Origin of the sequence: Photobacterium sp. GB-36, from assembly GCF_003026135.1 — a bacterium.
Lineage (GTDB): Bacteria > Pseudomonadota > Gammaproteobacteria > Enterobacterales > Vibrionaceae > Photobacterium.
Genome location: NZ_PYNY01000009.1, coordinates 115,343 through 159,535 on the forward strand (window position 1 = coordinate 115,343; position 44,193 = coordinate 159,535).

28 protein-coding genes, 1 tRNA gene and 2 rRNA genes (1 of these 31 running past the window's edge) are annotated in these 44,193 nt (G+C 42.9%); 24 read left to right on the forward strand and 7 right to left on the reverse strand.

All coding sequences use genetic code 11. The annotated features are described in order from the left end of the window. From gltB (C9J46_RS10750) to C9J46_RS10785, 8 genes are all read left to right on the forward strand, one after another. Positions 1–3,063, forward strand: the 3' portion of a protein-coding gene (gltB, locus tag C9J46_RS10750; RefSeq protein WP_107290876.1) for a glutamate synthase large subunit. 1,491 nt of this gene lie to the left of the window's left edge; 3,063 of the gene's 4,554 nt are visible here — the last part of the coding sequence; its start codon lies beyond the left edge, outside the window; it ends in the stop codon at positions 3,061–3,063. Continuing rightward, positions 3,056–4,522 carry a glutamate synthase subunit beta gene (locus tag C9J46_RS10755; RefSeq protein ID WP_045083715.1) on the forward strand — a complete coding sequence of 489 codons (1,467 nt, stop codon included), beginning with the start codon at positions 3,056–3,058 and terminating at the stop codon, positions 4,520–4,522. Before gltB (C9J46_RS10750) ends, C9J46_RS10755 begins: the two co-directional genes overlap by 8 nt. Before the next feature lie 385 nt (positions 4,523–4,907). Next, entirely contained in the window at positions 4,908–9,371 is a 4,464-nt protein-coding gene (gene gltB, locus C9J46_RS10760; protein ID WP_107290877.1) for a glutamate synthase large subunit, read from the forward strand. 14 nt (positions 9,372–9,385) lie between these two features. Then, the gene (locus tag C9J46_RS10765) at positions 9,386–10,798 is read left to right on the forward strand and encodes an FAD-dependent oxidoreductase (protein ID WP_107290878.1); all 1,413 of its coding nucleotides are present in this window, start codon (positions 9,386–9,388) and stop codon (positions 10,796–10,798) included. A gap of 162 nt (positions 10,799–10,960) precedes the next feature. Further along, positions 10,961–11,659, forward strand: coding sequence for a 5'-methylthioadenosine/S-adenosylhomocysteine nucleosidase (gene mtnN / locus C9J46_RS10770; RefSeq protein WP_107290882.1), 699 nt, complete (start codon positions 10,961–10,963; stop codon positions 11,657–11,659). A gap of 72 nt (positions 11,660–11,731) precedes the next feature. Then, the gene (locus C9J46_RS10775; RefSeq protein ID WP_107290879.1) at positions 11,732–12,688 is read left to right on the forward strand and encodes a cobalamin biosynthesis family protein; all 957 of its coding nucleotides are present in this window, start codon (positions 11,732–11,734) and stop codon (positions 12,686–12,688) included. Then, positions 12,688–13,530: a vitamin B12 ABC transporter substrate-binding protein BtuF gene (gene btuF, locus C9J46_RS10780; protein WP_107290880.1), complete on the forward strand. Its 843-nt coding sequence runs from the start codon at positions 12,688–12,690 to the stop codon at positions 13,528–13,530. The genes C9J46_RS10775 and btuF overlap by 1 nt, the downstream gene beginning before the upstream one ends. A gap of 98 nt (positions 13,531–13,628) precedes the next feature. Next, complete coding sequence (locus tag C9J46_RS10785) at positions 13,629–14,240, forward strand: trimeric intracellular cation channel family protein (protein ID WP_045083709.1); 612 nt, start codon at positions 13,629–13,631, stop codon at positions 14,238–14,240. A 53-nt stretch (positions 14,241–14,293) separates the two neighbouring features. On the opposite strand, the gene C9J46_RS10790 is transcribed toward C9J46_RS10785, so the two are convergent. Further along, positions 14,294–14,914: a DedA family protein gene (locus C9J46_RS10790; RefSeq protein ID WP_107208587.1), complete on the reverse strand. Its 621-nt coding sequence runs from the start codon at positions 14,912–14,914 to the stop codon at positions 14,294–14,296. Between the two features lie 212 nt (positions 14,915–15,126). Next, positions 15,127–16,314 carry a tyrosine--tRNA ligase gene (gene tyrS / locus C9J46_RS10795; RefSeq protein WP_107290881.1) on the reverse strand — a complete coding sequence of 396 codons (1,188 nt, stop codon included), beginning with the start codon at positions 16,312–16,314 and terminating at the stop codon, positions 15,127–15,129. 210 nt (positions 16,315–16,524) lie between these two features. Between tyrS and C9J46_RS10800 the strand changes: the two genes are divergently transcribed. Next, complete coding sequence (locus tag C9J46_RS10800) at positions 16,525–17,745, forward strand: peptidoglycan DD-metalloendopeptidase family protein (protein ID WP_233217685.1); 1,221 nt, start codon at positions 16,525–16,527, stop codon at positions 17,743–17,745. 79 nt (positions 17,746–17,824) lie between these two features. On the opposite strand, the gene erpA is transcribed toward C9J46_RS10800, so the two are convergent. Continuing rightward, the gene (erpA, locus tag C9J46_RS10805; protein ID WP_107208590.1) at positions 17,825–18,166 is read right to left on the reverse strand and encodes an iron-sulfur cluster insertion protein ErpA; all 342 of its coding nucleotides are present in this window, start codon (positions 18,164–18,166) and stop codon (positions 17,825–17,827) included. A 61-nt stretch (positions 18,167–18,227) separates the two neighbouring features. Continuing rightward, positions 18,228–19,631 (reverse strand): H(+)/Cl(-) exchange transporter ClcA, encoded by a 1,404-nt coding sequence (gene clcA, locus C9J46_RS10810; RefSeq protein WP_107208591.1) that lies wholly within the window; start codon positions 19,629–19,631, stop codon positions 18,228–18,230. Positions 19,632–19,956: 325 nt separating this feature from the next. Between clcA and hemL the strand changes: the two genes are divergently transcribed. The 15 genes from hemL to C9J46_RS10885 all read left to right on the forward strand — a co-directional run bounded on the left by hemL (position 19,957) and on the right by C9J46_RS10885 (position 43,401). Next, the gene (hemL, locus tag C9J46_RS10815) at positions 19,957–21,267 is read left to right on the forward strand and encodes a glutamate-1-semialdehyde 2,1-aminomutase (RefSeq protein ID WP_107246747.1); all 1,311 of its coding nucleotides are present in this window, start codon (positions 19,957–19,959) and stop codon (positions 21,265–21,267) included. 347 nt (positions 21,268–21,614) lie between these two features. Beyond that, the gene (locus C9J46_RS10820; RefSeq protein ID WP_107246749.1) at positions 21,615–22,700 is read left to right on the forward strand and encodes an AI-2E family transporter; all 1,086 of its coding nucleotides are present in this window, start codon (positions 21,615–21,617) and stop codon (positions 22,698–22,700) included. Between the two features lie 145 nt (positions 22,701–22,845). Further along, positions 22,846–23,868: a 16S rRNA (guanine(1207)-N(2))-methyltransferase RsmC gene (rsmC, locus tag C9J46_RS10825; protein WP_107287486.1), complete on the forward strand. Its 1,023-nt coding sequence runs from the start codon at positions 22,846–22,848 to the stop codon at positions 23,866–23,868. A 298-nt stretch (positions 23,869–24,166) separates the two neighbouring features. Continuing rightward, positions 24,167–27,553, forward strand: a complete 3,387-nt coding sequence (locus C9J46_RS10830; RefSeq protein WP_233217742.1) for a response regulator — start codon at positions 24,167–24,169, stop codon at positions 27,551–27,553. 781 nt (positions 27,554–28,334) lie between these two features. After that, positions 28,335–30,011, forward strand: coding sequence for an ABC transporter substrate-binding protein (locus C9J46_RS10835; RefSeq protein ID WP_107208595.1), 1,677 nt, complete (start codon positions 28,335–28,337; stop codon positions 30,009–30,011). 148 nt (positions 30,012–30,159) lie between these two features. Continuing rightward, positions 30,160–31,146, forward strand: a complete 987-nt coding sequence (locus C9J46_RS10840; RefSeq protein ID WP_107208596.1) for an ABC transporter permease — start codon at positions 30,160–30,162, stop codon at positions 31,144–31,146. A gap of 2 nt (positions 31,147–31,148) precedes the next feature. Further along, complete coding sequence (locus C9J46_RS10845) at positions 31,149–32,192, forward strand: ABC transporter permease (protein WP_107246750.1); 1,044 nt, start codon at positions 31,149–31,151, stop codon at positions 32,190–32,192. Further along, positions 32,192–33,163 carry an ABC transporter ATP-binding protein gene (locus C9J46_RS10850; protein ID WP_045130276.1) on the forward strand — a complete coding sequence of 324 codons (972 nt, stop codon included), beginning with the start codon at positions 32,192–32,194 and terminating at the stop codon, positions 33,161–33,163. The genes C9J46_RS10845 and C9J46_RS10850 overlap by 1 nt, the downstream gene beginning before the upstream one ends. A gap of 30 nt (positions 33,164–33,193) precedes the next feature. After that, entirely contained in the window at positions 33,194–34,189 is a 996-nt protein-coding gene (locus C9J46_RS10855) for an ABC transporter ATP-binding protein (protein WP_005369743.1), read from the forward strand. Positions 34,190–34,299: 110 nt separating this feature from the next. Continuing rightward, complete coding sequence (locus tag C9J46_RS10860) at positions 34,300–36,036, forward strand: glycoside hydrolase family 9 protein (RefSeq protein ID WP_107246752.1); 1,737 nt, start codon at positions 34,300–34,302, stop codon at positions 36,034–36,036. Continuing rightward, complete coding sequence (locus C9J46_RS10865; protein WP_107260550.1) at positions 36,029–36,913, forward strand: N-acetylglucosamine kinase; 885 nt, start codon at positions 36,029–36,031, stop codon at positions 36,911–36,913. The genes C9J46_RS10860 and C9J46_RS10865 overlap by 8 nt, the downstream gene beginning before the upstream one ends. Positions 36,914–36,922: 9 nt before the next feature. Continuing rightward, positions 36,923–38,851 carry a beta-N-acetylhexosaminidase gene (locus C9J46_RS10870; protein ID WP_107287487.1) on the forward strand — a complete coding sequence of 643 codons (1,929 nt, stop codon included), beginning with the start codon at positions 36,923–36,925 and terminating at the stop codon, positions 38,849–38,851. Positions 38,852–38,892: 41 nt separating this feature from the next. Then, entirely contained in the window at positions 38,893–41,298 is a 2,406-nt protein-coding gene (locus C9J46_RS10875) for a GH36-type glycosyl hydrolase domain-containing protein (RefSeq protein ID WP_107246755.1), read from the forward strand. 62 nt (positions 41,299–41,360) lie between these two features. Continuing rightward, on the forward strand, positions 41,361–42,773 hold the full coding sequence (locus C9J46_RS10880; RefSeq protein WP_107208602.1) for a phosphoglucomutase/phosphomannomutase family protein: 1,413 nt from the start codon (positions 41,361–41,363) through the stop codon (positions 42,771–42,773). A gap of 241 nt (positions 42,774–43,014) precedes the next feature. Beyond that, entirely contained in the window at positions 43,015–43,401 is a 387-nt protein-coding gene (locus tag C9J46_RS10885) for a hypothetical protein (RefSeq protein WP_107246756.1), read from the forward strand. 402 nt (positions 43,402–43,803) lie between these two features. On the opposite strand, the gene C9J46_RS10890 is transcribed toward C9J46_RS10885, so the two are convergent. From C9J46_RS10890 to rrf (C9J46_RS10900), 3 genes are all read right to left on the reverse strand, one after another. Beyond that, positions 43,804–43,880, reverse strand: a tRNA-Asp gene (locus tag C9J46_RS10890). 33 nt (positions 43,881–43,913) lie between these two features. Beyond that, positions 43,914–44,029, reverse strand: a 5S ribosomal RNA gene (gene rrf, locus C9J46_RS10895). A 47-nt stretch (positions 44,030–44,076) separates the two neighbouring features. Continuing rightward, positions 44,077–44,192: ribosomal RNA gene (gene rrf, locus C9J46_RS10900) — 5S ribosomal RNA — on the reverse strand. Position 44,193 lies beyond the last annotated feature (1 nt).

Below are 44,193 nucleotides of genomic sequence, written 5' to 3' on the forward strand. Positions count from 1 at the left end.
TTAAGCGCGATGGGTGCAGATTGGCCGCTAGCCGTGCTTTCTCATCAATCCCAGCATTTATCAAACTACTTTAAACAGCTATTTGCACAGGTGACTAACCCGCCAATCGATCCAATTCGTGAGCGTATGGTTATGTCATTGAATACTTACCTCGGTAAGGATCAAAACCTGCTAGCTGAAACACCTGCGCATTGCCAAAAAGTTGAACTTGAATCTCCTGTTCTTTCTAATGCTGAACTTGAGAAAATCCGTGAGATTGATAATGAACATCTTCAATCGAAAACATTGGATATTGTCTTTAATGCAAGTGGCGAACCAGGCAAGCTAGAACGTGCACTTAAACGTATTTGTCAGTATTCAGAAGATGCAGTCGTTGATGGTTATTCAATCATCATTCTAACTGACCGTGCAGTTAATTCTAACCATGCGGCTATTCCTGCAATGCTGGCTGTTGGTGCGGTTCACCACCACCTGATCCGCAAAGGTCTTCGTGCGAAGTGTGACATCGTAGTTGAAACCGGTGATGCACGTGAAACCCACCATTTTGCAACCCTAGTTGGTTACGGTGCTAACGCAGTTAACCCATATCTAGTCACTGAAACACTGGTTGATTTACAACGCAAGCGTAAACTGGATCCTGAATTACCGACAGACACTCTATTTGATAACTACCGTAAAGGGGTTAACGGTGGTCTGCTTAAAATCTTCTCTAAGATGGGTATTTCAACGCTACAGTCATACCACGGCGCACAAATTTTTGAAGCGCTTGGTATCAGTAAATCTGTGGTTGATAAGTACTTCACCGGTACTGTAACGCGTATTCAAGGTCTAACGATTGATGATATCGCGCAAGAAGTCTTAGTCCGTCATCGTGTTGGTTACCCTACTCGTGAAATCCCAGTACAAGTACTTGATGTTGGTGGTGTATATCAGTGGAAGCAACGTGGTGAGAAACACTTGTTTAACCCTGAAACCATTTCACTACTGCAACAATCAACCCGTGAAAAAGATTACGCGCAATTTAAGCAATATGCGAAAGCGGTTGATGATCAAGGTGATAACGCTGCAACACTGCGTAGCCAACTTGATTTCATCAAAAACCCTGCAGGCTCTATCCCACTTGAGGAAGTTGAGCCAATTGAGAATATCCTTAAGCGCTTTGCGACAGGTGCAATGAGCTTTGGTTCGATTTCTTACGAAGCGCACTCAACACTGGCTGTTGCGATGAACCGCATCGGTGCAAAATCTAACTCAGGTGAAGGTGGTGAAGATCCAATTCGCTTTGAGAAGAAAGATAACGGTGATTGGGAACGTTCTGCTATCAAGCAGGTGGCATCAGGTCGTTTTGGTGTCACCTCTTACTACCTAACTAACGCTGATGAGCTGCAAATCAAAATGGCTCAAGGTGCAAAACCCGGTGAAGGTGGTCAGCTTCCAGGTGATAAAGTCGATGACTGGATTGGCGCAACACGCCACTCAACACCAGGGGTTGGCTTAATTTCTCCACCGCCTCACCATGATATTTACTCAATCGAAGATTTAGCCCAGCTGATCTACGATTTGAAAAATGCTAACCGCGCAGGTCGTGTCAACGTTAAACTGGTATCAGAAGCCGGTGTAGGTACGATTGCATCAGGCGTTGCTAAAGCCAAAGCCGATGTTGTTCTTATTGCAGGTTTTGATGGCGGTACAGGTGCATCACCAATGTCATCTATTCGCCACACAGGTCTACCGTGGGAATTAGGTCTAGCAGAAACGCACCAGACGCTACTGAAGAATGGTTTACGTAACCGTATCGTTGTTCAGTCTGATGGTCAGATGAAAACACCACGTGACCTTGCTATCGCCACTCTTCTGGGTGCTGAAGAATGGGGCGTAGCAACAGCTGCACTGGTTGTTGAAGGCTGTATCATGATGCGTAAGTGTCACAAGAATACTTGTCCTGTTGGTATCGCAACACAGAACAAAACATTACGTGAACGCTTTGATGGTCGCGTAGAAGACGTTGTGACTTTCTTCCAATACATGGCAGAAGGTTTACGTGAAGTAATGGCAGAGCTTGGCTTCCGCACTATTGAAGAAATGGTAGGGCAATCTCACAAGCTGAAAGTCCGTGATAATGTCAGTCACTGGAAATACAAGAACCTCGATCTTAGCCCTGTACTTTACGTTGAAAAGCCACGTGCTGAAGATGGTATTTACAACCAACGTCCTCAAGATCATGGTTTGGATAACGTACTAGACCGTCAATTGATTGAACTTGCACAGCCAGCACTGACGGAAGGTAAAGCAGTGAATGCTGAGTTGCCTATCATCAATACCGATCGAAGTGCAGGTACTATGCTGTCGAATGAAATTTCGAAAGTATACAAAGACAGCGGCTTACCACAGCCGATGAACGTGAAGTTCTTTGGTTCAGCAGGTCAAAGCTTCGGTGCATTCCTTGCTAAAGGCGTGAAATTTGAAGTTGAAGGCGATGCTAACGATTACTGGGGTAAAGGCCTATCAGGCGGTACATTAGTACTTTACCCTGATGCGAAATCAGACATTGTTGCTGAAGATAACATCGTTGTGGGTAACGTGTGTTTCTACGGTGCAACCTCTGGTGAATCTTACATTCGCGGTCTTGCTGGCGAGCGTTTCTGTGTTCGTAACTCAGGCGCTCAAGTTGTGGTTGAAGGTGTCGGGGACCACGGTTGTGAGTACATGACTGGTGGTGTTGCCGTTATCCTTGGTCAAACAGGTCGTAACTTTGCTGCGGGTATGAGTGGTGGCGTTGCTTATGTTTGGGATCAGTTCGATGACTTTGAAACCAAATTAAACCCTGAGTTAGTCGATTTAGATCCAATCGAAAAAGAAGATCAAGCACTGCTACTGAACATGCTAACTAAACATGTTGCATTAACAGGTAGTACGGTTGCAGAGCTTTTCCTATCTAACTTCGAAGATAACTTGAAGAAGATGGTGAAAGTTATGCCAAGGGATTACAAAGCCGTATTACTAAAGCGTAAAGCTGAAGCTGAAGCTCAAGACAAGGAAGCGTTGGAGGCAATCAATGGGTAAGCCAACAGGATTTTTAGAATTTGGCCGTGAATTGCCAAAAAAATTGGACCCGAGTGTTCGTATTCAAGATAACAAAGAATTCGTTTTAAACGATGAATTTGGTGACAAGATCAATGAACAGTCATCACGCTGCATGGATTGTGGTGTACCGTTCTGCCATAACTCTTGTCCAATTGGGAATATTATTCCTGAATTTAATGATGCGGTTTACCGCGATAGCTGGGAAGAAGCGTGGAACATCCTAAGTTCAACGAATAATTTCCCAGAATTTACTGGTCGTGTGTGTCCTGCCCCTTGTGAAAGTGGCTGTGTGTTAGGTATCAACCAAGATCCCATCACGATTTGTAATATCGAGAAAACGATTGTTGAAACAGCTTATCGTGAAGGTTATGCCAAGCCTAAAACACCACGTTCTCGAACCGGTAAAACCATTGCAATTATCGGTTCAGGCCCTGCGGGCTTATCAGCAGCAGAGCAGCTAAACAGCGCTGGTCACACCGTGACAGTGTTTGAGCGTGATGAAAAAGTCGGTGGTCTACTTCGCTTTGGTATTCCTGACTTTAAGCTAGGTATGGATATCATAGATCGTAAGATCAACCTAATGGCAGAAGCTGGCGTTAAATTTGAAGTTAATGCGCACATTGGTGTCGATATCAATGCTAAGCAATTACGCCAAGACTTTGATGTCGTATTACTTACAGGCGGCTCAACCGTTCCTCGTAACCTGCCAATCCCAGGTCGTGAACTAAATGGCGTACACTTTGCGATGGAATTTCTTGCGCAAAATAACCGTCGTGCCAACGATATGGATTTAAAAACCGAAGAAATCCATGCCAAAGGTAAACATGTAGTGGTTATTGGTGGCGGTGATACAGGTTCTGACTGTGTGGGTACATCAAATCGTCACGGCGCTGCAAGTATTACTCAAGTTGAGATCATGCCTGTTCCACCTGAAAAGCGTCCAGCTAATCAGCCATGGCCGTCATACCCAATGATCATGAAAACATCAACGTCACATGAAGAAGGTTGTGATCGTTACTGGAACATCTTAACCAAAGAGTTTATCTCTGATGATAACGGTAATGTGAAAGGCTTACGTATTGCTGATATCGTTTGGCAAGAAGCAAAACCAGGTGAGCGCCCAGGGTTTGATGAAGTTGAAGGTTCAGAGCGTGTGATTGCCTGTGATCTTGCTTTCTTAGCGATGGGTTTCTTACACCCAGAACCAACAGGCGTTCTTGCTCAACTTGATATCGCATTAGACGAGCGTGGTAATGTTGCAACTGAAGATTTCGCAACTAACCAAGCTGGTGTATTTGCCGCAGGTGATATGCGTACCGGTCAATCATTGGTTGTACGTTGTATTAACGAAGGTCGAGAGTCTGCTCGTGCAGTTGATGCTTACCTTATGGGGAATACAAACCTGGAAGCAAAAGCTGATTCATTAATGCTTTCTTAACTTCTACGTAAAGTTAATCTTTAATCTAAAGCCAGCTCAAATGAGCTGGCTTTTTTATTGTTATAACTCTCAATATTCAATGTTAGCCGTAACATTTCCCCATATCCCCCTGAAAACCTATACTTAATTATTAATATTAAGACTTTAATCACGCCCTTCCAATCAGGATAAACCCTTGCTATTCACTATATTTAATTGAACTTTAAGATGTTATTACTATTTTAGTGTACATCATAATATTTAGCGCTAGTTGTTATGTCTATTTGACCTTTTTGTAAATTATGGGTACTTTGATGAATCGCAGGAAGCATACTGATGATCAGGATGATTATCATATTGATGCAGTAAACCTGTTTATACCAAACAGGTGCAAGGGAGAGTTGCAATGTCACTGTATGACCCATCACTGGAAAAAGATAACTGTGGGTTTGGTCTGATTGCCCATATCGAAGGCCAAACCAGCCACAAACTTGTTCGTACCGCTATATCCGCACTAGATCGCATGACTCACCGTGGTGGTATCGCCGCTGACGGTAAAACAGGTGATGGCTGTGGTCTATTGATTAAAAAACCAGATAATTTCTATCGTATTATTGCTGATGAAAAAAACTGGAACCTATCCCGTGAATTTGCCGTGGGACAAATTTTCTTAAGCCAAGATCCGGTACTTGCCGAGCAAGCCCGAACCATTATTAATGAAGAGCTGGCAACAGAAACATTATCGGTAGTAGGTTGGCGTGAAGTGCCTGTAAACCCTGCCGTTCTCGGTCCTATTGCTCAAGAATCCCTACCTAACATTGAGCAAGTCTTTATCAATGCCCCAGCAGGTTGGAAGCCTCGCGATATTGATCGCCGCCTCTACATCGCTCGTCGTCGCATTGAAAAGCGTATTACCGAAGATAGTGATTTCTACATTTGTAGCCTTTCAACTCAAGTGATTGTCTACAAAGGCTTATTCATGCCTTCTGATTTACCTAAATTCTACTTAGATTTGGGTGACATTCGATTAGAATCGTCGATTTGTTTATTCCACCAGCGTTTCTCAACCAATACTCAGCCACGCTGGCCGTTGGCTCAGCCTTTCCGCTATCTAGCCCATAATGGTGAGATCAATACCATCACCGGTAACCGCCAATGGGCACGAGCACGAGGCTATAAATTTAGCTCCCCATTGCTGCCTGATTTAAAAACAGCAGCGCCATTTGTTAACGAAACAGGCTCTGATTCTTCTAGCCTTGATAACATGCTAGAGCTATTTTTATCTGGTGGGATGGATCTATTCCGTGCCATGCGCATGCTTGTTCCACCCGCTTGGCAAAACCACCCTGATATGGATCCAGCACTGCGTGCTTTCTACGACTTTAACTCGATGCACATGGAACCATGGGATGGCCCTGCGGGTATCGTAATGTCTGATGGACGCTATGCTGCTTGTAACCTTGACCGAAATGGCCTTCGTCCAGCCCGTTATGTGATCACCAAAGATAAATTGATCACCCTAGCGTCTGAAGTCGGCATTTGGGATTACACCCCAGATGAAGTGGCTGAAAAAGGCCGTGTTGGTCCCGGTGAATTATTAGTTATTGATACAAAGTTTGGCAAAATTTGGCATTCATCAGATATCGATAACGAGCTAATGGCACGCCATCCTTATAAAGCATGGATGGATAGTCACGTTAAACGCTTAACCCCCTTTGAACAATTAGGTGATGAGCAAGTAGGTTGCCGCTCGCTCACTGATGACGAACTGTCGGTTTATCACAAGCAATTTGGGGTAAGCAGTGAAGAGTTAGATCAGGTACTGCGTGTTGTAGGCGAAAATGGTCAAGAAGCCACAGGCTCGATGGGTGACGATGCGCCAATGGCGGTATTGTCATCAAAAGAACGACCGATCACCGATTACTTCCGTCAAATGTTTGCACAGGTCACTAACCCACCTATCGATCCACTGCGTGAAAAGCATGTCATGTCGCTCGCTACCTGTATCGGTCGTGAAATTAACGTGTTCTGTGAAACCGATAGCCATGCACAACGTGTCGCGTTTGGATCGCCAGTGTTAGTGTATTCTGATCTTGTTCAACTACTTGAGTTAGATGATCAATATTATGCCAACAGCATTATTGATATTAACTACAATCCAAATGAAAAAGATCTCAAGCAAGCACTCATAGATCTCTGCGATGAAGCTGAACGTGTCGTAAAAGATGGCGCAGTGCTGGTTGTTTTATCAGATCGCGGGATCAATAAAGATAAGTTGCCAATTCCAGCAGCAATGGCTGTAGGTGCGGTGCAAAAACGTTTGGTTGATAATAACCTACGTTGTGACACTAACATCGTGGTTGAAACAGCAACCGCCCGCGATCCTCACCAATTTGCCGTCCTTCTCGGCTTTGGTGCTACCGCTATCTACCCTTACCTTGCTTATGAATCACTCGGTAAGTTGATCGATGCGGGAGCAATTAATAAGTCTTACCGTGAAGTGATGAGTAATTACCAAAACGGCATGAATAAAGGTCTATTTAAGATCATGTCGAAGATGGGGATCTCGACCATTGCTTCATACCGCTGCTCAATGCTATTTGAAGCTGTCGGTTTAAGTGATGAAGTCGTGGAGCTTTGCTTTAAAGGTGTTTCGAGCCGTATTGCAGGCGCTGACTTTAGTGACTTCCAACAAGATCTCTTTAATTTATCACGTAAAGCATGGTTGAAACGTAAACCGATCGAACATGGCGGTGTACTGAAATACGTTCACGGTGGTGAATTCCATGCTTATAACCCTGATGTTGTCGGTACACTGCAAAAAGCTGTGAAATCAGGCGATTATCAAGATTACTTAGCTTTTGCTAAAGAAGTGAATGAGCGCCCTGTCGCTGCTATTCGCGACTTATTTAAGCTAAAAGATGGCACAACATCGATTCCGGTTGAACAGGTTGAAGCGGCGACTGAGCTTTATAAGCGTTTTGACTCAGCCGCCATGTCGATTGGTGCATTAAGCCCTGAGGCGCACGAAGCATTAGCTATCGCCATGAACCGTTTAGGCGGTTGTTCGAACTCCGGTGAAGGCGGTGAAGATCCTCGTCGCTTTGGTAACGAACGTAACTCACGGATTAAGCAGGTCGCATCAGGTCGATTTGGCGTAACGCCACACTACCTTGTGAATGCGGATGTGATTCAAATCAAAGTCGCACAAGGAGCAAAACCTGGGGAAGGTGGTCAACTACCCGGCCATAAAGTGACAACCGAAATCGCGAAGCTGCGTTATGCGGTACCGGGGGTTACCCTGATCTCACCACCACCTCACCATGATATTTATTCGATTGAAGATTTAGCTCAGCTGATCTTCGATTTAAAACAAGTTAACCCAAGTGCCATGGTATCGGTCAAACTGGTATCTGAGCCTGGGGTTGGCACCATCGCAACGGGTGTGGCTAAAGCCTATGCTGATTTGATCACCATTTCAGGTTATGACGGCGGTACAGGTGCAAGTCCATTAACATCGGTGAAATATGCCGGTAGCCCATGGGAGCTTGGCCTTGCTGAGACTCAACAGGCGCTCGTGAGCAATGGCTTGCGTCATAAAATCCGCCTGCAAGTCGATGGTGGTTTGAAGACCGGCCTTGATGTTGTAAAAGCCGCTATTTTAGGTGCAGAAAGCTTCGGTTTCGGTACCGCACCTATGGTTGCTCTAGGTTGTAAATACCTGCGTATTTGTCACCTTAATAACTGTGCGACAGGTGTTGCGACCCAAGATGAAAAACTGCGTCGTGATTTCTTTAAAGGCTTGCCTGAACAAGTGATGAATTACTTCATCGGCGTTGGTCAAGAAGTACGTGAACTATTAGCACAATTAGGCGTAGAAAAGCTCACTGATCTGATTGGTCGTACTGATCTTCTTGAAACATTGGAAGGCTTTACAGCGAAACAAGCCAAGCTTGATTTAAGCCCAATTTTGGTTGCTGCTACACCAAAAGAAGGTAAAACACTGTACTGCAGCGAGCCTAATACACCATTTGATAACGCAGAGCTAAGCCAGACTTTAGTCGATCAAATCTTACCTGCGATTGAAAGTCGTAGTGGTGGTGATTTCTACTTTGATATCTGCAATACCGACCGCTCTATTGGCGCACGTTTATCTGGTGAAATCGCCCAACGTTATGGCAACCAAGGTATGTCTGCAAGCCCAGTAACACTGCACTTAACCGGTACTGCAGGTCAGTCTTTCGGGGTGTGGAATGCAGGCGGTCTAAACCTGAAATTAACAGGTGATGCAAACGACTATGTAGGTAAAGGCATGACGGGCGGTATTATTACTATTCGTCCACCACAAGGTTCTGCATTTAAATCAAGTGAAGCGACCATCATTGGTAACACCTGTTTGTATGGCGCAACGGGCGGTAAGTTGTTTGCTGCAGGTAAAGCGGGTGAGCGTTTTGCTGTGCGTAACTCAGGCACCATTACCGTAGTAGAAGGTGCTGGTGATAACGCATGTGAATATATGACCGGCGGTATCGTTGCTATTTTAGGTAAAACAGGCGTTAACTTTGGCGCAGGTATGACAGGCGGTTTTGCTTATATTCTTGACGAAGATGGCGATTTCGCAGGACGCGTGAACCCAGAGCTAGTTGAAGCATTACCTCTTGACGAGCTACAGATCCACCAAGAACATTTACGTGGTTTAATCGACCGTCACCTACAAGAAACAGGTTCAAGTCGAGCACAAGAAATTTTGGCGAACTTTGATCAATGGATCCCGAAATTCTATCTTGCGAAGCCGAAGTCAGCAGACATTAATACCCTGCTGGGTCACCAAAGTCGTTCAGCTTCTGAACTACGTCTTCAGGCGCAATAAGGGAGGGAAACCGAATGAGCCAGAATGTTTACCAATTTATTGACGTCGAACGTATCGACCCACCAAAGAAACCGCTAAATGTACGTAAAATCGAGTTCGTTGAAATATACGAACCGTTTACCAAACAGCAAGCAGGTGCACAGGCGGATCGTTGTTTAGATTGTGGTAACCCTTATTGTGAATGGAAATGTCCTGTTCATAACTACATTCCTCAATGGCTAAAATTGGCCAATGAGGGGCGAATTATTGAAGCGGTTGAGCTATCTCACCAGACGAATACCTTACCGGAAGTATGTGGCCGTGTTTGTCCTCAGGACAGGCTATGTGAAGGTTCGTGTACCTTAAACGAAGACTTTGGTGCGGTGACAATTGGTAATGTTGAAAAATACATTACCGACAAAGCCTTTGAGATGGGCTGGAAACCAGACATGTCAGGGGTCGAGTGGACAGATAAAAAAGTTGCGATCATCGGCGCAGGCCCTGCCGGATTATCTTGTGCTGATATTCTTGTTCGTAACGGCGTAAAACCTGTGGTATTTGACCGCTACCCTGAAATTGGTGGCTTGCTGACCTTTGGTATCCCATCATTCAAGCTTGAAAAAGATGTAATGGTTAATCGTCGTAAAATCTTTACTGAAATGGGGGTTGAGTTTCAGCTCAATACTGAAATCGGTAAAGACGTCACGATGGAATCGCTACTGGCTGACTACGATGCGGTGTTCTTAGGTGTCGGCACCTATAAAAACATGCGTGCAGGATTGGAAAATGAAGACGCAACTGGCGTCTATGACGCACTGCCATTTTTGATTTCTAATACCTACAAAGTCATGGAACTAGAAAGTCCATCGACATTCTTAGATATGAAAGATCAACGCGTGGTCGTACTCGGTGGTGGTGATACCGCGATGGACTGTGTCCGTACTTCTATCCGCCAAGGTGCAAAAGATGTGGTGTGTGCTTATCGTCGTGATGAAGCCAATATGCCAGGTTCAAAACGTGAGGTGAAAAATGCCCGCGAGGAAGGCGTCAACTTTATGTTTAACCTTCAGCCATTAGGTATTGAAGTGGATGATTCAGGCAAAGTCACTGGCGTTAAAGTTGTGAAAACAGCGTTAGGTGAACCAGACAGCGCTGGACGTCGTCGCCCTGAACCTGTCGCAGGTAGTGAGCACGTATTAGGTGCAGACGCTGTGATCATGGCGTTTGGTTTCCAACCTCACGCGATGCCATGGCTGACACCGTATGATGTAGAGCTAGATCAATGGGGACGGATCAAAACTTCATTCGATGCACACTTTGCCTATCAAACCACAAATCCGAAAATCTTTGCCGGCGGTGATGCGGTTCGTGGTTCAGATTTAGTGGTAACAGCCATTGATGAAGGCCGTAAAGCTGCTGATGGCATACTGGATTATCTCAACGTCTAAAGACGTTAATTAAACAAACTAAAGCGGATGGGCAACCTTCCGCTTTTTTATTTATTAAAAATTAGCGCTCGATAACTTTTGGTATAAATTCTCTCGCTCATGGTACACTGATTACACGACAGCACCTTGGGTGCACCGCTTGAACAACAAGAGAACGAATCAATGAAAATCGGCATTATTGGCGCAATGGAGCAAGAAGTTGCGATCCTAAAAGCACAACTAGAAAACTGCGAAACACACAACAAAGCAGGTTGTACTCTCTACACTGGTACGCTAAATGGTGCGGATGTTGTCTTGTTACAATCAGGTATTGGTAAAGTAGCCGCAGCAGTAGGTACTGCAGTACTACTTGAAACCTTCCAACCTGATGTTGTGATCAATACAGGCTCTGCTGGCGGTTTTGAATCAAGCCTTAACGTTGGTGATGTTGTGATCTCAACGGAAGTTCGCTACCACGACGCAGACGTAACCGCATTTGGTTATGAGATCGGTCAAATGGCACAGCAACCAGCCGCTTTCCTATCTGACGAAAAACTAATGGATGTAGCAGAGCAAGCACTGGCTGCTTTACCTGAAAAGCCACACGCTGTTCGCGGTCTGATCTGTACTGGCGATGCATTTGTATGTAGCGCTGAAAAACAAAACTTCATTCGCACCAACTTCCCATCCGTCGTTGCAGTTGAAATGGAAGCAGCGGCCATTGCTCAAGCTTGTCACCAATTCAAAGTCCCCTTTGTTGTGGTTCGTGCCATTTCTGATGTTGCTGATAAAGAATCGCCAATGAGCTTTGATGAGTTCCTGCCACTTGCAGCGAAAAGCTCATCAATCATGGTTGAGAAAATGGTTGAGTTACTTAAGTAACTTCATTGTAGTAACTAATTTAAGTGGCCTTGCTTAGCATCTAGCCAAAAACGAGAATAGCTGTCACGGATGATGGAATCACTTGTTGCGTTACTCACAACCAATAGCTCCCTACTCGCTTTGTGGGGAGCATTATTATTGCACTGGGTTTTACCCATTCCCTACCCGCTTCACCCCATTGTTATTTGGCAACGTCTCGCACTGCTTATTGCAGAGCGTGTTAATCACCCGAAAGAAAATCCTTCTCAACGTATTCTTGCAGGCTCACTTGCTTGGTTTTTAATGTCAGGCACGGTCCTGATCTTATTGTTCGCTTTTAGCCAACTGGTTTGGTACCAAACGATTTTCCAAATGACTCTATTGTGGATGGCAATAGACTGGCAAACATCAGCTAAATTAGGCAAACAATTTAATCAGGCCTATAACCTTGAACATAAAGGCAGGTGCCGTGAGTTATTAGCCGATCACGTTAATCGTAATACTGAAAATTTATCCCTGCTTGGATTAGGCAAAGCGGGGGCTGAAACCCTATTACTTGGCTATGGTCGAAATGTCATTGGCGTCTTATTCTGGTATGCCATTGGTGGTGGTATTGCGGCGATTATGTATCGCTTAGCCATTAGCCTTGCGCGCTCTTGGTCACCAAGCCGTGAGCAGTTCCGCTTTTTTGGCCTGCCCGCGATTCGCATCGCACTTATTTTAGATATTGTGCCGCTGCGCTTATTTGCGCTATTAATTACCCTTGGTCAAAATGCCAAAAATGCTTTTCATGGTTTAATGCAGCAAGGTGAGAATTGGCAGCTACCAGGGCCGGGTTGGTTATTAGCCGCAACTGGACACAAACTCTCTTTATCCCTTGGCGGTCCTGCGATGTACAACCAAGTAAAAATGGAACGACCGCGTATCGGAGGGAAAATTGCCCCTGCATCGCTGCACCTTGCACAACTTCAGCAATTAATGACAAGCCGTTTATGGTGTTGGATCATTATAGAAAGTGGCTTACTGATTATTTTTCACGGGCTAGCTTAATGCGTTTCCTACTTCTCATTGTGGTTCTATTCCCATTCACCTCTGCCTTTGCTGAACAATCACGGTCTGTTCAACGCATCATTAGCTTATCACCACACATGACGGAGCTGGCTTACAGTGCAGGCTTGGGCAATAAACTCATCGCTGCTAGCGACTACAGTGATTACCCAGAGCAAGCGAAAAAGTTGGAACGTGTTGCCAATTATCGCGGCATCAAAATGGAACGAATTCTTACTTTAAAGCCTGATTTAATTTTGGCATGGAAAGGCGGGAATCCTAGTCGTGAAATGGCTCGTTTACAGCAACTTGGGATTAAGATCTTTTATTCAAATCCAACGCAATTAACCGATATTGCAGACACGATTATCAAACTGGGTAAATTTGCTGATAATCCAAGTCAATCGATTACTGCAGCAGCAACATTTAGAACACAGCTCGCCAAAATTAAAGCACGTTATCAGAACAAGTCTCCTGTACGTTACTTTTATCAATTAAGTGATAGCCCTATGTTGACGATTTCAGATGGCAACTGGCCGAGTCCTGTCTTTGATATTTGCGGTGGAGAAAATATTTTTGCCACCAGCACCGCGGCATACCCACAAGTCAATCAAGAGCAAGTTGTTGTTCGCCAACCTAGCGTCATTTTCGGTTCTCGTCATGCAACGTCAAAAGAAAATAGCCCATGGTTAAAGTGGCAAGGAAAACTGCCTGCAGTTGATAATCATCAGCTTTATCAACTCAATAGCGATTGGTTAAACCGCCCCACGCTTCGCACTCTTAAAGCCGTAAAGCAAGTGTGTCAACTACTGGATAATGAAAGAAAAGCCTCACCTTTGCTGTGAATAACCTCACTAAAGATGGATTTTATAGTTGTACCTAGCCATTTAGGCAGTACAATCGCCTGCCTACTTTCCCCCTTTTCTATTAAATAGGGATAAACATGCTCATCTATATTCTCGATATGTTTGGTACTGCAATCTTTGCAGCCTCGGGAGTACTCATGGCAGGACGATTACGCATGGATCCTTTTGGCGTTGTCGTGCTAGCTAGCGTAACAGCTATTGGTGGCGGCACTATTCGTGATATGGCATTAGGTGCTACCCCTGTGTTTTGGATCAAAGATACCAATTACTTATGGGTGATTTTTATTACCTGTATTATCACGATGCTCGCAACTCAACGCCCTAAACGGATGCCATGGTATTTTCTTCCTGTCGCTGATGCGATTGGATTAGCAGTCTTTGTGGCTATCGGTGTCGAAAAATCATTACGTTATGGCGCATCGCCAATGGTCGCTGTGATCATGGGTGTGATAACAGGCTGTGGTGGCGGCGTGATCCGAGATGTACTAGGACGTGAGATCCCAATGGTATTACGTACAGAGGTTTATGCAACAGCCTGTATTCTAGGCGGTATGGTACACACCATAGGCTTATCTTTAGGTGTACTGCCTTCTGTTGCTGCAGTGATCGGTATCTTTACCACACTCACCATAAGACTCGCAGCCATTAAGTGGAATCTGTCTCTGCCTATTTTTGCACTGCGTAATTAACAAAAAAACCGCCAACACTGGCGGTTTTTTAATCCGAAACAAACAAGGTTATCTTACTCTTCAATCGAGGTTTTACGGCGTTTGAATCGACGGATAAGCCACCATCCAAGTATACAAGCAAGTACAACGACGACAGACCAACATTGCATCTGATATTTATGATAGAAGGCTAAAATAGGCCCTAATTCGTCATGTAAATAAGCAGGAGCCACGCCAAATACCAATAGCCAGATCGTGACCGCTAAGAAGTTACCTAATAAGAAAAGTTGCACTGGCATTTGCGCAATACCACAGCCAATGCACATGAACTGTTTAATGCCTTCAACAAAACGACTGATCACAAGCCCTAGCATGCCATAGCGGTCAATAAACTGATGTAACTTGGTCAGCGTTCGCGGTTTAATCCATTCTTTCTTCGTTAAGATATGACCAAATTGGCGTCCAATAAAGTAGCCAATACTGTTACCAATAAAGCTACTTGCCCAAGCAACAGATAGCACCATAGGTAACGACATTTTACCTGAAGATGCCAATAAACTCGCGACGATCAATAACGACTGACCAGGCGCTGGGATCCCCATACCTTCAACAGCAATTGCCAATGCTAAAATATAGTACCCGTATTGCTGCAGCAGCGGGGTGAGATCAGTAATAATATGTTGAATCGATTCCATAGCCAGTCGATATAAAAATGAAGAGTAATCTTTTATAGTATCTTGTCTCTCGTCGTCGGCATAATGATCAAAGCTAGAAAGTAAGCTTTCATAAACCATTAAACATTAAGATTTAAAGCCAAGTTATTATTAATTAAGACTATTTGACAGATATAAAAAAAGGACGCAAATGCATCCTTTCATATTTGAATAACGCTGCGAGAGCAATGTGATTATTTAATCATCACACGAGCAAATTTACGTTTACCGACTTGGAAAACATAATTGCCAGCAGCCAGTACCAGTTTCGTGTCTTCTACTTTCTCACCATCTTGCTTCACAGCGCCTTGACGGATCATACGCATTGCATCAGACGTTGAGTTAACCAGTGCTGCTTCTTTTAATAAATTCGCAATAGGAAGACCGGCTTCGAATTCAAACTCAGGCATTTCATCAGGTAGGTTACCTTTTTGGAAACGACTGATGAATTCTTGCAATGCCGCTTCTGCCGCTTCTTCTGAATGGAAACGTGCAATGATCTCTTTTGCTAGTAAGAACTTCACATCACGTGGGTTTTTGCCGGCATCAACATCGGCTTTAAAGTGAGCAATTTCATCCATTGGACGGAATGAAAGCAATTCAAAGTAGCTCCACATCAGATCGTCAGAGATAGACATGATCTTACCAAACATATCGCTTGGCGCATCGGCAACACCAATGTAGTTATGCGCAGATTTAGACATTTTCTTCACGCCATCTAAACCCACCAGCAATGGCATCGTCAGTACAACCTGTGGTTTTTGACCGTGCGATTTTTGTAACTCACGACCCATTAGCAAGTTGAACTTCTGATCAGTACCGCCTAGTTCTACATCTGTTTCCATTGCTACTGAATCGTAACCTTGAAGTAATGGATACATAAATTCATGGATCGCGATTGGACGATTCTCGCCGTAACGCTTTTTAAAATCGTCACGCTCTAGCATACGAGCAACGGTTTGATTAGACGCTAAACGGATCATTCCTTCTGCACCTAACTCTGATAACCATGTCGAGTTAAACGCAATCGTGGTTTTGGCAGGATCAAGGATCTTAAATACCTGCTCTTTATATGTTTCCGCATTGCGTAATACATCTTCACGCGTTAGTGGCGGACGTGTCGTGTTCTTACCGGTAGGATCGCCGACCATACCAGTAAAATCACCAATCAAGAAAGTGACTTCATGGCCTAATTCCTGAAAAGTACGCAACTTATTAAGAATAACCGTGTGTCCAAGATGGATGTCTGGTGCCGTAGGATCGGCACCTAATTTTATACGTAATGGACGGTTTTCTTTTAGCTTTGCTATTAGCTCTGCTTCTGGGATAAGTTCTTCAACCCCACGTTTTATCTCAATAAGTGCTTGTTCAATGCTGGCCATTCTTGTTCGCTCCCACAAAATTGGCAAAAATAATAAGCCGACTATCTTACTTGAATAGCAGGCTTTTTTGAAACCAGTTAGACTGAAGGCCGTTTATTTTTTCGGAATATATGTGAAAAATTTAGTATGAAAGGAACTTCATCACCTCGATTTCCACGGAAGAACCTCTTTTTTATCATATTGATCAGCATAGCTATGCTAGGGCTTGCAATGATACCGAGTTCCCAGCAAGAAACCGCTTCTCATGTTGAGCGTAAATTTAAAATTGGCAAACCTTACCCTATTGATATTGCAACCGCTTCAGCGACACCTCTTTCAGGTAAAGATAAAACAGATGAGCTTATATGGAAAAAGCACGTTATTGAAAGTGGTGAAAGTTTAGCTATCGCTTTTGATAACATCGGCTTAGATGGAAAAATACTACATTCCCTTATCAATACCGATGCCAATACCAAACAATTGGAAAGACTTCGTCCAGGTAATATCCTTCAATTTGGCTTTAATAAAGAAGGAAAATTAGTTGAGCTTCGCCAACCTCGTAATCATTTAGAAACCTTGATTGTGCGCCACGATGGCAGCACCTTTAGCAGTGAGATGGATAAAAAGGAAATTGAAACGCATATCAATTTCTCTCATGCCACCATTAAAACCAGTTTTTGGAGTGCCGCAGATAAAGCAGGATTAACGGCCAATCAGATCATGGAAATTGCCGCGCTATTTGGTTGGGATATTGATTTTGCTCTCGATATTAGAGCGGGTGATAAATTTGAAGTGTTATTTGAACAGCACTATTTAGATGGTTATCCAGTCGATCGCGGTGAGATTTTAGCCGCAACCTTTACCAATATGGGGCAAACTTTTACCGCAGTTCGCAATAACGACGGTAAATATTACGATAAAGACGGGCTAGCCATGCGTAAAGCGTTCTTGCGCTCTCCTGTCAACTTCCGCTATGTAAGTTCAAATTTTAATCCGCGTCGTCTCCACCCCGTTACAGGAAAAGTAAAGCCGCACCGAGGCACTGATTATGTTGCTCCTGTTGGCACACCTATTTGGGCGGCAGGTGATGGGGTTGTATTAGAATCAGCGTATAACAAATACAATGGTAACTACGTTTTTATCAAACATAGCGCTAAATATGTCACCAAATACCTGCATTTAACTAAGCGTATGGTCAAAAAAGGGCAACGAGTAAAACAGGGAGATACTGTCGGTACTTTAGGCGGTACTGGTCGCGTCACAGGCCCACACCTACACTATGAATTCTTGGTTAATGGTCAGCATAAAAACCCTCGTACGGTAGATTTACCGCAAGCCAATTCATTATCAGGCAACGAGCAAGTAACGTTTAAAAAGCAAGCTAAACAACAACTTGATCATATTCAGCAATTGGGCAAACTGGTCGTTAATAATGACATATTATTAAACTAAGCCATTGTTTATATACAAAAAAGCCGACAATCAATATTTGTCGGCTTTTATTTAACTCAATGATTATCGAGTTAACATTTTAAACACTAAATGATGCGCCACAACCACAAGTCGTTGTTGCATTTGGGTTGTTAACAAAGAAACGCGAACCTTCTAGACCTTCAGTGTAGTCAACTGTACCACCCATTAGGTACTGGAGACTCATAGGATCAACCACTAGCGTTACACCGCCATTTTCAATGGTCATATCACCATCATTTACTTTTTCATCAAAAGTAAAACCATATTGAAAGCCACTACAACCACCACCAGTGATGTAAACACGTAGCTTTAGATTCGGGTTTTCTTCTTCAGCGATCAGTGTTTTTACTTTATTCGCTGCAACATCAGAAAAAGTTAGCGGCAAATTAGCATCGCTCATTACAAAACCTCTCACACACTTCCGTTAATTACGCTGATTATCCAATACCTGACTATGTTGTTCAAGTATTAGGCTCACTTGTTGGAGAATCATGGCGTAAACGCTCTTTTTTAATTGTTCGGTGTAGCAACTGCGAATAAATCGGTTGTCCGCCTAACATCTGAGCAAGCATAGTCGCACCGAGAGTGGTAACAATCAATGGTAAAATAAGGTGATAGTTGTTGGTCATTTCAATAACCAGCAAAATCCCCGTAATTGGTGCGCGCACCGTTGCAGCAAAAAGCGCCCCCATACCAGCGATTGCAAATAGTCCAGGATCAATGCCTAAATCAGGATAAATGCCTTGTGTGATCATGCCATAGAAAGTGCCAAACAATGTCCCTAACGCCAACATTGGGGCAAAAATACCGCCCGGTGCACCGGAGCCAAAACACAGTAATGTTGTTGCAATACGAGCAAAGAACAACAGCATTAACATACCAAGGCCGTAATCACCGTTAGTCGCGTGAGGGATAAGGAAAATACCGCCACCGGTTAATTCTGGGAAATACAATAGAAGTAAACCGAAGCAGCCACCAATTAAAGCGCCAGTGATAAGGTAACGCTTACGCTCATTACGGTGAATTTTAACAAAGCTATCTAACGCAAAAATAATCATCCGATTAAATAGGACACCGAAACCACCAAATAGCATCCCTAACACTAAGAATAACCATAATGATTTCAGTGCAGGAGCATCATATTGCGGCATAGATATAACCGCTTCTTGGCCACGTAAAAGACGAAATACGATATTTGACATCACCGCGGAGATCATTACGCATTTCACCGAAATTAAACTGTAACGAAACTGCGGACGCATCTCTTCAAGTACAAACATGATCCCCGCCATCGGGGCATTAAATGCTGCAGCTAAACCACCAGCGGCACCTGCTGCAAGTAAAGAGTGTCGACCTTCTTTATCTTTTAAACGGAAAATATCAGAGATCATTCGTCCAATATTACCGCCCATTTGTACCGTAGGACCTTCACGACCCAGTACCATACCCGAGCCTAACGCACCTAAACCACCGAAAAATTTAACTGGGATCACGCGCCACCAGCGAACAGGACGCATTTCTTCCATCGCACCTTCAATTTCAGGAATACCAGAACCACCAGCTTCAGGGGCAAAACGACTAACTAGGTAATAACCAACAAAGGCAAGAAAAGCACTGACAATAAACGCTGCGAGCCACAAAGGAAGTACACTGGTTATTTCATCACGTAACCACTCTGTACGCTGATCCGTTACCCAGTTGACACCAATTTCAAACAAGGTTCCGACTAAGCCCGCTAAAATGCCGACAAGAGCTGATAAAAATAGAACAGAGACTGGCGTTTTATCACGAGTAAGCAGTTGCCTTACAAAAACGCGAGGTTGAAGATGAGGAGGCATGTGGATCCCGTGCGTTTTATCAGTCATTTTTCGGCCGTATTGTCAAAAGATTGCATATAGGATGCAGGGAGGATAAATGAAACTATTGATTTTAGAAGAGTAATCTAAGATGGGCGTTTATTATACTGCTAATGTTGAAAAATAGCTTTGCAACTGTGACTTGTACTGCAGTATTGCTGTAATTAATTGTTCAATACACGCAAATAACCACCATAAATCGCCCTCCCTAAATTGCATCCTTTTAGGTACAATGGACTAATAACAATCTACACACTTCTCTGGCCTACAATCTCAAGGACAGAAAACGATCTGGATTGGATCTACGCCTGATTATTTTATATAGGACCTCATAATGAGCAAAACGAGCAAATCGGCTGATTTATTTGCCAAAGCAAAACAAAAAATTCCAGGTGGTGTTAACTCTCCAGTGAGAGCGTTCGCTGGTGTTGGTGGCACACCACTCTTTATTGAGCGTGCCGATGGCGCTTATATTTTTGATGCTGATGGTAATGCATACATCGATTTCGTTGGCTCTTGGGGTCCAATGATCTTAGGCCATAACCATGCAGCGATTCGTGATGCGGTGATCGATGCAGCGCAACAAGGTTTAAGTTTTGGTGCGCCAACGGCAATGGAAATCACCATGGCTGATCTGGTATCAAAACTAGTACCATCGATGGAAATGGTACGCATGGTAAGCTCAGGTACTGAAGCAACCATGAGCGCTATTCGTCTGGCACGCGGGTTTACTGGTCGCGATAAGATCTTAAAATTTGAAGGTTGTTACCACGGTCACGCCGATTGTCTACTCGTTAAAGCAGGCTCTGGCGCATTAACCCTAGGTCAACCAAGCTCACCAGGTGTACCTGCAGATTTTGCAAAACATACCCTAACAGCAACCTATAACGATCTAGATTCTGTCCGTGAAGCGTTTGCAGCTCACCCAGAAGAGATTGCTTGTATTATCGTTGAGCCTGTTGCGGGTAACATGAACTGCATTCCACCTGTACCTGGCTTCCTTGAAGGGCTACGCGACATCTGTGATGAATTTGGCGCGCTATTAATTCTAGATGAAGTAATGACAGGCTTCCGCGTGTCAGAAGGTGGTGCTCAAGGCTATTACAACATTAAACCAGACCTTACAACACTAGGTAAAATCATCGGCGGCGGTATGCCAGTCGGCGCATTCGGTGGCCGTCGTGAAGTGATGGAATTTGTTGCACCAACAGGTCCTGTCTACCAAGCGGGTACGCTATCAGGCAACCCTGTTGCAATGGCAGCAGGTCATGCCTGTTTAAGCGTGTTAACTGAAGATGGTAATGAAAAACGCCTTGCTCATACCACTAAACGTCTTGCTGATGGCTTTAAAGCATTAGCAGATAAGCATGGTGTTCCACTGGCCATTAATCAAGTAGGTGCGATGTTTGGCTTCTTCTTTACTGAGCAAGAAACTGTAACGTGCTACGAAGATGTAACCAAGTGCGATGTCGAGCGTTTCAAGCGTTTCTTTAATTTAATGCTAGAAAAAGGGGTATATCTTGCACCGTCTGCATATGAAGCATGCTTCACCTCACTAGCACACACAGATCAAATCATTGATGCAACACTTGAAGCAGCTGACTTTGCTTTTGCTACGCTTGCACATGAAAACAGCCCTGAATAATTCAGAAAGCTGAAATAAATAAAAATAAAAAAGGTCACAATGAGTGACCTTTTTTTATGACATTATTTTAGTATCTAAAACACAGAAATTGTATTTAACTATAGCCACAGCTCAAGGCTAAGGTTATTGCCAAAAATATAACGCAAGCAGTACCATGATGACTAAAATAATTAGTGCAATCGGTGGTCTGCGCTTTTTTTTGTCATCACAGCCACAATTACAACATCCCATAAGCCATCTCCGCGATAAAGGGTATAATCGATAAGTTATAGCGACAATGATTATAATGATAATCTTTATCAATAACAGCAGTAATGAAGACGCTTATTAATTAAAGGAAACATACCGTGTCACAGCCATTTAAAATCGAGCCACGCCATTGGCTCCTTATTATTGCTTTATTTGTTGCTGCATTTGCCAGTTACAAACTCATTGAACCTTATTTAGGGCCGATTGTTCTCGCCTTTATTATTTCATTACTCTTTGCACCACTACATAAACGTTTATTAGCGTTAATGCCAACCCGTGCAAATACTGCTGCAATGTTATCTTGCTTTGTGCTTACCGTCATTATTGTGATCCCGCTGCTTGTGGTGTTTTCATCCATTGTTCATCAAGGTACAACCGTTTCTAAAGAAAGTTATCAATGGATCACATCCGGCGGTCCGAAAGAACTATTTGCTCACCCTTACGCTCAAAAAGTACTGTTCTATATAGATAAATACTCACCGTTCCATGATTTTGATCCTCAGGTCATCATTCAGAAAATTGCAACCACAGCATCTCAAGTCGGCTCTCAAGCAATCAACATTAGTGCACGTATTCTTGGAGACGCCACTAGCATATTAGTAAACTTTATGATGATGCTATTTGTCCTATTCTTCCTGCTACGTGATAACGACAAGATGATTGCCGCGATCCGCCATGTGATCCCACTGTCTCGCAGTCAAGAAGATGCAATTATGGAAGAAGTTGAACAAGTCGCAAAATCTGCCGTACTTGGATCATTCCTAACCGCTGTCGCGCAAGGCTTAGCCGGTGGTTTTGCAATGTGGCTATGCGGATTCCCAGGGCTGTTCTGGGGCTCAATGATGGCTTTTGCTTCATTAATCCCTGTCGTAGGTACCGCACTTATCTGGCTACCTGCATCTCTATACTTACTGTTAGTCGGTCAATGGGAATGGGCATTATTCTTAGCGGGCTGGGGAGTGCTTGTCGTAGGTTCAATCGATAACGTTGTCCGTCCATTGCTGATGCAAGGCAGTTCAAGCATGAATACCCTACTGATCTTCTTCTCAATCATTGGGGGTATCCAATTATTTGGTTTGATCGGTATGATTTACGGTCCCATCATTTTTGGTGTAACACTCGTGTTATTTAAAATGTATGAAGTTGAATTTAAAGACTTCTTAGAACAACAAGATTCTCACTAACCTATCATTACAATGCCGCTTCGATTCTAGGGCGGCATTTTTCTTCTATTCAATCTTCCTCTCTACTGCTGATTTCTTTTCAACGGCACATAATTATGGAACAATTCGCTCCCAAATTTATGATGTCTACATTGAGGCCAGTTACATGTCTTATTGCGCCGCGAGCCAGGTTGTTGCTCGTCAATCTGAGTTTTTTGAAAACCGTAAAGTCCTTATCGCTGGCGAATTAAGTGATACCTTCGCATCAGAGCTATCTCAAATCGCTCAAACGGTATCGGTATTTACCACAAACTATGGCTTCTACTCAGATATTGAACGTTTTAATAATGTAAGTAGTTACTTCGGTGCTGAATTAACAGAAACATTAGATATCGATATGATCCTGCTTTACTGGCCTAAAGCAAAAGCAGAAGCTGATTACTTGTTAACCATGCTACTGAATAAGTTCGGTACTGGCGTTGAAATTTGTATCGTTGGTGAAAACCGCTCAGGGGTTCGCAGTGCAGAAAAGCTCTTTGCAGAATATGGCCCACTGAACAAATATGATTCGGCACGTCGCTGCAGTTTTTACTGGGGACGTTGTGATAACACGCCAAAAGCCTTTAATTTATCAGATTGGTTCCGTAGTTATCCTATCGATATTGCAGGCGTACAACTTACTGTTCGCTCTTTACCTGGCGTATTTAGCCATGGTGAGTTTGATAAAGGCTCAGAATTACTGCTTAACAATCTGCCTAAATTACACGGCAAAGTATTAGATTTTGGCTGTGGTGCTGGTGTGATTGGCGCGGTGATGAAAGCTAAATACCCCACTATTGATTTAGAGCTGTGTGATATCAGTGCGTTAGCCATTGAATCGGCAAAAGAAACATTTAAGGTCAATAACCTTGAAGCGAGTAAGTTCACCGCTACCGATGTCTATAAGACGTTAACGGGCCCATACCAGTTCTTGATCAGCAACCCACCGTTCCATGCTGGGTTAAAAACGTTTTATGCCGCAACTGAGCTATTTATCAATGATGCGCCGCAATACCTTAGCCATAACGGTCAACTCGTCATTGTCGCCAACAGCTTCTTACAATATCCGCCATTAATTGAAGCAAGCCTTGGTGAGTGCAACATTACGGCAAAAACAAATAAATTTAATATTTACGCCGCAACTAAATAACCGTTAATTTATTTTAACGGAACATTTATCTAAAGAGGGACATTGTTGTCCCTTTTTTATAATCAAAACTCCGTCAAAACCGTTAATTCTGTGTTTTACAACACGCTTCATTATCGCTGTACTTGATCACTTCAAATAAGTCAGTATAAGCAGTATTATATTAATATATATGGACTTAGTGATTTCTAACGAACGGAAAAATTGTCAAAAACGTTACTTTTAAAACGTTTTATAATTTAACGTTAGTCACTGTTCCTCAATCCAAATCGAACGATAATCATTTTATTCAGGCACCGGAATGCAGAATACCAAACGATTTAAACGTCTCCAACATACGCTAATGTTGGCCTTTATTGTGCTTAGCATCACACCTTTGGTTTTATCTGCCCTATATTTTCTAAACTCTCATACCAAAGATCTTGCTGAACAAAGTATCAATCACTTAGCTTCTTTACGTGATAATAAGCAAAAGCAGCTTTATAGCTTTTTCGCAGCGAAAGAATCTGAGGTGAAGAGTTTCGCTCGCTCTGAATTATCGAATAACAGTGGCGGTCGTTTTTATGGCTTAGTCGGTGCTTACCATCAACTCGGTGACATAACACAGCAACTTGCATCTCAAGGACATGCTCATTATTTCTCGCAAACCCTTACCCAAAAAAATGAGTCCCATAATAAAACGACTTATGTAGGACATGAGCGCTATCGTTTGATGTATAAGCGCTACAACGCTGTTTATAAAGAGTATTTAAAACGCTCTGACTTCAAAGATATCATGTTAGTTGATCGTTCAGGCAACGTGGTTTACTCCGTTCACAATCACCAGTTGTTTGGCGTCAATTTACTTACCAACGCCCTAGCATCGCCAGCTTTAAAACAAACCTTTGAAGCGATTACTGCAAAAACCAAACAAAGTCAGGCTAAACCTGATCAAGTACCGGTTACTTTTACCGATTTTAGTCAATCTGCAAACACAGACGACACAACCGCATGGTTCGCCGCCCCGATCATTCAGCAAGGCTATTTGCACAGTTACGTCTTTATGGAGTTAAGTAATAAAGCGATTTCTGAGCTTATTCAAGACCTTGGTAATAATGCGAACTACGTTCAAACTTTATTGATTGGTCAAGATCACAAACTGCGTTTCGCGGCAGAAACAGGGGTTCCCACAACGTTAAAAAGTGAAAGTATCAGGGAAGCACTGGCTGGCAAATCAGGCGTGGGTAGCTTTAAAAACTACGATAACATTTCAGTATTGAGTGCCTTTTCACCACTCGATATCCTTAACAATAAATGGGCACTAGTCGTTGAACTACCCGAAAAAGAAGCCTTTGCTCGTATTACTGAATTAGAAAAAATATTTGGTGTGGCAATGATCAGCGCGATTATTTTGGTGATCTTTGCCTCTCACTTATTGTCTAATTCAATTACCGCCCCCTTACTGCGGTTAACCTGGGCGGCAGAAAAAGCCTCTGGTGGCGATTTAGACCAAGTCATCGAAGGTACTGAACGTAGTGATGAAATTGGTCGTCTGGCGATAAGCTTTTCACGTATGCAGCGCTCTATTCGCGAAAAAATAGGTTTAATTAAAACTCAAAATGACGAATTAGAACAAAGCCTTAAGATTATCAAGCAGAAAAACAATGAGCTACAGACAGCAGATAAACTTAAAGATGAATTCCTTGCAACCACATCTCATGAATTACGCACCCCACTTCATGGCATGGTGGGCATTGCAGAATCTTTACTTGCTGGAGCGAATGGACCCGTAAAAGATTCTCAACGTCGTCAGTTAGAAATGATCATCAATAGTGGACAACGTTTAACTAACCTTGTCGATGATTTGCTGGATTATCACAAAATGCGTTATGGCGATTTAGATATCCATCGCCATGCGATTGATCTGTCAGCCGCGGTGAGATTAGTACTGGAGCTTTCTAGTCACTTGCTTGGTAACAAACCGGTAAGGATCATTAATCAAATTCCTGCAGATTTGCCACTCGTTGATGCCGATGAGCAACGTTTAGAACAAGTACTTTATAACCTTGTCGGTAACGCGATTAAGTACACATCTGAAGGTAAGATCATTATCTCTGCCACAGTATTAGAACAGCAATTACGTGTACAAGTCGTCGATACGGGGCAAGGTATTCCAAGTGAGCAGCTAGAGCATATTTTTGAGCCCCTCATTCAAGCAAACTCAAATTCGACCAACTACCGACAAGGCGCAGGTCTAGGTTTATCAATTAGTCGTCAACTTATTGAATTAATGGGCGGGCGCTTATATGTAAGTAGTCAGCCTATGATTGGCACTACCTTTAGCTTTACCTTAAACCTTGCAACCAAAGAGCAGATCAATGCGATATCTAATGACTCTATACTTCAGCACTTCCAAGTACCGGCATTAGATTCCAGAAGTTGTGAAAGCACCAATTTACCTGAAAACCCTGAAGGTGATCTTATTCTCGTGGTTGATGATGAACCCGTAAACCTTCAGATTTTAAATAATTTTCTCCGACTTGCTGGCTATCGAGTAAAAACAGCAGAGAGCGGTCATCAGGCATTAGATATTGTCCAACAACAACGTCCAGATCTGATCTTACTCGATATTATGATGCCGGAGATGAGTGGCTACGAAGTCTGCACCCTATTAAGAAAGCAATACTCGATTTTTGAATTACCAATAATGATGTTGTCTGCATTAGGGCAAATTCAAGACCGCATCAAAGGCTTTGAGTGTGGGGCTAATGACTACTTAACTAAACCTTTTAATAAAGAAGAGTTAATTGCTCGTATTCAAGCTTACCTGCAAGCCAGTAAGACTGAACATGAAAAGCAAAAGAACCAAAGCTTACAGCAAGAAATTTATCGTCGAGAGCAAGTAGAAATCAGCCTAATAGAAGCACAAAGCCGCTTGCTAGGGCTTCTTGACACGACCAGTGAAGCAATTATCTGTGTACAAAGTGAAGGTCGTATTCGCTATGTTAATAGTGCCGCTGGTAAGTTATTTAAACGCTCACCAGAGCAACTTGAGCGCCATACTATTTCGGATATTATCGCCACAGAGCTACCGATAGGTATTAACGACAGCCACCATTACAATGGCAAGTTGAGCTTCGTTATAAATGATGAGATCCAAACATTATCAACCGACATTATTAACCTTCCTGAAGAATCAGGACTTAAACAAATGTTTGTTTTTGATAACCAAGGTCCTTCGGCAGATCATCGTATAGGCTTACTAGAAAATGCCGTTGATATGTTGTCAGAGTTTGCTTTTAACGGCGACAAGAATAACTTACAGCAACTCAGAGAGCTTGGTGGTGAATTCACACGCTTGGCTGATAAGCTGGATGGTAGCGGACAAAATAAAGGGGATATTATTCGTCAACTTATGGTTGAGTCGATGACGATGACGCTTTCATTATGGGAAAATGACGCCAAGAAAACCAAATTTGAATTAGCAGAGGAAAGTGGATTGTGGCGAGTGTATCTTGATCGCAGCACCTTACAAACACGTACTCTTGATAAATATCTACATATCGATACGTTACCCAAGACCCCACGTTGGCGTACAGTGCTCAACACCATGGATTACGTTCTAGAGCGCTGTACTCAAACAACAGTAGAGCGCCAACATGTAGTGGCAATGCGAGACAAACTACACCATACAATTAGTACCAGCTAATTAAGTCTTATTACATCCTAAATATCAAGGCTCTTACGGGAGCCTTTTTTATGCCAGTAAAATACAAACGTCAAACCATCCTTCTTATTATCTCTTTAGCATTACATCCATAAGTAAATATTCACGTCAGAAGAGCCTCACCTAGCAGCATAACGATATGGCCTTTCTTACGAAAATTTACTCTTATTCACCAGATGAAACTGTTATTTTTAACAAGAAAATATCACATTAAAAACCATAAAAATGACATCAGTCACACTCTATATTTTGGCTATTTTTAAAGCAATTTAAGCTATTTAAGCTCCATAATGATAGAAGAGGGAATTAGTTTTTGTTTATGAGAAGCGAATCACAACAAACATTGACGATAAATTTTACACACGGAAATAACGACTCAAAAAACACACATTACATAAAAAAAACCAAACGAAAACAATAAAAGCAAATAAAAACAACAAGTTAAGATTAGACCAATTCAAAGCATTATTTCACCACCGATAGATACAAATGTGATGTAACACACATTTAACATCTACTCAACAGTAACAACAAAACCTAAAATTAACGTTTTTGACGTTGTTATTGGTTATTTTGACAATTTTGACGGGAAGCTTGATTGACGATTTATCCATTACAGCGAATATTTAACGCACTGAGAGCTTACAAGGCCATTCACCGGTTCAGCGTTACTCAGTTCCGATGAAGTAAGTTCAAGGGCTCCAATGATGGAGCAAACTTTAATTTCCATTAAGTGAAACAGAGCAAAGAGTAAGGAACAGCTATGCTTGCCAATATTAACAAAACTAAGTTAGCACTTGCCGTTGTTGCAGCAGCAACCGCTTTTACAGCACCAGTAGCGTCTGCAGCAGAGAAAAGCCAGCTAACAGTCGTACCAGACTTTTACCCTACAATGGTACGTAACTTTAACCCATTCCTAGCTACAAACCTTCGTACTACGACTGAATTCGTTTACGAGCCATTGGTTGTTTTCAACCAAATGAAAGGTAACGAGCCAGTAATGCGTTTGGCGAAAGACTACTACATGTCTGACGACCTAATGCAAGTAACGTTCGAAATCCGTGATGGCGTTAAGTGGTCTGACGGTAAAGCGTTTTCTGCTGATGATGTAGTTTATTCTTTTGACCTACTTAAGAAGAATCCAGAACTAGATCAACGTGGTATCAACAAGTGGGTTAAATCAGTTAAGCAAGACGGTAACAAGGTTATCTTCGATCTAACTGAAGCGAACTCGAACGTTCCTTTCGAAATTTCTTTCGTACCAGTAGTGCCTAAGCACATCTGGAGCAAAGTTGAAAACCCAACAACTTTCACTAACGAAAATCCAGTAGGTACAGGTCCGTTTACTGAGATTGATACATTCACTCCTCAGCTATACGTTCAATGTCGTAATCCTAACTACTGGGATAACGACAACCTAGAAGTTGACTGTCTACGTGTTCCTCAGATCGCGAACAACGATCAGTTGCTAACAAAGATCATTAACTCTGAGCTAGATTGGACTTCATCGTTCATTCCAGACATCGACAGCACTTACGCTGCGGCAAACCCAAATCACAAATACTGGTACCCAGCTGCGGGCACTCAGTCATTCATGTTGAACTTCAAGTCGCCAAAAGATGGTAACAAAGAAGCGATCAACAATGTTGATTTCCGTCGTGCGTTCTCAATGGCTATCGACCGTCAAACAATCATCGACATCGCATTCTACGGTGCAGGTATGCCGAACGATTACGCATCGGGCTTAGGTGATGGTTTCAAAACTTGGTCAGATGAAGCGGTACACAACAAGTACAAAGCATTTAACACATACAATGTGAAAGGTGCTAAAGAGCTACTAGCGAAAGCAGGCTTTAAAGATACTGATGGCGACGGTTTCGTAGAAACACCAACAGGTAAGAAGATCGAACTTACAGTTCAGTCTCCAAACGGTTGGACTGACTTCAACAACACTGTACAGCTAGGTGTAGAGCAGCTTCAAGAAGCGGGAATTAACGCGAAAGCAAGTACACCTGACTTCGCTGTTTACAACGAAGCGATGCTAAACGGTACTTACGATGTAGCTTACACAAACTACTTCCACGGTGCTGATCCACACCTATACTGGGATAGCGCGTACAACTCACGCCTACAATCTGGTGAAGGTATGCCTCGTTTTGCAATGCACTACTTCAAGAATGCAGAGCTAGACTCGCTACTAGACAGCTTCTACAAAACAGCTAACAAAGATGAGCAGTTGAAGATTGCTCATAGCATCCAGAAAATCATTGCTGAAAATCAAATCACGATTCCAGTGATGTCTGGTGCAAACAACTTCCAATACAACGAAACTCGCTTCACTGGTTGGTGGAATGAGAAGAACCCTCAAGGCCGTCCAATGGTATGGGCTGGTGTTCCTGAGCGTCTACTTCAAGTACTGGATCTAAAACCAAAAGCATAATATCTGCTTAATATTTGCGGTGCACGCCTTGTGCACCGCCTCTTCCCCTCAATCCTTTCTTCTATAAAAGGTATGGCGCCTTGCGTCAGGGGGTTTTACGTCCTGAATTCAGCTCAGGAAGGCAAGCTGGATGTGTAAGGTGTGAGTTATGGGATTTTTTCTACGTCGTTTATCGTTTTATTTTATCGCGCTGATTTTCGCGGCAACGCTAAACTTTATTCTTCCGCGTGCAATGCCTGGTGACCCAGTTACCATGATGTTCGCGAACGCAACCGCACAGGTAACCCCTGAGCGTATTGAAGCCATGAAAAAGCTATTAGGCTTTGTTGATGGTCCAATATATGAACAATACTTTTCTTACCTAGCTAACGTGTTTACGTGGAACCTAGGTACCTCAATCAAATTTTATCCACTATCAGTTAATGAACTGTTAGGTGGCGCTGTAGGCTGGTCACTATTTTTAGCTGGCTCAGCTGTAATGCTTTCTTTCTGTATTGGCTCTGTACTAGGTATTTTTGCGGCATGGAAACGCGGCAGTACTTATGATGCATTCATTTCACCAGGTATGTTGGTTATTCAAGCAGTTCCACCGGTTGTAATTGCAATGCTTGTGATGTTCACCTTTGCTATCGGCTTGCGTTGGTTCCCTACAGGCAATGCATATACGCCGGGCGTTATTCCTGACTGGTCAAGCTGGGCTTTCTACAAAGACGTGCTTTACCACGCAGCACTACCACTATTCTGTGCCACAGTCATTCAAATCGGCGGTTTCTTGATCAATATGCGTAATAACATGATCAACCTGCTAAACGAAGATTACATCACAATGGCAAAAGGTAAGGGCTTAAGTGAAAACCGTGTGGTATTTAACTACGCAGCACGTAACGCAATGCTACCAAGTGTAACAGCACTTTCTATGGCCCTAGGTATGGCGATTGGTGGTCAGTTAATTGTCGAAATCATCTTTAACTACCCAGGTCTTGGTACCGTAATGCTTAATGCTATCCACTCACGTGATTACCAAGTTCTTCAAGGTCAGTTACTTATTATGACTATGTTCATGCTGTTCTTTAACTTCATGGCCGACATCCTGATCGTTGTGCTAGATCCTCGCCTACGTAAAGGAGGCAAATAATTATGAAAGCCTTATTTAAATTATTATCTGGTAACCCTAAGGCTATGTTTGGCCTTAGCATCATCACTATTTTTATTCTAGGGGCTATTTTTGCTCCGCTGATTACACAGTTTTCACCAGACAAACGAACAGGAAAACCTCATGAGTACCCTGCGTTTGTAGTAAAAGCAGCACAAGATAATCCAGACGGTTGGATCGCTGAAAACTTAGCTGATAACAAGCGTCGTCTATTAATGTCCAAAGATGCAGAGCACCTACTAGGCACATCTCGTATGGGTCGTGATATCTGGTCTCAGCTAGTATATGGCGCGCGTACTTCACTAGCGGTAGGTTTTGGTGCAGGTTTAATGGTGTGTTTCCTAGCAACCATCATTGGTATTTCAGCAGGTTATTTTGGCGGTAAAGTCGATGAAGTCTTAACCGCTGCGATGAATATCATGTTAGTTCTACCGCAGCTCCCCTTACTGTTTGTTATCGCAGCCTTTATTGGTCAAACAGGTCCAATGACCATTGCGGTGGTTATTGCCATGACCTCCTGGGCATGGGGCGCACGTGTTGTCCGAGCGCAAACCTTATCACTGCGTGAAAAGGAATTTGTAAAAGCAGCAGAAGTATTAGGTGAATCCTCATGGCGTATTATCTTTGTTGAGATTCTACCGAACCTAATCTCAATCGTTGGTGCAAGCTTCATCGGCTCGGTAATGCTTGCCATCATGACTGAAGCAACACTGTCATTCTTAGGCTTAGGTGACCCGAACTCAGTAAGCTGGGGTGTGATGCTGTACAACGTACAAACATCATCTTCAATGTTAGTTGGCGCTTGGTGGGAGCTATTAGCACCATGTATTGCACTAACACTGATTGCTATCGGTCTTGCGATGCTTAACTTTGCTGTTGATGAAATTGCCAACCCGCAGTTACGTTCACACAAAGGCATGCGCCGCTGGAAAAACTTAGCAAAAGAAAATGCTAAGAATGCAAAAGAAGAAAAAGAAGCAAACGCTGTGGACGCTCCTCAGCCAGCCCTACAAGGGGGAGATAAATAATGACCAATCCACAAATCTCAATTCGTAACTTGTGTGTTGATTACATTACAGATGCCGGTGATGTTCGCGCAGTAAATAATGTCAGCTTTGACATTGGTAAAGGTGAGATATTCGGTCTTGCAGGTGAATCAGGCTGTGGTAAATCCACTGTTGCCTTCTCACTGATGCGTCTGCATAAGCCGCCAGCATTCATTACCGGTGGTGAAGTAATTTTTGAAGGCCATGGTGACATTTTAAAGAAATCGGATATGGCAATGTCAGCCTTCCGTTGGAGCGAAATGTCGATGGTGTTCCAAAGTGCAATGAACGCTTTGAACCCTGTATTAACCATGGAAGAGCAATTTTGTGACGTAATCATGCGCCACACTAATATGTCTCGTCAGCAAGCAGTTCGCCGTGCTGAAGGCCTATTAGAAATCGTTGATATCCACCCTAGCCGTTTACGTGATTACCCTCACCAGTTTTCTGGTGGTATGCGTCAACGTTTGGTCATCGCGATTGCTCTTGCGCTAAATCCTAAGATGATCATCATGGATGAACCAACAACAGCACTTGATGTTGTGGTTCAACGTGAAATTCTACAAAAGATTTACGCATTAAAAGAAGAATTTGGTTTCTCAATCCTATTCATCACTCATGACTTGTCATTAATGGTCGAGTTCTCTGACCGTATCGGCATCATGTATTCAGGTGAATTAATTGAAGTTGCCCCTTCTAAGCAAATTCTAGAAACACCGTTCCACCCATATACTGAGGGCTTGGGTAGCTCATTCCCTCCTCTAACTGGTCCAAAAACAAAGTTAACAGGTATTCCTGGTAACCCATTGAACTTACTAGAAGTACCACAAGGTTGTCGTTTCCAAGCACGTTGTAGCAAAACAACCGATGCTTGTTTTAAAACACCAACCCAGCTGACACAAATTGAACCAGGACGTTTATCAAACTGCCACCTATTCACTAAACGTGGTTAATAAAATAATAGGCAGTATTTAGGAGGCATTATGAGCAAACCTGTCGGAAATCCAATTATTGAAGGTAAAAATCTAATTAAAGATTTTTCCGTTAACAGTAATTCATTAAAGAAATCAAAGATGCGTGCAATCAACGACGTGTCTTTCAAAATGTACAAAAGTCGTGGTCTTTCAGTTGTTGGTGAATCAGGTTCTGGTAAATCAACGACTGCGAAAATGATTGCAAAAATGTACGCGCCAACAGATGGCACAATTGAATATTTTGGTCGTGATATCCAGTCAATCACTAAACATGATGACTTAATGAATTACCGCCAAGGTGTGCAAATGGTATGGCAAGACCCATTCGGTTCTTTAAACCCTACTCATACTATTTTCCACCATATTGCTCGTCCGTTACTGATCCACAACAAAGTGAAGTCAGGCAATAAAAAAGAGCTAGAAGAAACGGTTTACAACCTACTAGAACAAGTTGGCTTGATCCCACCAAAGGAGACAGCTGCGAAATTCCCCCACCAGCTGTCTGGCGGTCAACGTCAACGTGTTAACTTAGCGCGTAACATTGCGGTGGGTGCTGAAGTCGTACTTGCTGATGAGCCAACCTCAATGCTCGATGTTTCTATCCGTGCAGGTGTACTAAACCTGATGGAAGAAATGAAGTTTGAACGTGAGATGGCACTACTATACATCACCCACGATATCGCAACAGCACGTTACATTGCTGAAGATCTAGCGGTTATGTACGTTGGTCACATGGTTGAATGGGGCGATACGGAAGAGATCATTCACGATCCACAACACCCGTATACCCAATTACTTGTATCAGCAGTTCCAGATCCAAGTAAGTCTATTCATGAAAAACTAAAAGGTAATAAAGGCGAGATCCCGCTATGGACGCCAGAAAGCGCGGGTTGCCCATTTGCAGGTCGCTGTACTCACGTTACCGATAAGTGCCGTGAAAAACTTCCAGGTGTGACTCAATTATCTGACAATCACTTTGTACGTTGTTACTTATACGAAAATTAATAATAGCTCGTTACTAAAAACGACTTATCTGCGTTATTGGTCGCCTTAGCTGTTAAATGGTGGTTTCACAATGCTGAAACCACCTTTATTTGGCGACACTAGGAGGATCCATGCAGCTGTTAACTAACCATCTGGGCTATGAGCGTTTCAACGTAAAACACGCTTTATTACAAACCAACTCTCAGACTTTAACCGGTACTGCAGAACTTGTTTGTAACCAGACGAACACCACTATCATGCAGCTGCCATTACATGCCTATGACAACATAGCACAATGGCATACCGGTAATATTTACCTTATTGATTTCTCTTCTTGCCAACAACTTGGTGAGTTCCGTATTCGCTACGCAAACAGCGAATCAACTGTTTTTACCATTGCTGAAGGTGTGTTAATGCAACAAACCTTTAGTGATGTTCTGCACTACTTTAAATCTCAACGTTGCAGCGGTATTTTCGATCAAGCTGATAAAAATGCAGCTGTACTCAATTCAGATCAAACCGTAGACGTTCACGGTGGTTGGTATGATGCATCAGGTGATGTAAGTAAATACCTAAGCCATTTATCTTTTAGTAATTTTTTAAATCCACAACAAACCCCAATGATTGTGTGGAACATGCTAAAAGCCTATGAAGAGTTAGATCAGCAAGACGATATTGCAGACTTTACTCGTGTACGTTTACTTGAAGAAGCCACTTTCGGTGCCGATTTCTTACTGCGCATGCAACACGCGCAGGGCTATTTCTATATGACGGTATTCGACAAATGGAGCAAATCCCCGCAACAACGTGACATTTGTGCTTATTCAACTCAAGAAGGCATCAAGTCAGACGATTATCAAGCCGGCTTCCGTCAAGGTGGTGGGGTTACCATTGCAGCATTAGCAGCGCTTTCTCGTATTGCTCAACTAGAATCAAGCACTCGCTTAGGAGCGTTTACTGGCATCGAGACCGAGCGATACCTTCAAGCGGCTGAACTTGGCTATTGGCATTTAAAACAACACAATACTGAATACTTAAACGATAGTACGGAAAATATTATAGATGAGTATTGTGCCTTATTAGCCGCCGTTGAGTTATTCCGTAGTACTTCCCAAGATCGCTATTTAGTAGAAATGCGTGAGTGGGCTACACGTTTGGCTAAGCGTCAAATGTCAGATGAGAATATTGAATATTTCTGGTCTGCGACTGAAAACGGCGAACGTCCTTATTTCCATGCCGCTGAAGCAGGCCTTCCTGCCATTGCTCTGATGCAATATTTAAGTGCAGAAACGGATCCCAATTTCAAAAAGCCAATTGAACAAGTGTTATGTAACGCGCTTAATTTTGAGTTAGCGATTACAAAAGAAGTGAATAACCCATTTCACTACCCTCGCCAATACACTAAAGCTGTCGATGGTGAAAAGAAAACGGCTTTCTTTGTTGCCCATAACAATGAGTCAGGTTACTGGTGGCAAGGCGAAAATGCACGTCTCGCGTCATTAGCAACCATGGCTTTTATGGCACAGAACTATGTTCAAGATCCAACATTACGTCAAGGCTTAATGCAATTTGGTCAACGCTCACTTGACTGGATAGTTGGTTTAAACCCGTATGACATGTGTATGTTAGATGGTCATGGTCATAATAACCCAAATTACTTACCTCACTTAGGATTCAGTAACGCCAAAGGCGGTGTTTGTAACGGCATCACATCTGGCTTTGAAAACGAAGAAGACATCGCATTCAACCCTAATGGTCAAAAAGACGATATGCTGCAAAACTGGCGCTGGGGTGAACAATGGATCCCACATGGTGGCTGGTACTTACTTGCAATTACGATGCAATTTAAGGAGCGTTGTCATGGCTGATATTCGTTACTTAGTGGGCGTTGACGGCGGTGGTACATCTTGCCGTGCACGCATCTGTGATCTCGATGGTAATACTTTAGGTGAAGCAAAAACGGGTAGTGCGAATATTCTATTAGGCAGTAGCGTTGCTATGGCATCGATCAATGATGCGATAGCAACTGCGGCCAGCCAAGCAAATCTTAATAATAGCCATTTTCGTTATATGTCAGTAGGCCTAGCACTCGCAGGCGCTGAACAACAAGAGGCTTGGTATAACTTCATGAAACAGCCTCATCCTTACGGTGCCATAACATTAAATACCGATGCGTATGGTGCTTGTTTAGGTGCTTGGGGAGGTAAAGATGGCGCGATATTAATTGCTGGTACTGGCTCTTGTGGGATCTTATTAAAAGATGGTCAACAGCATGTGGTTGGCGGTCGTGAATTCCCGATTTCAGATCAAGGCGGCGGTGCTGTTATGGGTCTGCGTTTGATTCAACAAGTACTATTAAGTGTTGATGGTATTGTTGAACAAACACCGCTTGCTCGCTCTGTACTCACATATTTTAATCATGATATCGACAATATCGTATTGTGGTCAAAAGCAGCGCGCCCTTGTGATTATGGTCAATTTTCACCGAGCATTTTTGCCCATGCAGCACAAGGCGATAAACTCGCGATAGATATGCTATCGCAAACAGCGCGAGATATAGAAATGTGGATGAATGCATTAGTTGTGCGTGGCGCTGACAAAATTTGCCTCATGGGCAGCATTGCAGAACGTATTCATGCATGGTTAGTACCACCTATGCAGCAACGTATAGCAACACCACAAGGTGATGCTATGGATGGCGCGATTGCTATGGCACGTAGTAATCACGATTTATATAAACTTTAAGGGGGAATGATGAGTTACCGCCTTGATTTAACTGTAATCGATAAAAAAGAAAACGAATCTCGTTTTGCATTAAGCTTACATAATTTAACCGATACTCCACTACAAAATTGGTCATTACATTTTTTGTTTAATCGTTTCGTTAGAGCCGAGACGTTAAGCAAAGGCGCTATCAGCCAAACGGGGAGTTACTGTACATTAACAGCCACGGACAATTTACCTGCAAATGGTCTTTTTTATACCGAGTTCACGGTCGGTACTGCACCATTTACGCTTTATGACGACGGTATTTTAGATGCATTTATCTCATTAGCATCAACCGCTGAGTACATTAAGCCGTTAAAAGTCGACATCAGTACTATCAATCTTGATCAACCTGCTGTTGAACGCTACAACACACCGCTACCCGTTAAAGCGGCTGATATTGCTTTGATCCCTAAACCTAGCAAGATAACGCAACTACAGGGCTCTTTTCATATAAATCAACATACTGCCATTTCAACACCACCCACATTAGCGCAAGGTGCAGTAAATTGGTTACAAGCAGAACTCAATACCTTATTGAATGAACACGTGCCGGTTAATCAGCAAGGCAACATTCATTATACTGTAAATAAAGACCTTGTAGATGAAGGCTATCGCTTACTCGTTGAAAACGATAACGTCTGGATCCAAGCTAATTCAGCATCTGGTTTTGTCTACGCAACTTCAAGTTTACTTCAATTAATACCAAGTAAACCATCGCATCAAGCTGATAGCACTTACCAGATCCCAATGGTAGATATTAATGATAAACCGCATTTTGGTTATCGCGGTATGATGCTCGATTGTGGTCGCCACTTTCACCCTGTTGAGCGTATAAAACATCTTATCGATCAATTAGCACGCTACAAATTTAATACGTTTCATTGGCATTTAACCGATGACGAAGGCTGGCGCGTTGAAATTGATGCCTACCCTGAACTCACCTGTATCGGTGCTTGGCGTGGTCCAAATGAAGTGATCGCTCCACAATTTAGCCACATTGCTCAGCGCTATGGTGGATTTTATTCAAAACAAGAAATTCGTGATGTCATTGCGTATGCCGCTGATCGTGGGATCATGATCATTCCGGAAATAGATATCCCTGGCCACTGTCGTGCTGCTATTTTATCACTCCCTGATTTGTTGATTGATCCAGATGATAAATCTGTTTATCGCAGCATTCAAAACTATAACGACAACATCTTATCGCCTGCACTAAAAGGCACTTACAGCTTTATTAGCAATGTACTTTCGGAAATATGCGATCTATTCCCCGCACCTTTCGTTCATATTGGTGCAGATGAAGTCCCTGTCGGTGTTTGGACAGATAGCCCTGCTTGCCAAAAATTCATGGCAGAGCATGACTATCACGATCCCAAAGAACTGCAAGGGCACCTATTACGTTTTGCCGAAGAAGTACTAGAAGGTAAAGGTAAGCGCATGATGGGTTGGGAAGAAGCAACCCATGGTGAGAAGGTCAGTAAAAATACCATCATCTTCTCATGGCAAAGTGAACAGGCTGGATTGGAATGTATCCAAAAAGGCTACGACATTGTGATGCAGCCAGCACAAGCGACGTACTTAGATTTAGCTCAAGGCTACTCGGCAGATGAAGCAGGTGTTGATTGGGCTGGAAAGTTACCCCTCGATAAAGTTTACAATTATTACCCACTCAGTGATCTCGCCGAGGAAAACTCTGAGCGGCAGCACATTTTAGGCATTCAAACCGCCCTTTGGTCAGAATTAGTAAATAACCAAAGCCGATTTGAATATATGATTTACCCCCGCTTACTGGCAGTCTCGGAGATTTGCTGGAGCGACCCTAAATATCGTAACTGGGATGACTTCAAAGCACGTTTAAAAGGTCAACTTAGCTACCTGGACAAGGCAGGTATTAATTACCGCCACTGTGAATAACCACGCACAGTAGAGTGAAATTTTTTAAGGATTAAAAAGCAATGAAATACGGTTATTTTGACAACGACAACAGAGAATATGTTATCACTCGTCCTGATGTCCCAGCACCATGGACAAATTACTTAGGTACAGAGAAATTCTGTACAGTAATTTCACAAAACGCAGGTGGTTACTCATTCTACAAATCTCCAGAGTACAATCGCGTAACTAAATTCCGTCCTAATGCGACATTTGATCGCCCAGGACACTACGTATACCTTCGTGATGATGCGACAGGTGATTACTGGTCAATTTCATGGCAACCAGTAGCAAAAAGCCTAGATGAAGCAACCTACGAAGTGCGTCACGGTTTGTCTTACTCTAAGTTCAAATGTGATTACAACGGCATTGAAGCAACCAAAACATTATTCGTACCTAAAGGCGAAGATGCTGAGGTTTGGGATGTTGTGATTAAAAATACGACAGATGAAGTACGTACTATCAGTGCATTCTCATTTGTTGAATTCTCTTTTAGCCACATTCAATCTGATAACCAAAACCATCAGATGAGCCTGTACTCAGCAGGTACGTCTTATGAAGACGGCGTGATTGAATATGATCTTTACTACAACACCAATGAGAAAGAAGGTTTCTACTACCTAGCTTCGACATTTGATCCTGATAGCTATGATGGTCAACGTGACACTTTCATTGGTGCTTACCGTGATGAAGCTAACCCTATTGCGGTTGAAAAAGGACGTTGTTCTAACCACGTACAAACCTGTTACAACCACTGTGGCTCACTACACAAGCAATTCACTATCCAACCGGGTGAAGAAGTACGCTTTAGCTACATCCTAGGTGTCGGTAAAAACGAAGGTCAACGCCTACGTCAAAAATACCAAGATGTCGCTGCCGTCGATGCTGCATTTGCTGAAATTAAAGAACACTGGAACAGTCGTTGTAACAAGTTCAAGGTGACATCACCGAACGAAGGCCTAGATACCATGATCAACGCATGGACTCTATACCAAGCTGAAACATGTGTGGTTTGGTCACGCTTCGCATCATTTATCGAAGTGGGCGGTCGTACTGGTCTTGGCTACCGTGATACCGCACAAGATGCAATCTCTGTTCCTCACTCAAACCCAGAGATGACTCGTAAGCGTCTTGTTGACTTACTACGTGGTCAAGTAAAAGCGGGTTACGGCCTACACCTATTTGATCCAGATTGGTTCGATCCAGACATGGCTGATGTTGAGCCATCAAAATCACCAACAGTTGTTCCAACCCCAAGTGATGCAGATAAGATCCACGGTATCGAAGATACCTGTTCTGATGACCACCTATGGCTAGTACCAACAATCTGTAAGTACGTAACAGAAACAGGTGAAGAGAGCTTCATTGACGAAGTGATCCCATACGCTGATGGCGGTGATGCATCTGTTTATGATCACATGAAAGCCGCACTCGATTTCTCAGCAGAATACGTAGGCCGAACCGGTATCTGTAAAGGTCTTCGTGCAGACTGGAATGACTGTCTAAACCTTGGTGGCGGTGAGTCAGCAATGGTGTCATTCCTTCACTTCTGGGCATTACAAGAATTCATCGAGCTTGCTAAGCATCAAGGTAAAGACGCAGATGTTGCTAAATACACTGAAATGGCAGCAAACGTACGTGAAGCGTGTGAACAACACCTATGGGATGACGAAGGTGGCTGGTACATCCGTGGTCTAACAAAAGACGGTGACAAGATCGGTACAGCGCAACAAACTGAAGGTCGTATTCACTTAGAGTCAAATACTCTAGCTGTGCTTTCTGGTATGGCATCACAAGATCGTGGTGAGAAAGCAATGGATGCCGTTGATGAAAACCTATTCTCTGAATACGGTCTACACCTAAATGCACCATCATTCGCAACCCCTAATGATGATATCGGTTTCGTTACGCGCGTATATCAAGGCGTGAAAGAAAACGGTGCAATCTTCTCGCATCCAAACCCATGGGCATGGGTGGCTGAAGCGAAACTAGGTCGTGGTGATCGTGCAATGAAGTTCTACGATGCACTTAACCCATACAACCAAAACGACATCATTGAAAAACGTATTGCAGAACCTTACTCATACGTTCAGTTCATCATGGGACGTGATCACCAAGATCACGGTCGTGCAAACCACCCATGGTTAACAGGTACATCTGGTTGGGCATATTTTGCCGTGACTAACTTTATTCTAGGTGTACAAACAGGCTTTGCAGGTCTAACTGTTAATCCTTGTATTCCAACAAGCTGGCCTGGTTTTGAAGTGACTCGTGAATGGCGTGGCGCGACTTACAACATTAAAGTTGAAAACCCAAATGGGGTAAGTAAAGGCGTTAAATCTATTACGCTAAACGGTGAAACAGTCGAAGGCGCAATTGCTCCTCAAGCTGAAGGCACAACCAATACTGTTACAGTAGTAATGGGCTAAAACGGTTAGGGAGGTGTATTCACCTCCCTCTTTTTATTTGAGAGAGAAATAGGAGTTCCTCCATGATTCAGTTTGGAACAGGTGGATGGCGTGCCTTCATTGGTGAAGAGTTTACTCAAGCAAATGTACGCTTAGTAGCTCAAGCCCTTGCTAACATCATGATCAAAGAGTCAGTCACTGAAAATGGTTTCATTATTGGTTACGACCGTCGTTTTCTATCCGATAAAGCCGCAACGTGGTTTGCTGAAGTTTTAGCGGGTAACAACATCAAATGTAGCTTCATCGATAAGTTCGTACCAACCCCTGTTGTGATGTTTAAAGCTAAACAAACAGGTGCGACATATTCAGCTTGTATTACTGCGTCACACAATCCAGCAGATTACAACGGCATCAAAGTCTTCATTGAAGGCGGTCGTGATGCGGATGAAATCATTACTCAAAAGATTGAACAACAAATCGCAGTGTTAACCGATGCGGATGTAAAACGTGTTGACTTTGAACAAGCACAAAACGATAAGTTAGTTGAAATCATCAATCCAATGAACGAGTTCGTTGATTCAATTATTGATTTCATCGATATGGAAGCGATTAAAAAAGCGAATCTTCGCGTTCTTATCGATCCTATGTTTGGAGTGGCAAAAAATGCCCTGCAAACGGTCCTGATCAGTGCTCGCTGTGATGTTGACGTGATCAACGATAGTGAAAACCCTGGTTTTGGTGGTTTAATGCCATCGCCGAGTGCTGCAACGCTTTACCGTTTAAAGCATCTTGTCGCTCACGAAGGTTATGACATCGGTATTGGTACTGATGGCGATGCTGACCGTTTAGGTATTATTGATGAGAAAGGTAACTTTATTCACCCGAATGAAGTACTACTTCTACTTTATTACTACATGCTTGAATATAAAGGCTGGAAAGGATCGGTAGTACGTAATATCGCAACCACCCACCTTTTAGATAAAGTTGCAGAAGCTTATGGTGAGAAATCATTTGAAGTGCCAGTAGGCTTTAAGCACATTAGCTCACAAATGGAAGCTGATGATTCTCTCATTGGTGGAGAAAGCTCAGGTGGTTTAACAATCCGTGGTCATATCAAAGGTAAAGATGGTGTATTTGCATCAAGCTTACTGGTCGAAATGATCAGCGTGACAGGTAAGAAGTTGTCTGAATTACTTGATGAAATTTATGGGCGCTTTGGCTATGCCTACACAGCAGAAGGCGATTGTACCTTTAAACCTGCTGAACGTGAGCGTCTGTACAACAAGATCTATGTAGAAAAAGCATTGCCTGATTTTGACTATGAAATCGAAAAAGTAAGCTATGCCGATGGCGCTAAAGTTTACTTTAAAAATGGCGGTTGGGCGATTGCACGTTTCTCTGGTACTGAGCCATTACTCCGTATCTTTGTTGAAATGGAAGATCAACCACAGGCAGAAGCAGTACTTGCTCAATTAAAAGCATTCCTTTCTGTTTAAAAAACATAGCTGTTGTTTTAGCAGATCACACCGCTGATCTTTGCTAGAGGGTAACCATTCAGTTACCCTTTTCTTTTATATTTTGCCATTCTATTTACCTCCATATAAAAATTTGATATCGAGCCCATTTACAGTAATAACCCCATCTAAAAATAAAAATAGATAGCCCAATCACATAAAAATATCGATTTGAGGTCCATGATTAGAAGGCGTTAAATTTATCGCACTCAAGGAAATCGGTATGAAAAAGATTATCTTTAGTATCATAGCTATTGTTCTAGCTATACTTTTCACCGAACATTTCCACTCATTTACAGTGGGTTTTAGCCTTGCCATTGTCGCGGTAGGAATAAGCTATTTCATTGCTTATCAGGCAATTCGCCAACCTCAATATGTCATGAGCTACCTTGTACTTGCTGTACTGACAAAATTAGTTATCACTATCAGTGGCGTTATTTGGGTCTTTTCTAACAACGTTATTCATTCACCAATCACTTTCTTAGTGGCTTATACTGTTTTTTCAGCTCTCATTACCTACCTAGCATCACGTTACCGTGCATATCGTCGTGATCGTAGTGATAATCAACAAAAGGAGATATTACATACAGGTCTCTATGAACAAATTTAAGGCATAACATTGAAATAAGAGCAAGGAGGTAAATATAACCAACAACGATAGTATTACCAACGCTCAGAGCTTCACTTATTAAAGCTCAGATAAAGTAGGAAAGGAGGTCTCACATCATCTTAACTATTTTCAATGACAACTAAGTAAAACCAAAGCCCTGTGACTTCAAGCAGGGCTTTTTCATTAATAGATAATTAATATATTTACTCGACGAAAAAGCCCCGCTATGACTAGCGAGGTTTCTTTAGAAGTGGCCGAGCGGACGCGACCCCGGTCTGACAGGCCGCTAAGATCTCCAATAAAGAGGCTAACCAACTGAACTGCCAACTCACTCAAATAAATTTAACTCATATATTCAAAATGTAAAAAAGCCCCAGTCTTTCGACTAGGGCTTAATATAAGTGGCGGAGCGGACGGGACTCGAACCCGCGACCCCCGGCGTGACAGGCCGGTATTCTAACCAACTGAACTACCGCTCCGCAGCGTGTCTATTCAGCATAATGCAATTTAGAACTTAGCAATGTCCTACTCTCACATGGGGAGACCCCACACTACCATCGGCGCTACAACATTTCACTTCTGAGTTCGGCATGGGATCAGGTGGTTCTGCTGCGCTATGGTTGCTAAGTAAATTCTTTAGCGTTCTTGTTATAACAACAAAAACTAAAATTTGAAGCCTGGCGATGTCCTACTCTCACATGGGGAGACCCCACACTACCATCGGCGCTATTACGTTTCACTACTGAGTTCGGCATGGGATCAGGTGGGTCCATAACGCTATGGTCGCCAAGC

Bases quoted from the DNA above. Each gene is read 5' to 3' on its own strand.
- C9J46_RS10785 (WP_045083709.1), top strand. From the start codon at position 13,629: ATGCTCATCTATATTCTCGATATGTTTGGTACTGCAATCTTTGCAGCC.
- hemL (WP_107246747.1), top strand. From the start codon at position 19,957: ATGAGCAAAACGAGCAAATCGGCTGATTTATTTGCCAAAGCAAAACAA.
- C9J46_RS10790 (WP_107208587.1), bottom strand. From the start codon at position 14,914: ATGGAATCGATTCAACATATTATTACTGATCTCACCCCGCTGCTGCAG.
- C9J46_RS10850 (WP_045130276.1), top strand. From the start codon at position 32,192: ATGACCAATCCACAAATCTCAATTCGTAACTTGTGTGTTGATTACATT.
- C9J46_RS10855 (WP_005369743.1), top strand. From the start codon at position 33,194: ATGAGCAAACCTGTCGGAAATCCAATTATTGAAGGTAAAAATCTAATT.
- C9J46_RS10865 (WP_107260550.1), top strand. From the start codon at position 36,029: ATGGCTGATATTCGTTACTTAGTGGGCGTTGACGGCGGTGGTACATCT.
- erpA (WP_107208590.1), bottom strand. From the start codon at position 18,166: ATGAGCGATGCTAATTTGCCGCTAACTTTTTCTGATGTTGCAGCGAAT.
- C9J46_RS10755 (WP_045083715.1), top strand. From the start codon at position 3,056: ATGGGTAAGCCAACAGGATTTTTAGAATTTGGCCGTGAATTGCCAAAA.
- clcA (WP_107208591.1), bottom strand. From the start codon at position 19,631: ATGACTGATAAAACGCACGGGATCCACATGCCTCCTCATCTTCAACCT.
- C9J46_RS10835 (WP_107208595.1), top strand. From the start codon at position 28,335: ATGCTTGCCAATATTAACAAAACTAAGTTAGCACTTGCCGTTGTTGCA.
- C9J46_RS10870 (WP_107287487.1), top strand. From the start codon at position 36,923: ATGAGTTACCGCCTTGATTTAACTGTAATCGATAAAAAAGAAAACGAA.
- C9J46_RS10765 (WP_107290878.1), top strand. From the start codon at position 9,386: ATGAGCCAGAATGTTTACCAATTTATTGACGTCGAACGTATCGACCCA.
- C9J46_RS10840 (WP_107208596.1), top strand. From the start codon at position 30,160: ATGGGATTTTTTCTACGTCGTTTATCGTTTTATTTTATCGCGCTGATT.
- tyrS (WP_107290881.1), bottom strand. From the start codon at position 16,314: ATGGCCAGCATTGAACAAGCACTTATTGAGATAAAACGTGGGGTTGAA.
- C9J46_RS10775 (WP_107290879.1), top strand. From the start codon at position 11,732: ATGGAATCACTTGTTGCGTTACTCACAACCAATAGCTCCCTACTCGCT.
- gltB (WP_107290877.1), top strand. From the start codon at position 4,908: ATGTCACTGTATGACCCATCACTGGAAAAAGATAACTGTGGGTTTGGT.
- C9J46_RS10845 (WP_107246750.1), top strand. From the start codon at position 31,149: ATGAAAGCCTTATTTAAATTATTATCTGGTAACCCTAAGGCTATGTTT.
- C9J46_RS10860 (WP_107246752.1), top strand. From the start codon at position 34,300: ATGCAGCTGTTAACTAACCATCTGGGCTATGAGCGTTTCAACGTAAAA.
- C9J46_RS10880 (WP_107208602.1), top strand. From the start codon at position 41,361: ATGATTCAGTTTGGAACAGGTGGATGGCGTGCCTTCATTGGTGAAGAG.
- btuF (WP_107290880.1), top strand. From the start codon at position 12,688: ATGCGTTTCCTACTTCTCATTGTGGTTCTATTCCCATTCACCTCTGCC.
- mtnN (WP_107290882.1), top strand. From the start codon at position 10,961: ATGAAAATCGGCATTATTGGCGCAATGGAGCAAGAAGTTGCGATCCTA.
- C9J46_RS10875 (WP_107246755.1), top strand. From the start codon at position 38,893: ATGAAATACGGTTATTTTGACAACGACAACAGAGAATATGTTATCACT.
- C9J46_RS10830 (WP_233217742.1), top strand. From the start codon at position 24,167: ATGCAGAATACCAAACGATTTAAACGTCTCCAACATACGCTAATGTTG.
- rsmC (WP_107287486.1), top strand. From the start codon at position 22,846: ATGTCTTATTGCGCCGCGAGCCAGGTTGTTGCTCGTCAATCTGAGTTT.
- C9J46_RS10885 (WP_107246756.1), top strand. From the start codon at position 43,015: ATGAAAAAGATTATCTTTAGTATCATAGCTATTGTTCTAGCTATACTT.
- C9J46_RS10800 (WP_233217685.1), top strand. From the start codon at position 16,525: ATGATACCGAGTTCCCAGCAAGAAACCGCTTCTCATGTTGAGCGTAAA.